Below are 57,671 nucleotides of genomic sequence, written 5' to 3'. Positions count from 1 at the left end.
TTTTGTAGGCATCGATTTCTCCTTCAAGCTTATCAAGCCCCAGCATGCTTGATGCCATCATTAACACGCTACGGGTATTGCGATCGCCTTCATCGGCAATCATTTCAATACCTGTTTTGGCAAGCTTAGATTTATCAATTTTTCCTTCAAGGGTGAGCACTGGCTGGGTTACACCGGGAATAAGTAACACTAAGGCAATTAAAATAGCCAGTATAGGAAAAACAACACGCATTAGTTACAAACCTTTTTAATACTCAGAGTCTGCATCATAACGAACTCTGCGCTCCTAGTCTGTAACCGATGATAAGCTTGCGAATACTTCATCTGCGTATGCGCGGGCATCATACATAGCTTGAAAAACCACATCCATTTTTGAGGCTGGGCGGATCATCTTGAGTAGTTCAAGGGCTGTGTGCCACTGCTCTTCTTCCATTGCTTTAGCAAGTTGTAAGCTCGCCCCTTGCATGCCATTAAAGTTTAACAGTGCACTCGAAAGCTCACTACCCAATGAAAACTCTTTGGCAATGATATTAAGCTCCATATCTAAAATAGCATCTAAAACAGAGAGTAAGCCGACTAAATAGCCTTGTTCAGCTAGGTCTTTACCGCCGGGTTCAAGCATCAAAGCAATAAATTTAGCTCTTGTTAAACCAAGTTTGGTCAGCTCTTGCGGTTTGTCATTGCCTAATTCGCTTAGCGCTAATACCCGCACAAATTGTCTAATCGCATCTTCACCAAGGTAAATAACCGCTTGTGAAATCGAACGAATTGTTTGCCGGCTATTACTTATACGCGCATTAACTAATTTTAAAATGCGTGCAGTAAGGCCAATATCTTTAGCAACACGTTGTTGAATTGCATCAAAATTTAAATCTGTTTGCGCAGTACAGTTAAGTAATTCAAGCACAGCAATTTTTGATGGTTCAACATTACCAAAACTCAAAAGCTCCGGCTTGGCAAAAAAGTAGCCCTGAAACAGGTCGCAACCTGCTGCTTTTAGTTGTTGAAAGTCTTCATAATTTTCAATGCGTTCCACTATGATAGTGGTTTCTGGGAAGCTGCGTTTAAGCTTTTTGATCATCATGTTGGTTTTGATAATCGGCTGCGTAACTTCAAGCTTAATAAAATCCATCAAAGGCAAAATATCTTGCCATTTCTCTGTGCCATCATAATCATCAAGCGCGAACAAATAGCCTTCTTGTTTTAATTGTTTAACGCGGTTCACTACTTTTGGAATGCTAGTAGCCCGCTCCACTATTTCGATAACCGCACTGCGTGGCTGCAACAGCTTAGGAAAGTCATCCAAAATAGCGTCAGTCGATAGATTGATAAACGCAGGTTGAAAACCTGTTAGCTTCTCGAGTCCCATCAACATTAACGCGTTAAAAAACAGCCGCCCCGTTGCTTGGCCATCACTCGTTCCTACCGGAAAGACATTATCGCTCGATTCTCTATACAATAATTCGTAAGCATATAAACTTCTATCAGCATTAAATATTGGCTGCCGGGCTATATACTGAGTCATGCTCTGACTTTTATTACCTTCCATACTTAATTCTGACATTCAACTTCTCACTAAAATGTGGCTAACTCCACATTACTATTGTTATAAGTATAGTGAAAGATGTTTGCCTTGCTAAAAAACAAAAACCCAACCAAACTAGGTACATGAAAACGAATTCAATCAGACCATTGCGCTTCTCTAACTCGATTTTCTTACTGTTACTTTTTCTTACTCAAGCAGTTTTGGCTGAGCAGCAGCCTGTACTGAAATATAATGTAACCGGCTCTGGGAACTACTATCCTTATTATATTGATGACAAAAGCAATCCAGGGATCCTCCCCGAACTGATCAAGCAAGTTATGCAGCTTGCTGATGTTCAAGTAAAGCATGTCGAGCTTCCTGCAAAACGAACCGTCAAATACCTTCACCAAGGGAATATTGATTTTGATGTCATAAGCCCCGAGTGGCTGAGCCAGACAGAAAAACAAAACCGACAATTTAGTTACTCAGACACCCTGTTTGCAGTTGAGGAGTATCTCGTGAGTTTAAAAAGCTCGGTGGCTCAATGGCAGCAACTCAACAGTATTCGTAATCAACCCGTAGGGACTGTTTTAGGCTATTACTATTATGACGATAACCGCTTTAAACGGGTTGATTTTCACTCTGAACAACAACTCATTCAGGCACTAAAAATACACCGAATTGAGGTCGTCATAATAGATAAACTGCCAGCATTATATTGGGCTGAGCAATTTGATGCTGATATCAGTTTTGGCGCATTACACTCGCTAGGCAACCTAAAAATTCGCCTGCGCAGTGAACATCAATCATTGTTACCAAAAATAAATGCAGCAATCAAAGAACTTAAAAATTCTGGCAGCTTAGATGCCATAATCAATAAATACACAAAAACTATACCCCTATAATAACTAGGGATATTCCGCTTCAGTCCCTCTTTTGCTATAATGCGCGCTGTTTTTCTTACCTTGTAAACTTAAAAGAGCCTCCTATGAGCATTGAACAAGCCCTAATCGAACGCAGTAATAACCAATGTGAACTTTGTGCCGCTACAGATAACCTATCTGTATACGAAGTGCCGCCTGTTACAGAGGCTCATTCTGATAAATGCATTTATGTCTGCCAAACTTGTAAAGATCAAATCGAAAACAATGCTGATTTAACTGCAAACCATTGGCACTGTTTGAATGACAGTATGTGGAGTCAAATTCCAGCGGTACAAGTTGTCGCTTACCGCATGCTGAAACGCTTAGCTACTGATAACGGCTGGGCACAAGATGCACTCGATATGATTTATCTTGAAGAAGACACATTAAAATGGGCGCAAACAGCGCTAGCTGAAGATGACGACATTAAACACATCGACAGTAATGGTGTTGTGCTGCAGGCGGGTGATACAGTGACACTTATTAAAGATCTTGATGTGAAAGGCAGCAGCCTTGTTGCTAAGCGTGGCACAGCAGTAAGAAACATTGGCTTAACGAGCAATCCAGAACACATTGAAGGCCGTGTTGATGGTCAACGTATTGTTATTCTTACCAAATACGTGAAAAAATAACGTTTATTCTTATGCGCTTTATGTTCTTAAAGCGATTCGTTATTACGAAAATGGGCTTAGTGCCCATTTTTTGTTAATTAAGCTATGATTAAGACAGCGAACTTTATGCTAGGCAATTAAATATGATGCATAACCCTAAACGCAAGGAAAATAATCATGGCTTCGGATACCTTTTCATCTTTCAAACGCGCTTCTCTATGCAGTTTAATGATCTTAGGAAGCAGCTTGGTTTTAACAGGCTGTGGTGAAGACTCTAGTGCACCACAAGCTGAGCAATCATCAATGAAAACCCTGAATACTCAAATCACCTATTTAGATCGTAGTATGCTACCTCCGGGTTCAGTATTAAAAGTACAGCTCGCTGATGTTTCTAAAATGGATGTCAAGGCTGAAGTAATTAGCGAACAAGAAATTCAATTAGATGGTGCACCACCATATGATGTAGCACTTGAATATGACGAAAGCAAAATTGCTGACCGTCACCGCTACAGTGTAAGTGCACGCATTGAGAATCAAGGTAAATTACTTTACATCAGCACCACTCACAATAATCCATTTGCCGAAGATGCCGCTGGCGATCTGTACAAGGTAACGGTGACTAAAGTATCAGCGAAAAAGCCAGACGTGACTTTGACCAATACCTATTGGAAAGCAGTTACCATCAGCGGTGAGGCTATCACCGTTGAAAATAAAGAACCTTTCGTACAGTTTAAAGACGATGGTTCAACCAATGGTCACTTAGGTTGTAATAACTTCTCAGGCAGTTACGAGGTTAATGAGCAGGCGCTCACATTCAAGCCATTAGCAAGCACCAAAAAAATGTGTGTATCACAAATGGATATTGAAGCGGCCATGTCGGCAGCACTTGCAGCCACGGCTAAGTACTCAATCAATGGTGAGCAGTTAACCTTGTTAGATGATAGTGATGAGCCACTTGCGACCTTCGCAGCGACTTATATGAATTAACAACAGTTAAATTAACAACGCCCAGCAATTGCTGGGCGTTTTTGTATTGAAGAAATTACTCTTCAACTAATTGTTCACTGCGATAAAAACCACTGCTATCGCTTAGTATGGAAACAAGTTCTGGTAATACAGCATCCATCGTTTGCTTTAATTTCCATGGCGGGTTGATCACTATCATTCCCGATGCAGTCATACCATGAACGTCGGTATCGGACTCTGTTGCAAGCTCGAAAAGCTGAATGTTACGCATACCCGATGCGATTAAACCCGCCTCCATTCTGTCAATTCGTTCACGGTCTACAACCGGATACCAAATCATGTACGTCCCCGTAGCAAAGCGTTTATGCGCCTTAACAAGAGTATTAACGACCGTATCGTAATCGTTTTTTATTTCGTAAGGAGGGTCAATAAGCACGCAAGCTCGACGTGATGCTGGTGGTAATAAACCAATTAAGCCTTGAAAGCCGTTTTCACCACGTACGCGAATAGAACGCTTACCTTTCATGTTGTCTTGCAGTAACTGTAAGTCACGTGGATGCAACTCAAAGAACCAACCGTTATCTTGGCGACGTAAAAAGTGCTCTGCAATTTTTGGCGAACCTGGGTAAAAATCTAAATTACCATTTGAATTAAATGATTTAATCAGCTCAATATACTCATTAAGTGCATCATGCTCACTGTTGTGCTGCCAAAGCTTAGCAATCCCATCTAAATACTCTTGTGTTTTTTGTGCATCACTGCCTGCAAGTTCAAAAAAGCCAGCACCTGAGTGGGTGTCCACATAATCAAGTGGTTTGTCTTTAATTGTTTGGTACTTAAGAACTTCAGCTAGAACAAGGTGTTTTAGCACATCAGCAGGGTTACCTGCATGAAAGGAGTGTCGATAACTAAGCATATTTATAAATCGCCAAATGCAAAACTGCATTAAAAATGAATAGCCATATTGTACATGATAAACAGAAAATGATCCTAGCATCTGGCGCTTTGGTGAATCATAAATGAATAAAAAAGCCGCTACGCTGAATTACACCTTAATAATAAATAAAAATCCCCTAAAACGGCCGTAAATGCTGGCATATCTAGACACTTTCCTTTACATTTGCATGACAATAATCACAGTTTTATGAGCGCATTTATGAATAACGAAACTCTTTCCCAACTCGAACAACTGATCGACAAATTAATCCTTCGCAACAGCGAACTTGAAAGTGAAGTTAAAAGCTTACAAGAACAAACCGCTAAGCTTTTAGATGAGAACGAAACTCTGCAACTAGAAGTACTCGAAAACGAAGAGAAACAAAAAGATACAAGCAGCACATTGACTGGCCTGCTTGAGAAATTACAAAGCGTTCAACAGGCTAGCTAATGAGCAGCCCACAAAGTCAGCGGGTCACCGTAGAGCTACTAGGTAAAGAACATGAGTTTTCTTGCCCTCCTGGGCAAGAGCATGCCCTAGTTGCTGCTGCACAAAATTTGAATGACTTAGTGGAGCAAATGAAACAACGCTCATCGGTTCGCAATGACCAAAAAGCATTGCTGATGGCAGCATTACATTTAAGTCATGAATTGCTTGAAGTTAAATCTCAACAAGCAGAACAAGAGCAACAACATGACAGCTTAATAGATAAGCTCAGCCAGCACCTTAGTATTTAGAAAAAAGCGCATCCTGCGCTTTTTTTGTTTACAATCAATTCTACTAACCACTATCAGAGCCAAACACTATGCGATTTTGTGCTTTTTTGATCTGTCTTTTCGTAAGCTATAGCGCCCAAGCAAGCGTTAGCTGGCATAGCATCACTCCCGAAATCCAATTTCTACAACAACAAAATAAACTGCGTTTTTACGATTCGAATCAAGTGCTGATTGAAGGTAAAGAATGCGCATTAATGTTTGATGCCAGTGGTAACTTTGCCGAAGTAGAAAAGCTCGCAGTGCAGTTAAAAAAACGCTTAAAAACACCATTATGTTATTTAGTGGCGAGCCATTATCATGATGATCACCTGCTAGGCTTGGCCGTTTTACAGGCTGAGTTCCCTGAAACTAAACTTATTGTGCATCAGCAAGTAGCAACTGAGTTTGTAGCAATGCAGCAAGCATTGACAGATAAATTAGATGGTTATGAAAAAAGTATTGAATTGAGCTATCAACGCCTTGCCAATCAACCTGAAGATCAACAAGCTATTTGGCGCGACAAACTAGAACTTGCTAAAAAACGCTTATTTCGCTGGCGAGAGCTCACCTTAAAGCCACCGGCGATTAGCATTCCTGAACCAACACAGCTAGACCTTGGTAACTACCCTATCGTTATTACACCGTATCAAGCGCACACTAAAGGCGATCTTACTTTAAGTGCAGATCAAGGTCGCGTGCTGTTAGGTGGCGATATAGTCGACAGCTTACCCTATCCTGGGCATGGTACATTCACTCGCTGGATAACCACGCTGCAAGGTATCCAAAAAAATACCACACTGACAACTATTTTACCGGGTCACGGTAAGCCACTGACACCTGCTGAACTTGCACTCCCTTTGAGGTTTTTAAAAACCATTCAAGAGATGACAAATTCCTCGCCAGATAAACCAGTGAGTGAATTAATTCCGCTTTTTCCTGCAGAGGTTAAACAGCAATACCAGCTTGATGAAGTGGGCGAAAGAGCGTTTTCTATGTTTCTAGAAGCTGGACTTAAACAAAGCAAATTGTCAAAATAGGGCTAAAATAGTAAAAGGATTTTATTATATGGCTCAAGTAAGTTTGAAATATTTACTTTTGCTGAGCTTGTTTATTGGCTTACAAGGATGCCAAGTAACTCAGCAAGAAACAGAACAACAACGGGCAAGGCCGGAGATTTTTAGCCATTACGAGCCCGATTTAACAACCCAACAAGCACCTAGTGAGTTTGTCGATTCAACAGCTGTTGAACCACGTCCTGTTGCTGCGCCCATAGCAGTCAATAATACCCCGCTAGCAAAGCCTCGTTCGAAAGATTTATGGCAGCATATCGCCAACAATTTAACGCTGGTATTTCAAACCAATAAACATACATCTGCACGAGTAAAATGGTATTTAAAACAACCCAATTACCTGATTAAAGTAAATAAACGTGCGGCACCTTATTTGTATCATATCGTCACACGTATCGAGCAACAGAAGCTACCGATGGAGCTGGCCCTACTACCCTTTGTTGAAAGTGATTTTAGACCAACAATACGATCATCAGAGCAAGCCGTTGGTGTTTGGCAGTTAGTCGGCGCAACGGCTTATCATTTTGGTGTGCAAAGCGACCAATGGTATGACGGTCGCCAAGACATACTCGCTTCAACCGATGCCGCTTTAGCTTATTTAAGTTACTTACATAAACGCTTTGATGGTGACTGGCTGCATGCCCTTGCTGCCTATAACAGTGGTGAAGGACGCGTTAAAAAAGCCATCGAAAAAAATAAAAAGCTTGGCAAGAAAACTGACTATTGGTCATTATCATTACCAAAAGAAACCGCTGAATATATACCTAAACTTTTGGCACTTAGCTATTTACTAAAGCATCCTGAACAAGGCTTAAAGCGCCCTAAATTAGCGAATAAAGCACTCACCACAGAGTTTGATGTAGGCCAACAATTTGATTTTTCAGTGATCGCTAATTTATCTGGCATCGGCCATAATCAGCTCCATAAATTAAATCCAGGGTATTTAAAAAACCAAAGTTCCCCGAATGGCCCACATACTTTACTTCTGCCAATAGAGCGCCGTACGCTGTTACAAAGCAAACTGTTTCGCAACAATTTTGCTGGAGAATACACAGTACAAAAAGACGATACCCTTTACAGTATTTCAAGGCGTTTTAAAATGTCTGTAAAAGATCTAAAAACTCTCAACGATAAAACAACAAACTTGATTAAGATAGGTGAACAATTGCGCTTATCACAACCACAAACCATGCCGGAATCATTATTGGTTGATTACAATATCAGTCCCTACCTTGAGCAACATGAAGAAGTCATTTCTACAATCGCTATCGACTATCAGGTTAAACCTGGAGACTCAATTTGGAGTATTAGTCAACTTTATGATGTACCGCATAAAGATATTGCAACGTGGAATAAGCTCAGCGCTACCAGCATTTTAAAACCCGGTACTATTTTAACATTGCACTTACCACAAGCTAAGCCAACTGAGCCACAAGTGCCAGCAAGTGAAACCATGCTATCAGGGATTGAAAGCTCATTGAAAAAGCCTTGATTGCTCAGCACTTGTGGTTAGCGTAAAATCAGTGCCTATATTTAAATTCTAAAGAGAAATAACATGCAGATCAGTAAAGACGCAGCGGTTGAGTTTCACTACACACTTAGTGAAGCAGGCGAGCAAATCGAATCAAGTAAAGATGGCGAGCCACTTTCATATATCCATGGTACTGAAGGCATGCTTCCTGGTCTTGAGAAAGCCCTTGAAGGTAAAGCGGCTGGCGATAATTTTAGCGTAACACTTGAGCCTAGCGAATCTTACGGCGAACGCGTTGATAACCTAATTCAACGTATTCCACTTAAGCACTTACAAGGCAACACAAAAGTGTGGAAGCCAGGTATGACTGCTATCGTTCATTCAAATCAAGGTCGTCACCAAGTAACTATCGTTAAAGTAGGTCGTTTCAATGCAGATTGTGACTTAAACCATCCATTTGCAGGTAAAACGCTGACATTTGACGTTGAAGTAATTAATGTTCGCCAAGCGACAGCTGAAGAATTATCTCACGGCCACGTGCACGGTGAAGGCGGTTGTGGCCACAGCCACTAAGGGTAAATAATGACAAACGTTGCAATTGTCACCGGTGGCAGTAAAGGTATTGGCAAAGCGATAGTCGAGCGTTTAGAACGTGAAGCCTACACAGTTTATAACTTAGATATTACCCCATCAGAAGGCAATTATCGCCACTGTGATGCCAGTGATACTCAGCAAGTGAAGTCAGCTATCGCCGATATTGTTGCAGAAGAGGGTCGTGTCGATGCTTTAATTTCTAATGCGGGTCGTCATTTAAGTGCCAACATTGAAAATACCGACGAAGCAACGTTTGATGCCCTATTTGCGCTCAATGTGAAAGGTGCCTATGCAGCAATTCAAGCTGTATTACCTAGCATGAAAAGTCAGCAAGGCGGCAGTATTGTAGTGGTTGCCTCTGATCAGGCAATTATCGGCAAACCAAACTCGTTTGCTTATAACCTGACCAAGCATGCACTGGCTTCAATGGCAAAAACGACTGCACTGGATTATGCCGCGTTTAACATTCGTGCTAACGCTGTGTGCCCAGGTACAATAGAAACACCACTGTTTCATAATGCGATTGATGCCTACTGTCAGCGCAGTGGTGCAGATAAAGCAGAGATTGTTGCTGAAGAAGCCGCGCTGCAGCCGTTAGGCCGTTTAGGGCAACCCGAAGAAATTGCTGCTTTGGTTAATTTTTTAATAAGCCCAGAAGCGAGCTTTATTACTGGCAGCTTACAAAGTATTGATGGTGGATACACCACGCAATGAGCGACAAAATTATTGACCCTCATGTGCACTTTTTTAACCTCACTGAGGGTCAATACACTTGGCTACAAGGTAGTAATCCCCCCGCTTGGCCAAATCTAGATAAAATTAAAAAGCAAATTGTCGCTTCTGAACTTAAAGCTGCTTGTCCATTTCAACTAGAAGCCTTGGTGCATATTGAAGCTGGCTTTGATAATCAAGCACCAATTAATGAGCTCAATTGGCTTGCAACGCATTTAGACGACATTCCGTATCGCGCAATCAGCTACAGCCCGATTGACGCATCTCCCAAGCAATTTGAAGCGTCACTCAATAAGTTAGAACATCCATCTTTAGTTGGTATTCGCGATATAACAGAAGGTGATGAAGCTAGGCGTTTATTAACTCCCCACAGCCTAGATAATCTAGCTTTTATCGCAGCCGAAAACTTACACTTTGAAGCACAGTTTGAAATTGAAAACATACAGATAACTGAGCAGCTTATTAAGTATTGCACAGCACTACCATCACTACGTGTGGTGATTAATCATTTAGGCTTTATTAGTGATGAGCAAAGATGGCTTGAAGCAATCATTAAACTCAGCCGCTGCGATAATATCACGATAAAGTTCTCAGGGTTGGAGTTCACACAAATTGCCACAAACAAACACCTATGGCTGGTTGATAATTTAGTTAAGTACTTTGGTGAGCATCGCGTTATGTTTGCCAGTAACTTTCCTGTATGCCAAATAAATACCAGTTACGAAAACTGCTGGCAACACTATCACTCACTGTGCTCGCTGCCGAGTTTATGGCATCAACTTAGCTATAAAAACGCCTACGAAATCTATCTAATTGCTTAAAAACTAGCTATATTCAAATAAGTTAATTTATCTGGAACTCTGTTTTATGTTTAATGCTTTAAAAAAACCTATGGCAAGTAGTGCCTTTATTTGCTCACTGATTTTAGTTGGTTGCGGTGGTTCCGGCAGTTCAGATTCAGACGTAATTGCTAGTGAAGACATCACTTGGACTCAAGGTGTATTTGAGCCATCAAGCAAATTTGATCAACAATGCCAAGCACTCAATGAGAAGCATTGGTTACGAGCTTGGAGTCATGAAACTTATCTGTGGTATGACGAAATAGTTGATCGAGACCCCGCACTAACTGAAGGAGTATTAAATTATTTCGCTTTATTAAAAACTGAAAACACTACAGATTCAGGTGCTAAAAAAGATAATTTCCACAGTAGTTTACCCACAGCTGAATGGCAAGCTCAAAGCCAATCAGGGCAATCTTTTGGTTATGGTTTCAAACTTAGATTGATAAGTGCGGGCGCCCCCCGCCAAGGCATTATTTCCTATACTGAGCCAAACTCTCCTGCATCAAACTTGAATCTTGGCCGAGGATTAGAAGTAATCGAAGTGGATGGTGTCGACTTTGTAAATGCAACGACCCAAGCAGAGGTTGATATATTGAATGCAGGCCTATTTCCATCTGAGTCCGGCAAAGTTACTTCATTTGTATTTCGAGATATAAATACCAGTGAAATTCGTGAAGTTAGCATGACTGCACAAACTATTACTGGCCAAGCAGTTAGTAACGTTAAAACATTTGCGGATGGTGAAGTGGGTTATTTCCAGTTTAATCGCCATAATGCAGTTGCAGAAAAACCTCTGTACGACGCATTTAACAGCTTAGCAGCAAGTAATGTTAAAGATTTAATTATTGATATGCGTTACAACCCAGGCGGATTCCTTCAAATGGCAAGTCAGGTTGCTTATATGGTGGCAGGCGAGAGTAATACCAGTGGCAAAATATTTGAACAGACTATTTTTAATGATCAACACCCAACTTTTAACCCTATTACTGGGGAGCGCTTAGAGCCTGTTCAGTTTACTAATGAGTTTTTAGGTTTTGCAGACAATCCTGCGATTACGCCTGGTACTTCGTTACCATCTCTAAATTTAGAGCGAGTTTTCGTGCTTACAACAGACAGCACCTGCTCAGCAAGTGAAGCTGTGATCAATGGCCTTAGGGGCGCTAATATAGAAGTAATTCAAATAGGCGAAACAACTTGCGGTAAACCCTATGGTTTTTATCCAACTGATAATTGCGATACCACATACTTCAGTATTCAATTTACTGGCGTCAATAATAAAGGGTTTGGTGAGTATGCTGATGGTTTCTCACCACAAAACAGCAACGATAGTGAATTTCAACCTGTAAAAATCCCAGGCTGTGCAATTGCTGATGATTTCACTCACCAACTAGGCGATGAAAATGAAGCAATGCTCAGTGCTGCACTTAGCTATCGAGAGAATGGACGCTGTCCAGTAGCTACTTCAACAGTCAGTGAGCAAGGCTTTGCACCTGCTACTTATAACGATACGCCGCAAGTACGTGATATACGAACTTCAACCTTGCTTCAACAAAGTAAAATATTGAAGCAATAGGAGCGAATCATGAGAGTTCAATTAGCTAGCTTATTAATGCTTTTGACCTTACAAGGCTGTAGTGCTCAAAGCCAAGAGCCTACACCTAAATTGCAACATGCACGGCTTACTGAGCCGCAAAGTGAACTAATAGCGCAAGGCATCGCAAGGTTGATGCACAGCAAGCCAATTGCTGTTGCTGATGATGCTTTTATGAATACCAGTGTGCTTGTCACTGACAGTATGAATGTAATGGATGGGCAAGGTAACCTTATAATGGGCAAGCAACTGTCAATGCCAGAACGCTTTGAGCTACTTATTAAAAACCAAATATGCTTTGTGCGCCATTTAGATAGTAAAGCGACCGAGCCTCTTCCTTTGGTAAAATGCAAACCAGTTGATTAATTCAAAGCTAAAAAGTAGATATAAAAAAAGCCCTTGCGGGCTTTTTTTATAATATGTTGGTGAATATTACTTAATCTCAACACGTTGAGATCGCATAACGACTTCATCATTTAATTCAATACCGATACCTGGCTCTTCTGATACTTGGAAGAAACCATTTTTAGGTTGTGGATCTTGAATGCACAATTCACGGTTCCATTTCTTAATCGCGTAGGTGTGATGCTCGTGAATTAAGAAGTTAGGAATCGCAGTTTCTAAGTGTAACGAAGCTGCAGTTGCTACTGGGCCGCCACACACGTGAGCTTGAATACGCACATCAAAGATATCAGCATAATCACACACTTTCTTAGTTTCAGTGAAACCACCACACAAGCCTAAGTCTGGCTGTAGCACATCAATACTTTGATCTTCTAAGTATGGACGCACCCCCCAGCGGTTATACAAACGTTCACCACCTGCAATTGGCACCGCTACTTTGTCAGCAACTTTTGCGTGTAATGAATGATTTAAGTAATTCACAGGCTCTTCGTAATACATACAATCGAACTCTTCAGCAATTTCACCAATTTGAATTGCTGATGTTGCGCCTGGTAAACTGTGACACTCAAAAATAATGTCAACTTCGTCACCGACTGCTTCACGAATAGCCTGCATACGCGCACGATATAATTTCATTTCTGCACGAGAAATAATGTTAGTGCGATCGTAATAAGTATTGCCGTTTTTATCGTACTGGATTGGGTCAACTTTTACCGCATCATACCCTTCAGCCATCGCCTTAAGCGCTGCTTCTGCGTATTCTTCTGGGTGAACAAGCGCTTTAAATTCGCTGTCCCAGTCAAACTGTAATTGTGATGCATAAGTACGTAGCTTATCGTTAACTTTACCACCTAATAGTTGGTAAACAGGCAAGCCTAATGCTTTACCTTTAATATCCCAAAGTGCAGTATCAATGGCGCTCATTGCTGCATACACAACAGGACCACCACCTAAACCCCAAAAGCTTTCGCGTAGCATTCGTGACCACAGTTTTTCTGTTTGAAATGGGTCATGACCAATTAAAAAGGCATCAGCCATTTCTTTGATCATTGCCGCAGCTGCACTATGACCTAAATCATAAGCCAGACCCGCTTCACCCACACCGCTAATACCTTCATCGGTGTGAATACGCACAAAAACAGGTGTCCAAGCAGGTCTGTCTGGACAATGAATATCGAACACTTCGACGCGATTAACTTTCATGGTTACTCCTTACTGAGCAAAACTAGGATCAAGACGATAAGCTTTACGCAACATGGCTGGCCAAGCCAACTGGCCACCTGTGCTGCCGCTATGCACGACATTCGCTTGATTATAAATATTATCGATAATAGGTTGTGGTACCGGGATTGCCGTTTGACCACTGGCTTGAATAGCCAATTGAATTTCACAGGCGCGCTGCAAATCATAAAAGCGCATAAAGGCATCCCCCACTGTTGGGCCAACGGTTAAGCCACCGTGGTTAACCAATAGCATGTGATTTGTGGTGCCTAAATCATCTTGTAGACGCTTTTTCTCATCACTGTTTACCGCTAACCCTTCGTAGCCATGATAAGACAATGATGGCAATGAGAACATTGAGTATTGGCTTAGTGGTAATAGGCCTTTTTCTTGCGTTGCAACGGCGATAGTTTCTTTTGTGTGTAAATGAATAACACAATGCGCGTCATCACGAACTTCATGAATCGCGCTGTGAATAGTGAAACCAGCCGGATTAATTTTAAATGGCGTGTCATCAAGAATATTGCCAGCTAAATCCACCTTCACAAGGTTTGATGCCGTCACTTCATCAAAACTAAGACCAAATGCATTAACTAAATAGTGATCTGTGCCCGGTAAACGTGCCGATAGGTGGGTATAAATTAAATCCCCCCACCGAAAGTGCTCAACTAAACGGTAACATGCTGCTAAATCAACACGAAGCTGCCATTCTTGTTCAGATACTTTATTTTTTAAATCGAGTTTTGGTAAGTCAAACATGGAAAACCTTGTATATGTGACACTGCACAAATAGATGTATAGAAGTCTAAATTACTATTAATAGATGATCAATAGGTGATACAAAAAGGCCACATCAATTGATGTGGCCTTTTCACGCTAAAATGGTATTTATTTTACTTGCGATAAGTAATCAGCGATTGCAGCCATTTCTTCTTCAGATACGTTTGCAACCATTGCTTTCATTGCAGCAGACATGCCATTACTACGTGCACCTGACTTAATGTCTTTCATTTGTGCTAGTAAGTACTCTTTATTTTGACCATTTAATTTAGGGTACTGAGGCATGATAGGCGCTTTACCTTCTGCACCGTGGCAAGTTTGGCAAAGCTTAGCTGTGTATAGTGTTGCACCATCCGCAGCCATAGTGTTGAAAGATAGGCTTGCAGCCATTGCAATGCCAGCCCCACATAAAATTTTCGTGATCTTGCTCATTTGTATCTTCTCTTTTTTGACGGGTTATTAAACATTTTCTTTAGTGTAGACCATGATTTAACAATATTGCACCCGAAAATTGTAACGGCAATAGAAACAGTCACTACCAAATTAAATCATCAGGTACTTCAAAATCAGCATACGGATCATCTTCATCCTTTTGCTTATCTTCAGGCTCAACATGGAACACTATGTAGTCTTCGCTGACTTCAGCGACTTTTCGTGCTGGTTCGTCTTCCAGTACAAAAAATTGGCCTTCTAAAACACAAATTGCTAAACGGCCACCAGCTAGGGCCTTTTGTGTTTTTTCGTTTACTTCGAGCTCTTTCACTTTATTTTGATAAGTGAAGTTAAATGTACGATCACCACGGATCTCATCTTGATTGTGATGCTCTAAAATCTGTTTAACGCGAGCCACTTGCTCACGTTGCTTTTGCTCTTCTAAACGCGCTTTATTAAGCTCGTCGGCTTTTTTCTGTTGCTCAAGCTTAGTCTGCTCAATATGCTTTTGCAGATCGCTAGGATTACTCGTCGCACCTTTCTTTTTCTTCTTTTGCTGTTTGCGCTTTTCAGATTTGGCTACTTTAGCTTTATGTGCCGTAGTAAGACCAGCTTTAAGTAATTGATCTTGTAATGAACCCATGACGAAATTCCAATTTATTAATGCGTATTAGGGTTATTTTAATCAGCTCTGCCAACAAATAACAGTACTGAGCTCACTTGATTCACAGCAATCGAGTATATTGATGTGAGATTAACACGCGATGAAATCATGACATATTGATTTAACGCAAGATTTATCATTTTAGTCGCCTTTGAACTTGTAAAAAAGCCTGTACCCGATAAGCTAAGGCTTTTCCTCTTGGGAGCTAAAAATGCAGCTGCGCCATTTGTTACTTTGCTCTGTGTTTATTTTCTTTGTTTTATACGCCCCACAACCCTTACTTGGATTATTTGCCAGTCATTTTTCTGTATCGCCAGCCACTGCTGGTAGCTTAATGACCGCAACTATGTTGCCACTAGCCATTGCTCCTTTAGTGTATGGCTTGTTTTTAGCTAAGCGAAACCCACTCACAATTCTAAAGATTGCCATGTTTGTGTTAGCAATCAGCTGTATCGCTTTTACTTTAGCACCAAGCTTTGAGTTGCTATTACTGGTTCGTTTTATACAAGGGATCACCCTACCCGCAGCGCTCACTGCCATGACCAGTTATATTGGTGTGACTTTTCAGGCCGACCAATTACAACGTAATATGACACTTTACATTGGCAGCACCATTGTTGGTGGCTACTTCGGACGTATGCTCGCCGCCTTGTTTACTGACTTTTTAAGCTGGCAAAGTTTTTATTATGTGATTGCGCTTGGGTTAGTACTATTTGCACTCGCCATTCCTAAATCAAACAAAGGTGCGAGTATTCATGCTGCAAAGTCACCGCTGTTGTATCTAAAGCAATTAAAAGATCCACTGGTATTAAAGCTCTATGGAGCGGTATTTTGTATGTTCTTTTGTTTTGCGGCACTGTTAAATTATTTACCTTTCATTCTTCAAGACAGTTTTGCTATCACTAACACCCGAGACATCGGACTGGTTTACAGCGGCTACTTGCTGGGCGCGCTGGCTTCCATAGCCACACCTTGGCTGTTACGAAAGTCATCAACACCTTGGCGTTTACTAACCTGGGTTTTTGTATTCTATAGCCTGACGATGGTGCTATTGATGAGCCAACAGTTATTACTTTTTGTTATTGCTTTTACTGGCTTTTGTGGCGCAATGTTTGTGATCCACTCAAGTGCCGCTCCACTGGTAAATAAAATCAGCAGTGCACCTGCAAGTGTCACCAATGGCGGTTATGTATCGTTTTATTATAGCGGTGGGGCATTAGGTTCATTATTGCCAGGGCTGGTATATCAGCAACACGGCCAAGTTGCCTTTATGACCGTGCTACTTTTAGTCTGCTTAGTAGGTTTAAGCTTAGTTTATTTGGCAGGTAGAAATACGATACGCTGTTGATGCCCGGTACTTTCAAAAAACAGCTCTAAGTCACCTTTTTTCATCAGCCAAGTGGCGGTATTTTCAAAAGGGTGACAATGAAAAAGCTCGTTAAACCAAATTTCTTGGTCTAGCCAAAGAGTGACATTATTTTGCTTATCGTTTAACAGTGCCAACATAGAAACACAGCCCGGTGGCACTTTAAGATAACGCGCTAATCGCTCATCGGATGCAAACCCTAAACGCGATAACCCCTGCTGCTGAGCAATGGCTTTTAAGTCGAGTTGTTTGTCGTGAGCGGTGATCACTAAAAAGTGGCGCTTACCTTCGTTATCTCGTAAAAACAGGTTTTTTAAACGTGTGCCCGGTCTATCGAGCATAAACTTATCGGCATCTAAGCTGCCGTGTAATGGTGGATGCTCAATCACATCATAATTAATATCTAATTGAGCTAGCGTAGCAGCTAACTTGCTTTTATCTGCATACATTTACAAACAACGTCCTCGTAATTGCACACTTAAATCACGCCATAATACTTCGTCAATAACGTGTTTATCGTCGCAGTATTGTCGTTCTTTAAGCTCTTCATTTAATAATTCAACCGCTTGGTCTTCGAGCATAAGTTTTAAGTTGCTCGACTCTTCAAATACTTCTTGCTCGGCAAAATCTTTAAACTGCCTGCGTGTCATTGGCTTATCAAGATTAATCGGGCGTCTGCCCTGTGCTTTAACTGACACCACATAGGCAAAGATTTTATTGCCTTGCTCATCATTTTTTTCGTAAAACTGCTTATTATTGATTTCAAAAGGAGGCGCTTCTTGTTGGCTTGCGCAACCGGCAAGTAAAACAACCAAAAGCCATGCTATTTTTTTCATTATTGGATAAGCCTTAAACAGTGAATGCGCTTTAGTCTACCAAAAATAAAACAACAGAGTAAAAATTCGAACATTTTAAAAAAAATACTTGACCACAAATGCAAAAATATTTAAAGTTCACCCCGCTTGAGACGCAAGACTTAAGCATCCTGTATTTAGGAATGTGGGGCTATAGCTCAGCTGGGAGAGCGCCTGCCTTGCACGCAGGAGGTCAGCAGTTCGATCCTGCTTAGCTCCACCACTTTCCTACCTCTCTTTAGGCAATCTGCCAAATTAAATATCTAAACAAACTCATATTCATATTTCGATTCATTTTATTTATTTGTTTTAGACACAAAAAAACCGAGCAAAGCCCGGCTTTTTAAAGCAATTACTTTTTAGTGATTACTCACGAATTTGACCTTCGCCATTCACTAAGTATTTTTCAGTTGTAAGTGACTCAAGACCCATTGGACCGTAAGCATGTAGCTTAGTTGTCGCAATGCCAATCTCGGCACCTAAACCTAACTGTGAACCATCAGAAAAACGCGATGATGCATTAACCATTACCACAGATGCATCCACACTGCGTTGGAATAACTGCGCCGCAGCTTGGTCTTTAGTACAAATCACTTCAGTGTGGTTTGAACCAAACTTAGCAATATGATCAATGGCACCGGCAAAGTCAGGTACAACTTTAATTGCGATTTCTAAATCTAAGTACTCTTCACCAAACTCGTCGTCAGCAAGTACTGTTGCATTATCAAAGTACTCGGCAGCTTTCGCATCTGCATTTACTTTAACGCCTTCTTGACGAAGAACAACTGCACATAGGTTTAAAAACTCATCAGCGATATCTTGATGAACCACTAAACCTTCTAGGGCATTACACACACCTGTACGCTGGGTTTTACCATTTAATAGTAAATTGATTGCTACGTTCAGATCAGCGTCTTTATCTACATAAAGGTGACATACACCTTTAAAGTGTTGGATCACTGGAATAGTACTGTTTTCTGTTACAAAATTAATTAAACCTTCACCACCACGCGGAATGATTAAATCAATAGTGTCACGCTGTTGCATCAGCTCCATGAGCAGACCACGGTCTGGATCTGGGATCACTGAAATCAACGCAGCCGGCAAACCATGCTTTTCAAGTACTTTGTGCATTACACTTGCGATTGCTTGCGAGCTGCGAAGTGCTTCTTTACCACCACGTAAAATAACACCATTACCCGATTTAAAGCATAACGCACCGGCATCAGCCGTCACATTTGGACGTGCTTCATAAATCATACACACAACACCCAGTGGTACGCGCATCTTGCTGATCTTAATACCGTTTGGACGCTCTGAAATTTCACGTAATTGACCAACAGGATCATCAAGGCTAACAATTACTTCGATGCCTTCAGCCATTGCTTCAATGCGTTCATCGTTAAGCGTTAAACGGTCAATCATAGACGCAGCAAGGTTATTATCACGTGCTGCCGCTAAATCGCTTTCGTTCTCTTTGATGATAAACGCTTTGCTTTCGCGTAACGCCTCTGCCATCTCAGTTAACACTTGATTCTTAGTAGCAGTATCAAGTAAAGCTAACTGGGTTGCAGCTTTTGCAGCTTGACTCGAAATATCCGTAATTAAACTCATGACTTCTCCAATAATGCGATATCTTTCTCTGAAACAACTGGGCCGATTGAATCTTGCATTTTTTCGCTAAATTCACTTTGCTCGTTGTCAGCAATAAAATTCAATAAACAGCTACTGTAGTTCGCTGTTGCTTTTGCTAGACGCGTACCATCATCACTACGAACTAAAATGGTATCGCCTACGCCAAATTCTCCGTGTACTGCAACGATTTCATCGCTACGAATACAACCGTCTTCATCTTTTAATGATTCATCGAATGAACCTTCAACGACAACCTCACCCTGCTCGTTAGCTGTGTGAGTCATCCAATGCACTGCTTCTTGCATCGGTTTTTCATATGGTTTGAAGATAGTACCTGGGTTGTCACCCGCAAGCAGTCGGTTAAATGTCTCTTCTTTAAAACCATTTAAAATAAAGGTTGTAATACCATGTGAAGTGGCTTTTTCAGCCGCTTCGATTTTCGTTTTCATACCACCTGTACCAACGGCACTGGTTGCACAACCGGCCATGGCGTAAATTGATTCATCGATGCTATCAATTTCTGGTAATAGCACTGCATCTTCATGTAAATTCGGGTTTTTGTCATATAGACCATCAACATCCGAAAAAATCATCAATGCATCTGCATCCGCCGCTGCGGCTACCATTGCCGACAAGTTATCATTGTCGCCAACTTTTAAATCATCAGTTGTTACCGTGTCATTCTCATTAATGATAGGTAATACACCATGCTCAAGTAAGGTGAAAACGGTTTCACGGATACTTGTATAACGCTCACGGTCACGTAAGTCACCATGAGTTAATAAAATCTGTGCTGATGGGAAATCAAAGAAACGATCCCACATCGCCATCATTTCTGTCTGACCGGCAGCAGCCATTGCTTTTTTCATCGTCACTGAACGCTTTTCTTGTTCAGGGAATAAATGCGAACCAGCAGCTACCGAACCCGATGATACTAAAATAACTTCGATACCTTGCGCTCGACAGCGAACGATGAACTGTGCAATGGTCAGTAAATAACGTGAGCGACACCCGTCTTGTTCGGGTGCGATTAATGCGCTACCTACTTTTAGTACTATACGTCGCCAATTTAACTTTTGCATAACTGTTCAACTTTCCATTTTACTATCTGTTCAGTGCCAATTTGCCACTGATTAAAAGACTCGCGTTTAGCTTTACTAAACGCACTGACTATTATCACTTTGCCAAACAACTTATCTATGCACACGACTACGCCACGCAAGTACTGCGATTAGATATAGCACAACTTTTATTCAGTCAGTAGACCAAACGGTTATAAACCATAAGTTGATAAAAAGAGATAAGTGTTGTTTATGTATCGCTGTAAAAAGCTGTGTGAGGCTTTTATTAATAACAACATACATAGAGCCTATACAATCTGGTACACCAACAGATAGGGTGTAGATTGTATGACCGAGATTTAGCTGCCACGATGGGAACTAAACATTGACCAGATAATGAACTTATATTCTATTCAACACGTAATAAATACACACTGAACACGGGAAAGCTCATTTCTATTTAATTAGAAAACAAAGTGTATAAAACACTAAAATTGTTACAAACAATTGATTATTTAGAGGTAAAGCTCTATAAAACTGTAGCAACACCGATAAACATTTAGATATCAAATTGTTTGAACACGAAATATAATACGGGAAATCAGGGGTAAAGATCAAGGGCGAAAAGTAATCACAGCTTTTATACTTGCCATAAATAGGAAAAATAAATACTTTTTAACAATAAGTTAGATCACCATATGTTAGCCCTAATGATTTTTTCTCTGCAAACCTGACTTTTGTTTTAGATATAACCCCAAAAAGTAGTAATAACGACTAAAATCGTATTTGAAGCATCAAGTTTGCTTGTGTCTATAGTGATGAGTAAGCTTTAATAAGCAGGCAATTTTATTTCAAAGGTCTAATTGAGGATTGCATTACATCATAAATAATGTGATTCGACCTTTTTTGAACAGTAGTAACAAAAGGATAATTTATTCTATGTCAGCAATTTATATAGCAGGGATCGCATTGTGCTCAGTATTAGCACAGTGGGTCGCATGGGCGTTTCGCGTACCCGCTATTTTATTTTTACTACTAACAGGTTTAGTTTTAGGGCCATTTAGTGGCGTACTAGAACCTGACGCTCTACTGGGCGATTTACTCTTCCCTGTAGTTTCTTTGAGTGTGGCGGTGATCTTATTTGAGGGTTCACTAACCTTACACTTCAGAGAGTTAAAAGGGATTGGTAAGGTAGTTCGTAACCTCTGCTCTATAGGAATGCTCACGACTTGTTTAGTAATCAGCTTCAGCGCTTATTGGATTTTAGAGCTGAACTGGCGAGTTGCTGCAGTACTTGGGGCGGTGCTTGTTGTAACTGGACCTACAGTTATTGCGCCGCTGTTAAACTCTATGAGACCTACTCAAGATATTGACCGCATCTTGCGTTGGGAAGGTATTGTTATAGACCCTATAGGTGCATTATTCGCAGTACTAGTATTTGAAGCTGTCATGCTTGTAGGTCAAGGCGAAGTACTGAGTCATACCATTATCGCGCTCTTTAAAACCCTGGGAGTTGGTTTAACCATTGGTGTCGTTGCCGGTTGGCTTACCACATTGCTGATACGCCGAGAATGGCTACCATTTGAGTTACACAAGTTTGGCATTTTAGCCTTAGTACTGATTAGCTTTACGGTTTCGAACCACCTAAGCCATGAATCTGGCCTCCTCGCTGTTACCGTGTTTGGTATTTGGCTTGCTAACCAAGATGATCTCGAAATTGACTCTGTGCTTGAATTTAAAGAAGACCTTTCGATGATCTTAATTTCATCACTGTTCATTTTACTTGCAGCCCGACTACAGCTATCAGATTTAATGATGTTACATAGCGATGTGTTTATTTTCTTAGCCATCGTGCTTTTTGTGGCTCGCCCAGCCTGTATTGCAATATCGACCTTTAAAACTGATTTACCACTTAAGTCTCGTTTAGTTCTGTCGTGGATTGCACCACGGGGTATCGTTGCCGCTGCGGTGGGCTCTGTATTTGCTCTAAGTATGGTCGAAGCTGGCATTGCCGATGCTGAAAAAATAGTGCCACTTATATTTACTGTAATTATTATTACTGTAGTACTGCAAAGCCTTACAGCAACACCGTTGGCAAAGTTATTAAAAGTACGCCAGCCTGCGCCAAATACTATTTTAATTATTGGCGCAAACCATGTAGCCCGTGCTATTGCTTGCGGCTTAAAAGATCAAAATATTCCGGTGCACTTATCTGATCCTGCATGGGAAAACTGTAAAATGGCACGCATGGATGGCTTACCTTGTTACTATGGTAATCCGCAGTCAGAGCATGCGGAGCGGTATTTACCATTAACAACAATTCGTAGCGTACTCGCGCTTTCACCTAACCGCCATCACAATGCATTAGGCGTACAATACTTCTCGCATTTGTTCGACGAAAAGAATGTATTTTCTTTGCGCTCTTCGACTAACCATGCAAAAGCGAATAAAGACAGTGCGACCTTCTTGTCACGACAAATTCTGTTTGGCGACAATGGCGCTTATGCCCGTTTAAGCAGCTTAATTGCCAAAGGCGGCAAAGTTAGTGCGACGCGTATTTCTGAAGAGTTTAGTTGGGATCAATATAAAGAAGTTAATAGCGAAGCAATCCCATTATTTATTTTAAATGGTGAAAAAAGCGATGATGACGATACGCCTATTAAAATTCGCCCGTTCACTACAAATATGGAAAAACCTCCACAAGTAGGTGAACGTATTGTGGCACTTCAACCGCCTAAACTATCGGTGCTAAAAGACCCGAACAACGGCAAACCGAAAGAAAATAAAGAAGAGAAATAACAGTAAGGCCAGCATTAGCTGGCCTTTTTTATATGTATTTGTATTTGCCTACATAGGTAAACGGGCGCGTGCAACGACGCTGTCTGGCATTTTTTCGGCAAGCTTAGCGAGTAAATTTTCGACTTTCTTGTGAGTTGCTTTATCGGCAACCATTGAATGAAATAACCAACGGTAGGCGTCTTCATAATCTCGTGGGCTGCCATAACCTTGATTAAATAGATTAACCAAACGCATTTGTGCCTTTAGGTTACCTTGAGCTGATGCTTCTCGTAAATAGGTCACCGCCATTGCTTTATCTTGCTGCACTAACTGGCCTACATCATAGTAGCGACCTAGTTGCTCTAATGCCGCACCAAGCCCTTGCTGGGCAGCTTGACGCATGTAATAGACCCCTAACTCTACATTACGGTCTACACACACCGCATAAGCTAGCATATCGCCATACAGGAACTGATATGATGGCAGTGCCATTTTATTGGCTCGCGCTTCGATATCTTGCACTAACTGGCAATCATCTGCCTTGACACGTGCAAGGTGTGTATTTTTATTGATCAAGCCTATTAACTCGCTCTCTGTGTAAAGAGGCACAGCTGTGATAGGCTCTTCAGCCATACTCAGGCTTGAGAAGAGTAATGTTAAAGGCAATAAAACACGCATCAAAATCACTTAAATAAAGTCAGTCTTAGCAAATAATATACAATTATCATTCCAGAGTGAATTTGGGGCACAAAAAAAGCTGCCGAGGCAGCTTTTTCAGTCACTATGACGATTATGCAAACGGGCTGCGTAATACCATAGTTTCTACACGGTCTGGGCCAGTAGAGATGATATCAACTGGAACACCAGTGATTTCTTCAATACGTTTGATGTAATCAAGTGCCGCTTGCGGTAATTGATCAACTGACGTAGCACCTACTGTGTTTTCTGACCAGCCTGGCATCTCTTCGTATACTGGTGTTACTTTCTCGTAACCTTCAGCTGCTAATGGTGTAACGTTCGTTACTGTACCATCTTCTAACTGGTAACCAGTACAGATTTTTAATGTTTCTAAACCGTCTAAAACGTCTAGTTTAGTTAAACAGAAACCTGAGATGCTGTTGATTTGCACTGCGCGGCGCATTGCCACTGCGTCTAACCAACCTGTACGGCGTAAACGACCTGTCGTCGCACCGAACTCATGACCTTTATCACCTAAGTGCTTACCAACTGGATCTTGCTTATCAAGACCGTCGTAAAGCTCTGTAGGGAATGGACCAGAACCTACACGTGTTGTGTAAGCTTTGATAATACCTAGCACGTAATCAAGGTGTAATGGACCAAAACCAGCACCAGTCGCTACACCACCAGCTGTTGTGTTTGATGATGTTACGTACGGGTAAGTACCGTGGTCGATATCAAGTAATGTACCTTGCGCACCTTCAAATAAGATGTTGTCGCCCGCTAAACGCGTTTGGTCAAGAAGCTCAGTAACATCAACAACCATTGCTTTTAAGATATCTGCGATAGCCATTGCATCGTCAAATGTCTTTTGGAAGTCAACTGGTTCAGCTTTGTAGTAATGCTCTAAAGTGAAGTTATGGTATTCCAATACTTCTTTAAGCTTGCTAGCAAACTGTTCAGGGTTGAATAAGTCACCTACACGTAAACCACGACGTGCTACTTTATCTTCATAAGCTGGACCGATACCACGACCTGTAGTACCAATTGGCTTATCGCCACGTGCTTTTTCACGGGCTAAATCTAATGCAATGTGGAAAGGTAAAATTAATGGACATGCTTCGCTGATTAATAAGCGCTCACGTACTGGTACGCCACGCTCTTCTAGCATGCCGATTTCTTTCATTAATGCTTCTGGTGATAAAACAACACCATTACCGATCACACACTTAACATTGTCACGTAATACACCCGATGGAATAAGGTGTAAAACCGTCTTTTCACCGTTGATTACCAGAGTATGGCCTGCGTTATGACCACCTTGATAACGAACTACTAAAGATGCTTTGTCTGTAAGGAGGTCAACTACCTTACCCTTACCTTCGTCACCCCATTGGGTGCCTAGTACAACAACGTTTTTACCCATTGCAAATTCACTTAGAAAAAATTAGGACGAGATTTTATCAGAAAACGAGGTGAAAGATCACCCCGTTTAGCTTATTTTTTCTGCGCCTGAATTTTTATCATCTCAATTAATCAAACAATTACATGCAGAACAGAGGTTTATAAAATAGTTAAAGATAAAAATTAATCACGCTCAGAAACAAAAAAGCCCCACAAACTGCAGGGCTTTTACCACACAAATATTAATTACTGTGCTTTTGTACCTTTCATATAATTAAAGAAGTCGCTATCAGGTGAAATGACCATCACGTCTTGCTTATTTTTAAAGGTATTTTTGTAAGCTTCTAGGCTACGCACAAAACCAAAAAATTCAGCATCTTTGTTATAAGCGTTTGCATAGATAGCGGCAGCATCGGCATCACCTTGACCACGTACTGTACGAGCATTACGTTCAGCATCTGCAAGCATTACTGTTACGCGGCGGTCGACTTCGGCACGAATTGTTTCAGCTTTTTCTTGACCTTCAGAGCGGTGCTCTTTTGCTACCGCAGTACGCTCAGCACGCATACGTTGGAAGATTGAGCTACTCACCTCTTGCGGTAAGTTAATTTGCTTAACACGTACATCAAGTACTTCAATACCTAGCTCTTGTGCACTTTCAGACGCTTGAACTAATGCTTCTTCCATCAGTTCACTACGCTCACCAGAAACAATCTCTCTGATAGTACGAGAACCGAAGTTAGTACGTAGACCATTATTTACCTTTTGCTTAAGTAGTGTTTCAGCGTATTGCTTATCACCACGGGCACGAAGGTAAAATGCACTAAAGTCATTAATTCGCCACTTAACGTAAGAATCAACGATTAAGTCTTTTTTCTCACTTGTTACGAAACGGTCAGGTGCACCATCCAGCGTTTGAATACGTGCATCTAAACGACGTACTTGGCTAAAGAAAGGCACTTTTAGATGCAAACCAGGACCATACACTACAGCTTTATCATCACTGTCTTTTTCAACTTTGCTGAATAACAGTACGATTGCTTTCTCGCCTTCTTGCACAACAAAAATCGCTGAGAAAGACAGCACAACTGCAAGGGCAAGTATTACTAAACTAAAATTTTTCATCTTGCTTATCTCCCCTCATTAAAACGGTCAGTTGCGAAACGGTCATTACTTGAATTTACCGTGCTGTTACGCGACGTGTTTATTTTATTGCGAAGGTCTTTGATATCACTTGAGCTTGGTAGTGCAACACGTGTTGCTGTGCCTTGCTTTTCCATGATTTTATCAAGCGGTAAATACATCATGTTATTACCACCTTCAACATCAACTAACACTTTAGAGCTGTTACCTAGCACTTCTTCCATCGCATCGATATATAAGCGCTTACGGGTTACCTCTTTAGCAGCTTGGTACTCAGGTAATAGCTTTTCAAAACGCGCTACCTCACCTTGTGCTTCTAATGTAATACGTTCACGGTACGCTTCTGCTTCTTGCGTCATACGAGTAACTTGACCACGGGCACGAGGTTCAATTTCACGAGCATAGGCTTCTGCTTCACGGATGAAACGCTCTTCATCTTCTTGTGCAGCAATAGCGTCATCAAACGCGTCTTTTACTTCACCCGGCGGACGTGAATCTTTAAAGTTCACATCGCTTACAATAATACCTAGATTGTATGGCTCGATGATTTTGTTAAGCTCATCCCACGTTTGTTGACGCACTAACTCACGGCCTGTTGTTAACACTTGGTCCATTTTTACGTGGCCAATTACATAACGTAATGCACTATCAAGTGCTTGTTGTAAGCTGTGGTCAGCATCAGTAACACTGAACTTGTAAAGATGTGGGTCGATAACACGGTACTGTACTTCAAACTCGACATTTACCACGTTTTCGTCTTCAGTAAGCATAAAACCTTTAGCAGATAACGAGCGTACCGCTTCGATATCAACAGGGATCACGCGTTCAATGAAGGTCATTTTCCAACGTAAGCCAGGTTCTGCAATGCGATCGTATTGCCCAAATTGTAAAACAATACCGCGCTCAGCTTCTTTTACCGTGTAAATACCACTTAATGCCCATACAATGATGGCAATAATAAGGATGAAAGAAATGCCTGCGCCACCAAGTCCACCGCCGTTTTTACCTGGCTTATTACCACCAAATAAACCGCCAAACTTGTTGCCGAACTTACGCATTACCTCGTCTAAATCAGGTGGGCCTTGATCTTTTCCGCCTTTATTATTCCACGGATCTTTATCATTGCCATTATTACCCGGTTCATTCCAGGCCATAGCTATACTCCATTGTTATCTAAATGAATTAGGTTAAATCTATCAAATCTACAGCATTTCTCATACTAAAAAAGACAAATGCTGGTGATTTTTAATCAGTCACTACGAAAGAGTCTAGGTCTTGTCCCATCTCTTTTTTCAAGCGATTCCATTCTGCCATTGGCAAGCGTACCGATAATAACCAGTTTCCTTGCTCATCAAAACGTTCTTGATGGACTGCATTTAAGTTGAATAATGCTGCGCGAATACGACCATGTTGTGGAGGTAATTTTAGCTCATCAGCAAACATCTTTTTGGCAAGTAACTCATTAATTGCCTCACTTAGCAGTTCACAGCCAACGCCAGTGCGCGCCGATAACCAGACTCGTACCGGTTGACCTTCGTCGTTTCTATCTATACGTGGCGCAACGTCATCTAGCGCATCAATTTTGTTATAAACCAAGAATTGCGGTACTTCATCTGCTTCGATTTCTTTTAAAACAGACTGTACTTGCTCAATATTTTCTTTTCGACGAGGGTCAGCCACATCAATAACATGCAGCTGTAAATCAGCTTCACGGGTTTCTGTTAAGGTCGCTTTAAATGCTGCAACAAGGTCATGAGGTAAGTGACGAATGAAACCTACCGTATCCGCTAAAATAATTGGACCTATATCGCCTATATCTAACTTGCGTAAGGTTGGATCTAGGGTAGCGAATAGCTGATCAGCAGCATACACATCTGAGTCTGTAATACGGTTAAATAACGTTGATTTACCCGCATTGGTATAACCTACTAGTGACACAGTTGGGATTTCATTTCGCGTACGCGCACGTCGCCCCTGCTCACGTTGAACAGCCACTTTATCTAAACGGGCACGAATGTTTTTAATTCTTGCTCGCAGTAATCGTCTATCGGTTTCGAGCTGGGTTTCACCTGGGCCACGTAAACCTATCCCGCCTTTTTGTCTTTCAAGGTGGGTCCAACCACGGATCAAGCGAGTAGAAATGTGGCGTAACTGAGCTAACTCAACCTGAAGCTTACCTTCGTGAGTACGCGCTCGCTGCGCAAAAATATCTAAGATCAAACTCGTACGATCAAGAACGCGGCACTGGCAAACGCGCTCTAAATTGCGTTCCTGTGACGGGCTAAGTTGATGGTTGAAAATAATGACATCTGCATTGTGGATTTTGACAGTTTCAGCGATTTCTTCTGCTTTTCCGGTCCCGACGAAAAGTTTCGGATGCGGTGCTTGACGACTGCCTTGCACAATCGCCAAACTACTAACACCAGCAGAAGATACCAACAACTCTAATTCGTGAAGATCTTCGCGATCCCCCTCTTTAGGTAAGTCGATATGAACTAAAACTGCCTGTTCGCCGGCTTCATAACGGTCAAACAAGCATTACGCTCCTAAGTTTAAAAATTTCCAGATTCTTGCTCTTCTGAATCATCACTTCCTTGAACGCCTTGGAAGTTAACAGAACGCGCTGGAACAACAGTTGAAATAGCGTGTTTATACACCATTTGATTTACGGTGTTTTCAAGTAAAATAACAAATTGGTCAAATGACTGGATTTTACCCTGCAATTTAATGCCATTAACCAAAAAGATTGATACTGGAATGCGCTCACGACGTAACGCATTTAAAAATGGGTCTTGTAACGACTGGCCTTTTGCCATGTTATTTTCCTTCGTTCTAGGTGTTATTATAATTAAGTAGCTGAACTAATTTAACAAAGCTAAAAAACTTCCAGCTACTACTAGCTTAGCGAACTTACTACACGTTGCAAGTTTTCTTCATCACCCGTAGTCAACCAAATTACTTCAGGCCAACCTCTTAACCAAGTCAGTTGTCGCTTGGCTAACTGCCGTGTGGCTGCAATACCACGAAAGACCATTTCATCATAGTCAATTTCGCCAGCAATGTAATCCCACATTTGTCTATAACCCACACAACGAATCGAAGGTAGGTCTGGGTGTAAATCCTTACGTTTATATAGGGATGAAACTTCATTTTCAAACCCCTGATCGAGCATTATTTTAAACCTTTTCTCAATTCGCTGATGTAATTCACTGCGATCATCAGGTGCAATGGCAAATTGATAGAAAGTATAAGGAAGCTCAGGCTGCTTTTGTTTTTGCAGCTCAGTCATTGTTTTACCTGTTATACGATACACTTCTAATGCACGATTAATTCTTTGCGAATCATTTTCGCTCATTTTTTTCGCTGCATCAGGATCAATTTTCACAAGTTCTTTATGCAAATGTGGCCAACCAAACTGCGCTGCTTCTTTTTCGAGTTCAGCACGTACTTCAGGTGATGCCTCTGGTAGCGGTGATAAGCCATCAATAAGCGACTTAAAATACATCATTGTACCGCCAACCAATACAGGTACTTTACCTTGCTGATGAAATAGATCAATCTTTTCAATTGCATCACGGCGAAAATCTGCCACTGAATAACTATCTGCTGGGTCAATAATATCAATCAAGTGATGCGGGGCACGAGCAAGCTCTTCGGCATTTGGCTTTGCCGTGCCGATGTCCATATCTTTATAGACTAATGCTGAATCAACACTGATTATTTCTGTGTTTAAATGCTCACACAAAGAAATTGCTAAATCTGTTTTCCCTGCAGCGGTTGGTCCCATTAAAAAAATGACGGGTAAGTTATTCAAGCCTAAATACCTTGCTTAATTTAAAAACTGAGATAGTTCTATTTTAACTGCTTTTTGACGTAAACGTTGCATAGTTTGTGGATTATTTTCTAACCGAGCCACTTGCTCCAAAAAGGCTTGGCTTGCGTAATAGCGTGCTGGGATTTGCTGAGCTAACCAAGCTAACCATTCATCGAGTGAACTTGGTGAGGCTTTACAGCCAGTAATAAGCCGCTCAATAGCATCACTTACATCAAGTAAATACACGCAAGGCGGAAGCTTTTTAACCATCACAAACTGTTTTTCTATTACTAAATCAAAACCAAGTAAGGTAAACCACGACTGCTGAGCATTTAACGCACTAATATCATCAGCACTTGCATTTACTCGCACAGGTAACAACAAGGCTTTGCCATCAAGGCTACCTGCTTGTTCTACTTGCGCTTGCCAGTCGAGTGCTAAAGCATGCTTAAAGTGCGCAGCAAAGAGTTGGTTGTCTTCACTAAATACGCATTCGCCCTCGCGTACGTGGATGAGTTTGGCAAGCTTAGCTTGCTCAACAACCGGTGCTGTAACGCTTGGCTCTGGGCGTACTTGGTCAAAATGCGCAGCATGTTGCTCACTGATCCCTTGATAAAAAGCATTGACATCTTGATGCGATGTTTTACAGCGGCCTTGGCTGTCGCTACTAAAGCCACCGCCAGAGCGCCCTGCTCCTGTTGCCCCTGAATAACTCGCTGAACGTGTTGGCTGTAATTCAGATTTAGGGTAATCATATTGCTCTGTTGGCGCTGATTGAGTAAAACTTGGCTGCATGCTGCTTGAGTGCGCCTCATCAAACGAAGCATGCTGAAAAGCAGTGTCATTATGCTCTGTAAAACCAGCTTCATGCTGAAGCGGTACCACCACTTGCTTTATTGCCTGTAGAATAAAGTCATGCACTAAACGGCCTTGATGAAAACGCACTTCATGTTTCGCTGGGTGCACATTTACATCGACCTGACGTGGGTCAATATCAATATAAATGACAAAACCTGGCAGCTCTTCAGAGCCTGCGACTTCTTCAAAGGCTTGGCGGATTGCATGCAAAATGAGTTTATCGCGCATCATGCGATTATTCACATAGGTATATTGCGTGCTATTCGTTGAGCCCACGGGCAATACCCAACCTCGCAACATCAAACCTGCTTCACCTGACTGAATATGTAGCCCCTGTTCACTAAATGCTTTTCCCGCCACTTGTGCAACACGGCTTATCGCTTGCTCAGGGTTTGGTTTAGCACGGTATTGACGCACGACCTTGCCATTATGAGTCAGGGTGATAGAGACATCAAAACGACTCAGCGCAATACGCTTAATAAGCTCATCAATATGTGAAAACTCAGTTTTCTCGGTGCGAAGAAATTTACGGCGCGCAGGGGTATTAAAGAATAAGTCTTTCACCTCAAAGGTGGTGCCATCAGGGTGTGCCGTTGGCTTAATCTGCACCGCCATATCGCGACCTTCAGCAAACGCTTGCCATGCAGCCTCTTGCTGCTTTGGCTTTGAGCTTAAGGTTAAGCGAGAAACAGAACTAATTGATGCTAACGCTTCACCACGAAAACCCAGTGAGCAAATGTTCTCAAGATCATCGAGTGACTTAAGCTTACTCGTAGCATGGCGCGACAAGGCTAATGTTAGCTCATCTTTATTAATGCCAGAGCCATTATCGCGGATACGAATTAGCTTATGCCCACCACGCTCAATATCTATTTGAATGCGCGTTGCGCCAGCATCTAAACTGTTTTCTACCAGCTCTTTAACAACGGATGCTGGGCGTTCAACCACTTCACCCGCAGCAATTTGGTTAGCCAATCGCGCGGGTAGTATTTCTATACTCATAGTGTTCCTAACACGAAAATTGACTAGCTTTGAGGAATATCAAGCTCTTGACCAATAAATAAGGTATTCGATTTTAAGTTGTTGGCCGTTTTTAGCTTACTTACAGAGGTGTTGTATCTGCTTGCTAAAATACTTAACGATTCACCAGGGCGAACTTTGTGTTTAGTCGGAAACTGCGACTTTAACTTAGCAAATAGTGAATCATCTGGTGGATTCTTCATGTAGTAATTTTTAATCGAGGTGAAAATTGCTTTAGCTAAGCGCTCCTGATGCTGCGCCGTTTTTAGCATTCGCTCTTCACGCGGATTCGAAATAAACCCTGTTTCGACCAAAATAGACGGAATATCGGGTGATTTCAATACCGCAAGGCTCGCCGCTTGCGGGCGTTTTTTATGCATTTTAGCCACTTTTCGTAATTCGCTAACCACCTCTTCTGCGACACTAAAACCTGTTTTCATCGAGTGATCCATCGACATATCTAGCAGTGCTTGTGCTAAATATTTTTCGCTTGCAGTATCTTTTAATACCCCCAGCTGCACCACCTAAAAGCTCTGAGTGTTTTTCTTTATCCTCAATCCATTTACCAATTTCTGAATTTGCACGGCGCAGTGATAGCACCCACACTGAGGCACCGTTTGGCTGCGGGCTAGTAAAGGCATCCGCATGAATCGACACAAAGAAATCAGCTTTTTTCTTACGGGCGATGCTAGTACGGGTGTTTAAATTTACAAAGTAGTCACTGCGGCGCACCATACGCGAAATCATGCCTTTTTCAGCATCTATCATTCGCTCTAAGCGCTTCGCTATTTGTAGCGTAATGTCTTTTTCATAAGTGCCTGACGGGCCAATTGAACCTGGGTCTTCACCACCATGACCTGCGTCAATGGCAATAACAATATCGCGCTCTTGATTGAGTTCGCGTTTTTTCACACTGGTATTGGTCGAAGCAACAGGTTCTGCCTTCGGTGTTTTATCAACAAGGTCAACCACTAAACGATGCTTGTAGGGATCGGTAGGTAGTAAAGCAAATACCACTGGTTTGCTGGCACGGGCTAGCTCAAAAACAAAGCGCACACTTTTGCTATCTTTAGGTTTTGAGTAACGCAGTTTTGAAACAATCTGATGCTTTTGAGGAATAGCAGGCAAGCTATCTAGTTTGTCGGTATTTTTTAAGTCAATCACTAAACGAGCTGGGTTTTTCAGCATGAAATAGCTGAAATCAGGCTTATCGTTTAAATCAAAGACCACTCGAGTGCTGTCAGGTGAGGGCCACACTCGTACGCTATTAATGATATTTTGTGCAAGCGCAATCTGGCTAACAACCAATAACATCAAAGTAGTTAATAGTTTAAACGTACAACGACCCATTTTTACTAATACACCTTTATTTTTATATGTTTATTCTTGCGCGCTCGTAAGTTGCTGAACAATAGCCTTACCACGCTCGGTTAAGCTATTAATTGTAATAGCACGCGCCTCGCCTTCATAGCGTAGGGTGATATCAAGATCTGGTGTTGGAATAAATTCGCCGCCTTTTTCAGGCCATTCCACAACACAAATAGCCTGTGGTGAAAAATAGTCACGAATTCCCATATATTCAAGTTCTTCAGGGTCACCTAAGCGATATAAATCAAAGTGATATACATCAGCTTTAGCTAATTGGTAAGGCTCAACCAGTGTATAAGTTGGACTCTTAACCTTACCTTGATGACCGAAACCTTGCACGATACCACGGGTTAATGTCGTTTTACCGGCACCTAAATCACCATGTAAGTAGATGACTGCTCCTTGCTCCATTAAGGTTGCAAGTTGCTTACCCATATTAACCGTTGCTGCTTCATCAGCGAGTGGAAAACCAACACTGTCGGTCATTATTACCTCATGAAAAACTAAAAACACATTACTTTGTTAATCATACCAGAATATTTTGTAAGGCGAGAATCACTCTTATGACTAATTTGACAAAAAAAAGCCGGCAAAGTTGCCGGCTTTTTAGCTTAAACAGAATTTTGTTTACAGACCTAGTTTCTTCTCAAGGTAGTGGATGTTTGTACCACCGTTTTGGAAGTTCTCATCTGCCAAGATTTTCTTGTGCAGTGGTGTGTTGGTCTTGATACCATCGATCACTAATTCGTTTAACGCATTGCGTGAACGAGCAATAGCTACATCACGGTTTTCACCGTAACAGATCAGCTTACCAATCATTGAATCGTAATGAGGTGGTACTGTGTAATCTGCGTAGATGTGGCTGTCCCAACGAATACCTAAACCGCCAGCAGGGTGGAATCGCGTGATTTTACCTGGTGATGGAATAAAGGTGTCTGGGTCTTCCGCATTAATACGGCACTCAATTGCATGACCACGAATAACCACATCTTCTTGTGTGAATGATAATGGTTGACCCGCTGCAATTTTTAGCTGCTCTTTGATTAAGTCAACGCCAGTGACCATTTCTGTTACTGGGTGCTCAACCTGAATACGGGTATTCATTTCGATGAAATAGAACTCGCCGTTTTCGTATAAGAATTCGAACGTACCTGCACCGCGGTAACCAATTTCGATACATGCACGAGTACAACGGTCACCGATAAACTTACGCATTTCAGCTGTGATACCTGGCGCTGGCGCTTCTTCAACAACTTTTTGGTGACGACGTTGCATTGAACAATCACGCTCACCTAAGTGAACTGCATTGCCTTGACCGTCTGCAAGTACTTGAACTTCGATGTGACGTGGGTTTTCAAGGAATTTTTCCATGTAAACCATGCCATTACCAAAGAACTGCTTAGCTTCTTGCTGAGTAAGAGCGATTGAATCAATCAGTTCTTTTTCGCTGCGAACAACACGCATACCACGACCACCGCCGCCGCCTGCTGCTTTAATGATTACAGGGTAACCAATACGCTTAGCGATTTGAATATTGCGCTCACTGTCTGCCGTTAATGGGCCATCAGAACCTGGTACACAAGGTACACCGGCTTTACGCATCGCTTCGATTGCAGAAACTTTGTCACCCATTAAACGAATTGTGTCGCCTTTAGGACCGATAAATACAAAGCCGCTTTGCTCAACTTGATCAGCAAAGTCTGCATTTTCAGAAAGGAAACCATAACCTGGGTGGATAGCAACTGCGTCTGTTACTTCTGCCGCTGCAATAATGCGCGGAATATCTAAGTAACTTTCAGTGGCTGCTGGTTTACCAATACAAATTGTTTCGTCTGCCAGTAACACGTGCTTAAGATCACGGTCTGCCGTTGAATGCACAGCAACAGTTTTGATCCCAAGCTCTTTGCAGGCGCGCAGTACGCGAAGTGCAATTTCACCTCGGTTTGCAATGACTACTTTATCTAACATAGAGTTGGCCTTTTGTTGCGCTATTATTCAATGATGAATAAAGGTTGATCGAATTCTACTGGCTCGCCATTTTCAACTAAGATAGCTTTTACTGTGCCTGCTTTATCAGATTCGATTTGGTTCATCATCTTCATTGCTTCAACGATACATAACGTATCGCCAACATTTACTTTAGAACCTACTTCTACGTATGGTGCTGCTTCTGGAGAAGCCGCTGAGTAGAATGAACCAACCATAGGAGATTTAACTTGATGGCCAGTCGGTGCAGCTGGAGCAGCCGCTTCTGCTGCTGGTGCCTCTGCTACTGGAGCTGGAGCCGCTGCTGGTGCAGGTGCTGCAAACTGCTGTGGTGCATACTGCATTGCAGGTGCTGCAGACATGTTGTTACGATTGATGCGTACTGACTCTTCACCTTCAGTGATTTCTAATTCAGCAATACCAGATTCTTCTACTAGTTCGATAAGTTTTTTGATCTTGCGAATATCCATTGAACGACCCGCCTGTTAGTTATTTAAAAAATTAATGTGTGTTTTGCAACCGGCTAACAGCAGCTTCAAGTGCCACCTTATAACCCATTGCTCCTAATCCAATAATGACGCCTTGTGCCACATCCGAAAAATACGAATGATGACGGAATGCTTCTCGAGCATGCACATTACTTAAATGCACCTCGTAAAAGGGAATGTTTACACTGAGTAATGCATCCCGTAAGGCTACGCTTGTATGCGTAAATGCAGCAGGATTGATAATTATTGCATCAACCATTTGCCATGCATCGTGAATGCGTTCTATTAATGCAGCTTCACTGTTACTTTGGAAATGCGTTAAATCAACATTGAGACCGGCAGCAACCAGGCTAAGTTCAGCTATAATCTCATCAAGAGATTGAGTACCGTACTTTTCTGGTTCACGCTTGCCAAGCATGTTTAAATTTGGCCCATTTAGAACTAAAAGTTTGAATTTTGCAGCCATAATACGCGATATATCCTATAAGTAAGCAGTTTAACCATATTCATCATAAACCCACGCTTAACCTAAGCGTGCTGATGTAAAATAGCAACTATTTCTCACGTTAACCACCTATTATAGATATTTCGACGTAAATAGCAGCAAAATACTGGTCTAATCACTGCCTATTCGTGGCAAAGTCAAGCATAGCAAGGCACACAACAGGGTCATTCTAAGCGTTTTCCTGCTGATTAATTGAGCTTCAATCAGTGAATTTGCCATTTTTCACTTAAAATAAGTATTTTTTACGATGTAGATACAAAAACGCCACTCAGTTGAGTGGCGTTTTGCTATTTTCTTGCACGTTTGCGTTTATTTAGCGGTATTTCGTACTTTTGCTAAATGTTCTGCAAAGTCTTTGGCATTTAAAAAGCCTGTTACACGTTGCTCTAAAAGCTCATTACCTTGGCTATCAAAGAACAAAATGCTCGGCAACCCAAATACCGTGTATTCTTCCATTAGCTCAATTGTTTTTGCATCGCTTTCTGTTAAATCGATTTGAATTAATTCAAAGTGAGCAAACTGCTCTTGCACTTTAGCATCAGGAAACGTGTAGTGCTCAAACTCTTTACAGGCAACACACCAGTCGGCATATAAGTCGACCATCACTAAGCGCCCTTCGCTACTTGCCTGTGCAATTTCTTCTTTTAATTCACTTAGATTAGCAACTTGTCTAAAACCATGTGTTTGCACAGCAGCTTCTCCAACCACCGCTTTACTTGGCCAGAAATAACTTTTCGTTAAACTCGCCCCAGTTACAACCAATAAGGTAGCAGTAAACCACAATGCTGTTTTTAGCTTGCCCTGTGATTGACCACTTTGCCAATGGTGTAAATAAAGCGCTGTAGCAAGTGCTAATAAACCCGCCATTAACCAGATGATTTCAATATCAACAATACGCTCTAACAGAATAAGCGGCACGACCAGCATGATGAAACCAAATAGGGTTTTCACTTGCTCCATCCAACCACCTGCTTTTGGTAGTAATTTACCGCCAGAAGTCCCCAATAATAATAACGGTAAGCCCATGCCTAAACTGAGCACATAAAGTGTTAAACCACCAACTAGATAGTCACCACTTTGCGCCACATAAAGTAAAGCAGCAGACAAAGGTGCTGTTGTACACGGTGAGGCAATCAAACCAGACAGTACACCCATCATAAATACGCCAACATAGTTGCCGCCTTTTTGCTGGTTACTAACCTGAGTGAGTTTATTCATCATGCCGCTAGGTAATTTGATTTCGTACCAGCCAAACATCGACATTGCCAGCAATACAAATAAGATACTAAAGCTAATCAGTACCGTTGGATGCTGTAAATACCCTTGTACTTGCCCACCTAATGATGCAACCACTAAGCCCAGTGCTGCGTAAGTAACGGCCATACCTTGTACATACACAAAAGACAGCGAGAACGCTTTTTTAGTCGACAAATTCTGCTGACCCGCTATAAGGCTCGACAAAATCGGAAACATTGGGAATACGCATGGCGTAAAGGCAAGACCAATACCCACTAAAAAGAAGATTACTAGGTTCGTTAGTAAACCTTGCGATGCCAGCTTATCAGTATACGACTGCTCACCTGCTGGTTCTGATGCTTCTTGAGAGGGCGCTGATGATGCTTCATTTGTATCAGCTGCTTGTGTTAATGCCGCTAATGCGTTCCCCGCATCTGCAGTCTGTGATACTTGCTCACCTGCAATCACAGATAAAGGAATGGTTCTAACTTCTGGCGGATAACATAACCCTGCTTCGGCGCAGCCTTGAAAACGCACTTTAACAACTGCACCTTCTGTGACGTTACTGAGCTTAGAAACCACACTTAACGAATCAAAGAATACCTCGGTCTTACCAAAAAATTCATCTTCAATAATCACGCCCTTGCCAAGATCAGGAACTTCAATATCAGCGCCTTTGGCAATAATTTCGACTTTCTTTTTGTAAAGGTAATAATCAGGCGCAATATCCCAGCCAATAAATAAGGTTTTGCCTTGCTGGTCAAAATCGAAAACAAACGCCTGATCAACCGGGAGAAATGTTTGCTCCGCAGGTTGTAGTAGATTTCCAAGTAAATTGTTATTACTTGCACTTGCTGGCATAAGCCACAATGCACAAAGTAATAAAAGGAACGATCGCATTAATTAAGTACCTCATCCATCCAATTAAAATAGGCTAAATTGCCCGTAGCCACATCAACGACCTGAATTTCAGGCACCTCATAACTATGCAATTTCTTGATAGTTTGGATCACCTCATTCATTTTTTCTGACTTAGTTTTGATCAGTAACTTACTCTCAATAGCTTGAGTTACCTCGCCTTCCCACATGTAAATAGATTCAATAGTAGGCAAAATGTTCACACAAGCAGCTAGCTTTTCTTTAACTAGATGTTGTGCCAACTGACGGGCTTCAGCCTCATTTGCACAAGTCGTAAAAATAAGTCGAAAATGCGTAGTCATAAGGAACCTTTATTTGATTACGTGAGTCGCACCATAGTAGCCGATAGTAACTATAATGTGTAGCGAGCAAGGTGATCCTAGGTTCCGTCTTGAAAAATGACCTGCTCACCCCAATTTATATTTCACTGACTCGAAAGAGAATGACATTTTTTAGAGAGCGTTATGTTTAGATTTTTGTTTTTGTTATTTATTTTAGTGCCGATTGTGGAGATCGCGTTACTCATCCAAGTGAGTGAAGTGATCGGCGGCTTTGCCACCATAGCGCTTGTCATTGTGACCGCGATTGTCGGTGCGAAATTAGTGAAGCAGCAAGGTATGGGCGCGATTCAAAACGTGCAATTACAAATGGCACAAGGGCAAATGCCTGCAAAAGAATTATTTACTGGATTATGTGTGATTATCGCCGGTGTTTTATTAATGACACCAGGCATCATGACTGACTTTTTTGGCTTTTTACTACTTACGCCAGCAATCCGTAACAAACTGGCTGCAGGCCTTGCTAGTCAAGCGACTGTGCGCATGAGTTCGCAGGCAAATCAAGGCTCTGCACACTTCCAATACCATAGTAAAACAACCACTCATGAAGAGCCAAACCATCAACCTACAACTATTGATGGTGAATTTGAGCGAAAAGATTAAAATTTTTTAATTTTTTTACTTGGATTTTTTTAAGCCACCCCCATTAATGAATGCAATGAAACGCAACGGGTGGCTTAGCACTCCCCTGCAATAACACAAGATTTTTTCTGTACTGTTCAGAAACTGTTAGGAGAACTAAATAAATGAACATTCGTCCTTTACATGATCGCGTCATCGTTAAGCGTCTAGAAGAAGAAACTAAGTCTGCTGGCGGTATTGTATTAACTGGCTCTGCAGCTGAAAAATCAACTCGCGGAGAAGTTATCGCTGTTGGTAATGGCCGTGTTTTAGACAACGGTGAAGTAAGAGCATTAGAAGTTAAAGCCGGTGACACTGTGCTGTTCGGCTCTTATGTTGAAAAAGCTGAAAAGATCGAAGGTCAAGAGTACCTGATCATGCGTGAAGATAACATTCTAGGCATTGTAGGCTAATCCTACTTTTCGTTTAGCAACCCGTTTACAGAATTTAAGAGGAATTTAATCATGGCAGCAAAAGAAGTACTTTTTGCAGGTGACGCACGTGGCAAAATGCTAACTGGCGTAAACATTTTAGCAAACGCAGTAAAAGTAACTTTAGGTCCTAAAGGCCGTAACGTTGTATTAGACAAATCATTCGGCGCTCCAGTGATCACTAAAGATGGTGTATCTGTTGCAAAAGAAATCGAGCTTGAAGACAAGTTCGAAAACATGGGCGCACAAATGGTTAAAGAAGTAGCGTCTAAAGCGAATGACGCTGCAGGTGACGGTACAACAACTGCAACAGTATTAGCGCAAGCTATCGTAAACGAAGGCTTAAAAGCAGTTGCAGCGGGTATGAACCCAATGGACCTTAAGCGCGGTATCGACAAAGCAGTTACTGCGGCAGTTGAAGAGCTTAAAGCACTTTCTGTTCCATGTGCAGACACTAAAGCAATTGCACAAGTAGGTACTATTTCTGCTAACTCTGATAAAGAAATCGGTGACATCATTGCAGAAGCAATGGAAAAAGTAGGCCGTGATTCAGGCGTTATCACTGTTGAAGAAGGTCAGTCACTAGAAAACGAACTAGACGTAGTTGAAGGTATGCAGTTTGACCGCGGTTACCTTTCTCCATACTTCATCAACAACGCTGAAAAAGGCGCTGTAGAGCTAGACAACCCATTCATTCTACTTGTAGACAAAAAAGTATCTAACATCCGTGAGCTACTACCTACATTAGAAGCAGTAGCTAAAGCTAGCAAGCCACTACTTATCATTGCTGAAGACCTTGAAGGTGAAGCACTTGCAACACTTGTTGTAAACAACATGCGCGGTATCGTTAAAGTATCTGCGGTTAAAGCACCTGGTTTTGGCGACCGTCGTAAAGCAATGCTACAAGACATCGCAGTGTTAACAGGTGGTACTGTTATTTCTGAAGAAATCGGTTTAGAGCTAGAGAAAGCGACAATCGAAGACCTAGGTACAGCGAAGCGCGTTGTGATCACTAAAGATGATACAACAATCATCGACGGTGCAGGCGAAGAAGACGGCATCAATGGTCGTGTTGCACAAATCAAAGCACAAATCGAAGAAGCGACGTCTGACTACGATAAAGAGAAACTACAAGAGCGTATGGCTAAACTAGCTGGCGGTGTTGCAGTAATCAAAGTTGGCGCAGCAACTGAAATCGAAATGAAAGAGAAAAAAGACCGCGTTGAAGATGCACTACACGCAACTCGCGCAGCGGTTGAAGAAGGTGTTGTACCAGGTGGTGGTGTTGCACTAGTTCGCGTAGCAAGCAAACTTGTTGAACTTGCTGGCGACAACGAAGACCAAAGCCACGGTATCAAAGTTGCACTACGTGCGATGGAAGCACCACTTCGTCAAATCGTAACTAACGCAGGTGACGAAGCATCTGTTGTTGTTAACTCAGTAAAAGGCGGTGAAGGTAACTACGGTTACAACGCAGCATCAGGCGAGTACAACGACATGATCGAAATGGGTATCTTAGACCCAACTAAAGTAACGCGTTCTGCACTACAATACGCAGCTTCAATCGCGGGTCTTATGATCACAACTGAAGCAATGGTTGCTGAAATCCCGAAAGATGAGCCAGCTGCTCCAGATATGGGCGGCATGGGCGGCATGGGTGGTATGGGCGGCATGATGTGATAAACATCACCTCCTAAGCACCTCGCTTTAAAAACCCAGCCCCGGCTGGGTTTTCTTTTAGCTATCAGTTTTAAGCTGTCAGCTATCAGAAACTGACGGCTGACGGCTGACGGCTGACGGCTGACGGCTGACGGCTCAGTTAACCAACTCCCTCACTATCACAAACAAGTCACTCGCTAACATGCCTCTTTCGCCTTCACGTTCTGCGGCAATATCACCGGCTTTTGCATGTAAGGTTACGCCTAAGCAAGCTGCTTGCTGAGGAGTAAGCCCCTGTGCGATTAGTGCCGCTATGATACCTGTTAATACATCGCCACTGCCACCAACCGCAAGTGCAGGGTTACCGTCGGTACACACCCATGTTTGGTTATTATCAGCAATTAAACTGCCAGCACCTTTGAGTACACAAGTAGTGGTATAGCTACGTGCGAGCTGCTTTACTGCATGAAAGCGATTTTCTTCAATATCACTAGCGCGACAATTAAGTAACCTTGCAGCCTCACCGGGGTGTGGTGTAATAACGGTATTAGCCAATGGAAATGACGAAGCATGCTGAGCCATTAAATTAAGTGCATCTGCATCAATAACCAGAGGCTTGTTATTAGTAAAGCAATACTGCATGACGGTTTCAAAGGTTGTTTCCGACCAAGTGTCTTGACCAAGCCCTGGGCCAATAGCCACACAGGTTGCCCACTCTAGGGCGCTAATCAGGTTTGTATCTGTCACCATTAATTCCGGCCGGCCAATACTCACTGGCAAAATAGAACTGCTATGGGTATACACTTTGACCATGCCCGCACCGGTGCGAAGCGCTGCCTCTGCAGTTAAACGAATAGCGCCTGCAGTCCCTGAATTACCACCAATACACAGCAATTTACCATGGCTGGTTTTATGGCTGTTGTTATCGCGATCAGAAAGCCTCGGCTGTGTCTGATAATTGATAAGCTCTGCCGTGGGTGATGTCAGTTTTAAAAAGGCATCTTCAATACCTAAATCATTAAACTCAAATGTCCCTGCATGCGCTCTACCTTGCCCTGTCACTAAACCTTGTTTAATCCCCACAAAAGTCACAGTGAGCGCGGCTTTTATTGCCACTCCTTGTACGACACCTGTGTCGGCATGTATGCCTGAAGGTAGATCAATAGCAACTATCGGCACTTGGCTTTCGTTGGCAGCTTTAATCAGCTGTGAAAAAGGCTCGCGCACCGCGCTTTGAATTCCCGTGCCAAGCAGGCCATCAATAATGATATCTGCACGCTCAATAGCACTGGCATCAGCAGTTATTTCCCCTCCTTCGTCGAGCCAAGCTTGCTGAGCACTGAGCGCATCACCTTTGAGCGGTTTATCAGGTATTGCTGCAATAACCGTAACCTGTTTGCCCGCTTGTTTAGCTAAACGAGCAACAACATAACCATCACCGGCATTATTACCAACGCCCGCTAACACAACGAATGTTCTTGCTTTAGGAAAATAGCTGTTAGCTTGCTGATAAGTCGCCAGCCCTGCTCGCTCCATAAGCTCATACAAGGTGATATCAGAACGCTTAGCTGCGGGTCCTTCATGGTCACGCACTTGCTCTGCTAAAAATACTGACTGCGAGAGAACAACTGACATATCTATCCTTAAATTGGCCTTTTAATCAGCATATAAGGACAGATAAGTGCAGTCAATGAGGCATAAAAAAACGGCGCGTAACTTACATTACGCGCCGTTTCTTTAAAGCTATAGTGACTTACTCAGTGTCTGGTAAGTTGCGACCATAGAAGATTTCTTGCATCTCGCGGGTCAGCTTAGAGTAGATAACTTCTTCTTCTTCTTCAGAAAGATCTGCTGTAGAAACACCGAATAGGTAAGTATTCAAGTCAGTTTCTTTTAACATCATCTTAGTGTGGAACAAGTTCTCTTGATACACGTTCACGTCCATCATTTGGTACGCTTCTTTGGTATCTTCAGTCATGTAGTTCTGAATTGAGTTAATTGCGTGATCGATATAGTGTTTAACACCATCTACGTCACGAGTAAAACCACGTACGCGGTAGTCAATTGTTACAACATCAGACTCAAGGCTGTGAATTAAGAAGTTTAACGCTTTTAATGGCGAAATAATGCCACACGTTGATACTTCGATATCAGCACGGAACGTACAAATACCATCATCAGGGTGTGCTTCTGGGTATGTGTGAACACAGATGTGGCTCTTGTCTAAGTGCGCTACTACTGTTTCAGGAAGAGGGCCCGGCGCCTCATCAACGTCATACGTTGTTTGTTGCTCAATTGGCTCTTCAGAGATCAAGATTGTCACGCTGGCACCTTGCGGATCATAATCTTGGCGAGAAACATTTAGAATGTTTGCGCCAATAATATCCACAACTTCACCTAAAATATCGGTAAGGCGATCAGCACTGTACTGTTCGTCGATATATTCAATATATTCTTTACGCTGTTGTTCCGTCTTTGCGTAACAAATATCGTAAATACTAAAGCTTAAGCTCTTAGTTAAGTTATTAAAGCCATGAAGCTTAATTTTATCGAAGGGTTTATTCATGCTAAACCAACCTTAAAACGAGTGAAACCTGCACCAGCAGAAATAAAAGTTCGCGGATTTTATACGAATTTTCTGCTCGGAAAAAGCGTTATTTTACCTGTTCTTGCACAACTTCATGACTATGCGTAATTTCTACTGTTTTATCAAGCATTAAGGCTACAGAACAATACTTTTCAGCAGACAGTTGTACCGCTCTTGCAAGGTGCTTTTCAGAGACATTATCACCGGTAACCACAAAGTGTAGGTTAATCTTAGTAAACACGCGAGGCGCTGATTCAGCACGCTCAGCTGTTAGCTTAACTTGCACATCAGAAAATGACTGCTTGGCTTTTTTTAAAATACTAACAACATCAACAGATGAACAACAACCTGCTGACATTAAAACCATTTCCATTGGGCTTGGCGCAGCACTATCGCTACCTGCATCAAAAACTACATTATGACCTGAATTTGAAAGGCCAATAAACGTATCGCCTTCTACCCATTTTACATTCGCTTGCATGTGCTTTATCTCTTAAAGTTATTTTGCTTGATTGTAAGCAAGTCACACACAGATGCAAGGGATAAGAGGTGAGCTTTAAAGGAAAGCGAGTTGCCTAACGTTGAGCTGCTCGCTTAAAGACTAGAAATTGTGTTGTGCTTTATACATTAGGCACTTTCGACAACAGCACTATCAAATAAGTTTTTCACTAATCCAGCAAACTCATCTATAAACGCGTGCTGTTCAACGGTTACTGTATGATTGGTGACGCTGCTCAGCACTTCTTGTAAGTCATATACGATACCGTCGACTTCGCGAACAATTTGGCTGCGTTGTTCAGTACTAAGCTCAGTGTGTTGCTCGCAAAGTAACATGACATTTTCTGCTATCACATCTTCAATCAGCTCTAACACTGTTGGAGCTCCTGGTTTAATCTGACCCGGCTTCTCAAAAAGCGCTAAATTTTGAGTGAGATACATGACAAGATCATCGTACCCTTGCCTATCTAAAACCATACGACTACACACCTAATAAAAAACTATCTCTTTAGATTTAAGCAGAAAGCGCTTTTAATTGCTACCTTTGCCAAGCATCTCATACAAAAAAAGCAGCCGAAGCTGCTTTTTGTAATGATTTACGATTATTAATCAATTTTTAAGCCTGGGCTTAATGTCGCTGGCATTGCTACTTTTTCAAGTTCTACCGAAGCAACCGGATATGCACAATAGTCAGCAGCATAATATGCGCTTGCTCTGTGGTTACCTGATGCACCAATACCACCAAATGGTGCAGCACTTGATGCACCCGTGATAGGACGGTTCCAGTTTACGATACCCGCACGAATACGACGTAGGAAATGGTCGTAATCTGCTGCGCTGTCGCTTAATAAGCCAGCTGATAAACCAAAGCTTGTGTCATTCGCTTTATCAATAGCAGCATCAAAATCAGTGAAACGGAATACTTTAAGCAGTGGTCCAAAGTGCTCTTCGTCTGGGAAGTTAGCTACATTTGTACACTCTAAAATACCCGGAGTTACAAAACCGGTATTTTCTTTGTGTGTAAGCTCAACAAGTACCTCTGCGCCAAGCTCAACAAGCTGCTGTTGCGCTTTGACCATACCAGCTGCTGCCGCTGAAGAAATCATTGACCCGATGAAAGGTTGATCTTCTGCGTCGTAGTCACCTACTTTAATTGCTTTAGTTGCTTTAATAAGACCCGCTAGGATGGCGTCACCCTGCTCGCCTGCTGGTAAGAATAACTTACGCGCACATGTACAACGCTGACCTGTAGAGATAAACGCAGATTGAATAATATCGTGGATAGCCGCTTTAGTATCAGCAACATCAGTAACGATAAGCGGGTTATTACCACCCATTTCTAAGGCTAAGATTTTACCCGGTTGACCAGCAAACTGTTCATGTAAAATATGACCAGTGCGCGAAGAGCCCGTAAAAAATAAACCGTCAATCCCTTTATGAGATGCCAGCGCTTTACCCGTTTCTACTTCACCTTGCACAAGGTTGATAACACCTGCAGGCAGGCCAGCCTTTTGCCATAACTTTAACGTTAACTCAGCAACTGCTGGCGTTAGCTCAGACGGCTTAAATACCACGGTATTTCCAGCTAGAAGTGCAGGCACAATGTGACCATTTGGTAAGTGACCAGGGAAATTATAAGGACCAAACACAGCTACTACACCATGAGGCTTGTGGCGGATCATCGCACGCCCTTGTGGCATTGGGTTTTCAACATCACCTGTGCGCTCTAAAAATGCTTTTTCAGAGATAGCAATTTTACCCACCATCGCACCTGCTTCAGTGCGTGTTTCCCAAAGTGGTTTACCTGTTTCTTGTGCGATAGCAATCGCTAATTCTTCGCTGTGCTCTTTAAGCGTTTCTGCGAATGTTTTTACAATCGTTAAACGCTCTGCAAATGTTTTATCAGCCCAGCTGTAAAATGCTTCACGTGCAGCAGCGACTGCGCCGTCTACTTGTTCAGCAGTGGCAGTGTTTGCTTGCCAAATTACATCATTATTTGCTGGGTTTACAGATTGAAAAGTATGACCAAGGCCTGCTTGCCATTGACCATTAATAAATTGCGCTGCATGAGTCATTAATATGTCTCCTGAATTCTATAGTTTTGCAAGTGATACGGAATCACCCGCTTCTAAGTGAAGTGCTTTTGCTAATTCACTTGAGATTGTAATGCTATCGGCATCACATGATAGGCTAACTTGAGTCACGGTTGCTCTAAAATCAGCAATTTTATCATTTGCTAACAATACCGTAGTGTCGCCTTGGCTTTCACCAATTTCTACTTTAACCGTTTGGGCATTTCTCACTGTAGCAATGTTATCAACTTTTGCTTCAACAGTTGGGCCTGCATCAAAAATGTCTACATAACCATTGAAGGTAAAACCTTCGCTCTTTAAAAGTTCAATCGCAGGGCGTGTATTATCATGCACTTGACCAATCACAGCTTGCGCATCTTTGCTCAGTAAGTTGACGTAAATTGGATATTTAGGCATTAACTCGGCAATAAATACTTTTTGGCCAATACCCGTTAAGTAATCTGCCGTTGGAAAGTCCATCGAGAAAAAGTGCTCTTCTAGCCATTGCCAGAATGGGCTTTCGCCATTGTCATCAGAAACACCACGCATCTCAGCAATTACGGTGTCAGCAAAACGCTCTTTATGTTGATTAATAAACATAAAACGCGCTTTTGAAAGCAATTTACCGTTATTATTTTTACGGTAGCCATCTTTTAAGAATAATGTGCACAGCTCAGTTGCGCCGGTGTAATCGTTACACAGGGTTAATATATCAACGGCTTTATACACGTCTAACGTACGAGAAGAATGAATCACTTTGCTTAGGTGATAATGATAAAAAGCATCATCTAAACCAACTGCAGCTTCAATCCCCGAAGTCCCTACAACTTCACCCGTTTCGCTATCTTCAAGAACAAACAAGTAACCTTCATCACCTGGCTGTTGCGCTGCTTTTGCAAATGAGCTGACAGAATGATCAATTTTCTTTTGTAATAACTCTTCATTATTAGGCAAAGACGTAAAGCCATGGCCTGACTCATCAGCAATCTTTACTAACGCTTGGTAATCGCTTTGCTGGATTGGGCGAAGGATCATCATAAGTCCGCTTGCTCCCTTATAAATAACGGTAAATTAAGAAATGAGGGCAAGCTTAACTTGCCCTGAAATGACAGTTTCGTTTAGCCGTTAACGACTTTTGCAACTGCTTTTTCGAAACGAGCCATACCTTCGCGGATATCAGCTTCTGGAATTACAAGTGACGGCGTGAAACGAACAACATCAGCGCCAGCTACTAAAGACATAACACCTTCTGCAGTACCAGCCACTAAAAACTCTTTTGCACGACCTTTGAATTGCTCTGTTACTACAGCACCAATTAATAGACCTTCGCCACGGATTTCAGTGAATACATTGTACTTTTCGTTAATCGCAGTTAGTAACTCACGGAATAACGCAGACTTTTCTTTAACGCCGTTAAGTACTTCTGGTGTATTTACTGTGTCGAATGCAGCTTCAGCTACTGCACACGCAAGTGGGTTACCACCGTAAGTAGAACCATGAGTACCCACTTTTAAGTGCTTAGCAATATCAGTTGTGGTGATCATCGCACCGATAGGGAAACCACCACCTAATGCTTTTGCAGTCGTTAAGATATCTGGAGTTACATTTAGACCTTGATAAGCATAAAGCTCACCCGTACGGCCAACACCGGTTTGTACTTCATCAAAGATAAGTAGTGCATTGTGTTTAGTACACAGTTCACGAACACCTTCAACAAATTCAGCAGTTGGCGAAATAATGCCACCTTCACCTTGTAGAGGTTCCATCATTACCGCACAAGTATTGTCTGAGATAAGCGCTTCAAATGCCGCTAAATCGTTGTAGTCACAATGAACGATATCACCCGGCTTAGGACCAAAACCATCAGAGTATGCAGCTTGACCACCTACTGTTACAGTAAAAAATGTACGGCCGTGGAAACCTTTGTTGAATGAGATAATTTGTGACTTTTGCTCACCAAAGTTATCAAGTGCAAAACGGCGTGCAAGTTTAAGTGCCGCTTCATTTGCCTCTGCACCTGAATTAGCAAAATATACTTTTTCAGCGAACGTTGCGTCAGTTAGCTTTTTAGCTAAGCGAAGCGCTGGCTCATTAGTCATTACATTTGATAAGTGCCAAATCTTTTCGCCTTGCTCTTTTAATGCACTTACAAGAGCTGGGTGACAATGGCCAAGACAGTTAACAGCAATACCACCCGCAAAATCGATAAATTCACGACCTTCTTGGTCCCATACGCGAGAACCTTCGCCTCGAACAGGAATAACACTTGATGGTGCATAGTTTGGAACCATTACTTGATCAAATAATTCGCGATTGACTGTCATTTTATATCCTCATAATTGTAAGCACACACAGAGTTTGGTGGCGCTTTAAAGCAAAACTAAGCCATTTTACTTAGCTGATTGAGCTTAGCGCAAAATCACCAAAATTACTCTTTGGTTCAATTTTCATTCATCCATTATTTCAGAAAATTTTCGTTATGTCTCTTAGAAAACTTTCATGCAGGCCTTGAAAACAAAGGGCTTGAGATATTTTTTCATGGATAGTGAATAACTATTTGAAGGCTTTTTTTTGCTCGAAATACTACAAAAAGGCGTAAGGCTAGTGAGCCAAGCACTGGCTAATGACAAAAACTTTGTCGCTGTGGATTGATAAACAATGAATGAATAGTCGCAAAAAAATTAACAATTTTTTTAATTAATTTGGATATGAAAGTGATCAAAATTGCATTTAGCTAACTGTTCAAGCTCTTCCTTAGTGAAATCGAAGTGTGCAAACCAACGCTCAGTTTCGTCACTTTCGACCAATTGATGCTCATTTAAACTTAAAAACTGAGCGTAACAACGTGCTTTTAAAATCACCTTGGTAAGCGGCAAATATTCATCGTTTTTAGCTAATGGAGTCGTTAACTGCTGCATCACCGCATTAAATGGTAAATACCTAAAGGCCATTTGTTCAATTACTGTTGCGGTTACTTTTAATGACAACTTGCTAAGCAAACTACTTAAAAACAAAGGATCAGGCTTGAGCTCTAATAAGGCTGTATGTAAGTCTTTCTTTTGTTCATCACGCGCCATAGTTACTTTACGCTGCCAAACTCGCTCAAAAGTGCGTAAATACAAACGTACTAAGGCAATCTTCCCAACATCAAGCAGCATTCCAAGCGTAAATGCATGTTCTTCATTTACGCCATTTAGCTTTGCTATTTCTTGCGCTGCAATGGCACACGCCATTGAATTATCTCTTAGTCGACGCTTTAAAAGCGGGAATGGCTCAGTACTATGAGGCATCCAGTGGCGTACAGCAAATGTCGGCACAACAAACTTCAAGTTATCTAAACCAATGTAACGAAGTGCTAAAAGCGGGTTATCAACTTTAACGGAAGTATGCTTATTACGTTGTTGACGGTAAAAAGGCAAGTTCACAAACGCGACTAGCTCGCGCCCCAGCCAGCTTAAATCTTTAACCAAAGGCTCAAGTCGACCCACTGAAGCTGAACGTACAGCTAAAATATCTAAAATAGCAGGTACACTGTCTTGAATCCCAATCGTTTCGTGAATTACAGTATCAATATCTTCAAGCTGCTTATTCATCGCTGTTTCAATAACTTGATGTAACTGCTTACTCGCTTGAGCACGATATTTATGATGCGCCGTACTTACCTTCTGACGTTTTTTTTCAGCAGCAACTTCTACTTCTAATAAAGTACGTTGCTCCATTGACTCGCCATAATCGATTTCTAAGGTATGAATAAAGCCAATTTGGCGCTGCGCAAAACTATGACCAAGCAAAAGATCGTGCGCGCGCTCATTAAGCACCATCGCAGTCCTTTGTTGTCGGGTTTCTTCAGTCATTTGCACAGGCGTATTGTCGGTCATATTTGTTAATTCACTAGCCTAAGATTAGAAGCGAGTTAAAAAGTTAGCAAGTAATTCAAGCCCTTGTTGGGTCAAAATTGCTTCGGGGTGAAATTGCACGCCTTCAAGTGCTAAATCATTATGCATGATCCCCATAATTTCATCAAAATCAGAATTTTGTTCTGTCCATGCAGTAATAGTGAAGTCACTAGGTAAGCTTTGTTTATCAACCACAAGTGAGTGATAACGACACACCGTCAGCGGGTTAGCTAAACCATTAAACACACCTTGGTTGCTATGCTTAACTAATGATGTTTTGCCATGCATCACTTGCTTAGCGCGAATAACATCAGCACCCAGAGCCTGAGCAATGGTTTGGTGCCCTAAGCAAATACCGAGAATTGGCAACTGCCCTTTTAGTTGTTCCACCACTTGTAAAGAAATACCCGCTTCGTTTGGCGAACAGGGCCCAGGTGAAAGTACGATGTGCTCTGGGTTAAGCTGTTTAATCTCAGCGATACTGATCTCATCGTTTCGTTTAACTAATACATCTTGATCCAAGCGCTGAAAATATTGCACTAGGTTGTATGTAAACGAATCATAATTGTCGATCATTAACAGCATTGCGTGTAACCCAAAATTACTCAGTCAAAATAATGAAGGCGCATTTTACCCCAAGCACACATAAATGTCGGCAAAAAATGGCTTATTCATCAGCGATTAGATGCGCTGTAAGGTCTGCCCTTTCTTGCTCATCAAGTTTTTGCGAGCATTTATTTGCAAAGTCGTAACGTACTAGTACGGTTTTACCAACGGCACAGCAGTTATCCTGCTGCCAAGCCTCTTGGCGCAGTACGAATGAACTTGAGCCGACATGCTCAACACTGGTTTTCACTGTGACATCGTGACCATAAAACAACTCACCCACAAAGCTTACTTCAACCTTAGCAATGATCAGTTTCCACTCATAAGGGTTTAAATCAGGCGTAAAAAACCTGAAAATAGGCGCTCGGGCGGCTTCAAACCATACAGGGAGTACTGTATTGTTGATGTGCCCTAGCACATCTGTTTCGCTAAAGCGTGGTGTGATAGTTTCAGTAAACATAGTAACCCTATAAAAAATATAAACTAAAGGTAGCTCATGACGGACTTTATTCGCGTATACGAAAACGCCCTCAGCAAAGAATTTTGCGACAACTTTATCACGGTATTTGAACAAAGCCCGCATTTAAAACAAGGCACTACCTCAGGCGGAGTAGATTTAGCGAAAAAAGACAGCCGCGATTTATACCTTAATAATCACTCTGAATACGCTGAGCAACTTAAGCATATTCAACAAACGACTGCGGGTTACGTCTTCAAATACCTTGAAGAGCATATTTTTATGATGATTGGCGCCTTTGGTTTAAAGGTTTACCATCCGCAAACAGGCAAACCTGTTGACCTAACACAAGATAACTTTGAAGAAGTCGGCAAACCACAATTGCCATTACTCGTGCAGCAGATTTTTCGTATGGGCCCTATTCAAGCACAAAAATACGATATCAATAAAGGTGGTTACCCTTATTGGCATAGTGAGGTATACCCGCAAGCAGGCCATAACGAGGCCCTTCATCGCGTGTTATTATTTATGTTTTATTTAAATGATGTAGAAGAAGGTGGTGAAACAGAGTTTTACTATCAACAACGAAAAATATCGCCAAAACAAGGTACTATGGTCGTAGCGCCGGGCTATTTTACCCACACGCACCGTGGTAATAAGCCTATTTCAAATGACAAGTATATTTTAACCTCGTGGGTCTTATTCAACCGTGCAGAACAAATTTATGGACAACCACAATCTTAGCGGCAAGCTGTTAGTAGAAAGAATGCAACGTTTGATATCACGCTTTTTATGCTAACAAAAAGCAGCCCACTCGGGCTGCTTAAAACTAATAGCTTAAAACCAACAACTCAGCTTTAATCTGCCAGTAATTGATCAAATAAATCGAAAACCTTATCAAGCTCATCAATAGTGTTGTAATGCATACAACCAATGCGTACTACACCGCCAGTTTCTAATACACCTAGCTGCTTACATAGACCTTGTGCATAAAAGTTACCGTCCCACACGCAAATATGTTGCTTACCTAAAAATTCAGACACAACGCGTGGTTCGATGCCTTCAAACGTTAAAGCAAAAGTCGGTGTGCGTGAAGCTACGCGCTCTAGATCATCAATACCGAACAACTTGATGCGCGGGTAATCAGCTAAACGCGTTAAGAAATGCTTACTTAATGTCATTTCGTGCTGTTTAGTCATAGCAAATGCAGCAGCTAATTTATCTCGGCGTGAATGAGTATCATCAAGCTCACTAATTGCAGCAATGTAATCAACAGCAGCAATTAATCCAGCTAACGCTTCAAAGCTTTGTGTTCCCGTTTCCCAGCGACCTGGCGCAACATCTTTTGCAGGTTCAACTTTATATGGTGTGAAACCTTCAAGGTGCTCACGTTTGCCATAGACAATACCAAGGTGAGGACCAAAGAACTTATATGCAGAGCAGGCTAAGAAGTCACAATCAAGTGCTTGTACGTCTACTAGTTCATGAGGTGCATAATGTACGGCATCAACATAAACTAGCGCACCAACAGCATGTGCAAGCTCAACGACGCGTTTAATATCATTAATTGAACCAGTGGTGTTTGATGCATATGTCACAGCAACAAGCTTTGTTTTGCTAGATAAAAGGCTTTCAAAATGTGCCATATCTAGGCTGCAATCAGCTTCGTTGATAAGGGTAGTTTTTACTGTCGCGCCTTTATCTTCAGCAGCTTGCTGCCAAGATGATACGTTTGAGAAGTGATCAGCATTGGTGACAATAATTTCATCATCAGCAGTCCAATCACGTGAGATGGCACGACTAAAGCTAAACGTTAAGCTTGTCATGTTTGCACCAAACACGATTTGCTCTTTAGATGGCGCATTTAATAAATCGGCTGCAGCTTGGCGAGCATTTGCCATTAACTCTACCGTTTTATCACTTGAGAAAAATGCACCGCCTAAGTTTGAGTTGAAGTAACCCAAATATGCACTCATAGCGCTTAGCACTGACTGTGGTACTTGCGAGCCACCTGGGCCATCAAGGAAAATAGGTGACTGACCTGCAACTTGTTGCATAAGTGCAGGGAACTGGCGACGTAATTGCGTTAAGTTCATAGTTTACCCTTACGCAGTTAGTACGAAGCAATCAAGGTAACCTTCTTTGCTTGCGTCTAATTTATTCATTGGTGTAGCGTTGTGCCATACTTCACGGTCATTAATCAGTGCGAACATGCCGTCTTTAATTTCCATTTTGAAACATGGTTCAGCTTGTTGGTGTTCATAAACAAGTAGCTCACCACCCTCTAGGTTTTCGTGTGATACACCACATACGCACACGTGATCAAAACCATCTTGGTGAACACCTTCAGGTGCAGCTGGAGTGTCGCTGTCGATCGCAAGCATTCTGAACTGGTGAATTTCAATAACGCGATCATCACTGATACCCGTCATATCGCGGAATTGATTAACGATTTGCTTCATGCCATCAGTCGCTAATAAGCTATCTTCTAGATTTTCATAAGTACGCTCAACATTACCTTGGAAGGTATTGATTGAGTCATCTTGCACAAATGCTTTTGTTGGTTGTAGTTTTAATTCACCATCAACAACTTTGATTACTGAATAACGACGCTTACGAAATTCACCATCTGCGTATGGGTTTGCAGGTAGGTTAGCAAAAGAAGGCTTAACTGCGTCAATATGTGCTTGGCTTACAAAACGAAGCTGTAAAAGGTTCTGGTTGTTTAATGTAGTCATTTCGATCTCGCCTTAATACGTTGAGAATATTGGCGAGGATTTTAATGCAATTGGTAGGAAATTTTTGCGTTATTATGTAAACGCTGATGATGATTTATGTAGCTTTAAGATCGTATTTATAAATATTTTAGAAATTTTATCTAAAATAAAAAGCCCGCTAAAAGCGGGCTTTCTTGTCATTTAATTTAGCTAAAATTAAACAGCTTGCTGAACGATTACTTTGTCTGCCTTTTTAGTGTATTGAGGCATACGGTGGAAGTTCAGGTAACGATAAGTATCAGCTGCAGTTGCATTGATCTTATCTGCATACTCTTGGTACTCAGCAGGTGTAGGTAGTTTACCTAAGATTGCCGCTACTGCTGCAAGCTCAGCTGATGCTAAGAATACGTTAGCGCCAGTACCAAGACGGTTAGGGAAGTTACGCGTAGAGGTAGAAACAACTGTTGCTTTATCAGCAACACGTGCTTGGTTACCCATACATAGTGAACACCCTGGCGTTTCGATACGTGCACCTACGCGACCAAAGATACCGTAGTAACCTTCGTCAGTAAGCTGGTCTTTATCCATCTTCGTTGGTGGTGCAACCCAAAGTTGAGTTGGGATACGGCCACTGAAACCATCTAGTAGTTTACCTGCAGCACGGAAGTGACCGATGTTAGTCATACAAGAACCGATGAATACTTCGTCGATTTTCTCGCCTGTTACGTCTGAAAGAAGACGCGCATCATCTGGGTCATTTGGAGCACAAAGGATTGGCTCTTTGATGTCTGCAAGATCGATTTCAAGTACGTGCTTGTACTCTGCATCTGCATCAGCTTCCATAAGTTCTGGGTTAGCTAACCACTCTTGCATTGCTGTGATACGACGCTCAATAGTACGAACATCGCCGTAACCTTCAGAGATCATCCACTTAAGCATTACGATGTTTGACTCAAGGTATTCAGCGATAGACTCTTTAGAAAGTTTAACAGTACAACCTGCCGCTGAACGCTCAGCTGATGCATCAGAAAGTTCGAAAGCTTGCTCAACTGTTAGGTGCTCAACACCTTCGATTTCTAGTACGCGACCAGAGAATTCGTTGATCTTACCTTTCTTCTCAACTGTAAGAAGACCTTCTTTGATACCGTAGTAAGGGATAGCATGAACTAGGTCACGTAGTGTGATACCTGGCTGCATTTCACCTTTGAAACGTACTAAGATTGACTCAGGCATATCAAGAGGCATTACACCTGTTGCTGCTGCGAATGCTACCGCACCTGAACCCGCTGGGAATGAAATACCTAGAGGGAAACGAGTATGTGAGTCACCACCAGTACCTACTGTATCTGGTAATAACATACGGTTTAACCATGAGTGGATTACACCGTCACCAGGACGTAGTGATACACCGCCACGGTTCATGATGAAATCAGGAAGTGTGTGGTGAGTGTTTACGTCGATTGGCTTAGGATAAGCTGATGTATGACAGAAAGACTGCATTGTTAGGTCTGCAGAGAAACCTAAACACGCAAGGTCTTTAAGTTCGTCACGCGTCATAGGACCTGTTGTATCTTGCGAACCAACAGTTGTCATTTTCGGCTCACAGTATTGACCAGGACGTACGCCAGGCATGTTACATGCTTTACCAACCATCTTCTGAGCTAATGTGAAGCCTTTACCAGAGTCAGTTACAAGCGCTGGCTTACGGAAGATATCTTCTGCTTCCATACCTAGTGATGCACGCGCTTTATCAGTTAAACCACGACCAATGATCAGTGGAATACGACCACCAGCACGCACTTCATCAAGAATTACGTCTGATTTAAGAGAGAAAGTCGAGATTACTTCATCAGTACCGTGACGCTTAACAACACCTTCGTATGGGAAGATATCGATTTGGTCACCCATGTTTAGCTCATCAACAGGTAGTTCGATTGGTAATGCACCAGAGTCTTCCATTGTGTTGAAGAAGATAGGCGCGATTTTACCGCCTAAACATACACCACCAACGCGTTTGTTCGGTACGTGAGGAATATCATCACCCATGAACCAAAGTACAGAGTTAGTTGCAGATTTACGAGATGAACCCGTACCAACTACATCACCAACGTATGCAAGAGGTAAACCTTTCGTTTTAAGCTCTTCTAGTTGTGAGATTGGACCAACTTCACCTGGCTTTTCAGGATTGATACCATCACGTTCGTTCTTCAGCATTGCTAAAGCGTGTAGTGGAATATCAGGGCGAGACCATGCATCTGGAGCAGGTGAAAGATCATCAGTATTTGTTTCGCCAGTTACTTTGAATACGGTAACTGAGATTTTTTCAGCAACTGCAGGCTTGTTCACAAACCACTCAGCATTTGCCCAAGATTCGATTACTTGCTTAGCAAATTCGTTACCCGCTTTCGCTTTTTCTTCTACATCATAAAAAGCATCAAACATTAATAATGTGTTTGATAAACCTTTAACAACGATTGGCGCTAACGCTTCGTCATCTAAAAGGTCAATCATAGGCGCGATGTTGTAACCACCTAGCATAGTACCAAGTAGCTCAGCTGCTTTTTCTTTTGATACAAGTGGAGAGCTCGCTTCACCTTTTGCAACTGCAGCCAAGAAACCTGCTTTGATATAAGCAGCATCATCAACACCTGGTGGTACACGGTTAACTAGAAGATCAACGATAAACTCTTCTTCACCTGCCGGTGGATTTTTGATTAATTCAATAAGATCAGCCGTTTGCTGAGCATCTAATGGCGCTGGTACGATACCTAACGCGGCACGTTCTTCTACGTGTTTACGATATTCTTGTAGCACAATATTGCCCTCTTGGTGACGTGAAAGTACTCGGTAGTATTAAGCTAAATACCAATTAAGACCCAGTACTTATAGTATTCTGACAGTTAATTATAAAGCTTTTAAGTATAGATGAAAATCCATGCGGTAAGTAAGGAGTTTAATAGTCACTATAAATATCATGAATAGTACTAGAAAAAAACGCTATTCAAATGAATATTTATTAAGAATCATTCCTATCTAACCAATTCCTAGTACTTAGAAAAGAAAAAACCCAGCACTAGGCTGCAATGCCGATCAGTTAAGCAATTGACATTTGGCATAATAGGATCAAAATCCGATGATCACAGGTCATCGGATTTTTT

General features: G+C 41.9%; 56 protein-coding genes, 1 tRNA gene and 1 pseudogene (1 of these 58 running past the window's edge). 19 read left to right on the top strand and 39 right to left on the bottom strand.

Features of this window, described 5'->3' with window-relative positions; genetic code table 11:
* Together ISP07_RS11330 and ISP07_RS11325 are read right to left on the bottom strand one after the other, a co-directional pair.
* Positions 1-232, bottom strand: the 5' end (the start) of a protein-coding gene (locus ISP07_RS11330) for a paraquat-inducible protein A (protein WP_138600179.1). 383 nt of this gene lie to the left of the window's left edge; the window shows 232 of its 615 coding nt (coding positions 1-232); it begins with the start codon at positions 230-232; its stop codon lies off the left edge, out of view.
* Positions 233-286: 54 nt separating this feature from the next.
* Positions 287-1,564, bottom strand: coding sequence for an EAL and HDOD domain-containing protein (locus tag ISP07_RS11325; protein ID WP_228290600.1), 1,278 nt, complete (start codon positions 1,562-1,564; stop codon positions 287-289).
* Positions 1,565-1,668: 104 nt separating this feature from the next.
* Between ISP07_RS11325 and ISP07_RS11320 the strand changes: the two genes are divergently transcribed.
* The 3 genes from ISP07_RS11320 to ISP07_RS11310 all read left to right on the top strand — a co-directional run bounded on the left by ISP07_RS11320 (position 1,669) and on the right by ISP07_RS11310 (position 4,046).
* Positions 1,669-2,430: a substrate-binding periplasmic protein gene (locus ISP07_RS11320; RefSeq protein WP_054552462.1), complete on the top strand. Its 762-nt coding sequence runs from the start codon at positions 1,669-1,671 to the stop codon at positions 2,428-2,430.
* A gap of 83 nt (positions 2,431-2,513) precedes the next feature.
* Positions 2,514-3,080, top strand: coding sequence for a PhnA domain-containing protein (locus ISP07_RS11315; protein ID WP_194442174.1), 567 nt, complete (start codon positions 2,514-2,516; stop codon positions 3,078-3,080).
* Positions 3,081-3,236: 156 nt separating this feature from the next.
* A complete protein-coding gene (locus tag ISP07_RS11310) occupies positions 3,237-4,046 on the top strand; it encodes an META domain-containing protein (RefSeq protein ID WP_138600177.1) in 810 nt (269 codons plus the stop codon).
* Between the two features lie 55 nt (positions 4,047-4,101).
* Here ISP07_RS11310 and ISP07_RS11305 read toward each other — a convergent pair whose 3' ends face one another.
* Positions 4,102-4,941 carry a 23S rRNA (adenine(2030)-N(6))-methyltransferase RlmJ gene (locus ISP07_RS11305; RefSeq protein ID WP_209327716.1) on the bottom strand — a complete coding sequence of 280 codons (840 nt, stop codon included), beginning with the start codon at positions 4,939-4,941 and terminating at the stop codon, positions 4,102-4,104.
* Positions 4,942-5,181: 240 nt separating this feature from the next.
* Here ISP07_RS11305 and ISP07_RS11300 point away from each other — a divergent pair, with 240 nt between their 5' ends.
* From ISP07_RS11300 to ISP07_RS11260, 9 genes are all read left to right on the top strand, one after another.
* The gene (locus ISP07_RS11300; protein WP_054552458.1) at positions 5,182-5,412 is read left to right on the top strand and encodes a hypothetical protein; all 231 of its coding nucleotides are present in this window, start codon (positions 5,182-5,184) and stop codon (positions 5,410-5,412) included.
* Positions 5,412-5,699: a cell division protein ZapA gene (locus tag ISP07_RS11295; protein WP_054552457.1), complete on the top strand. Its 288-nt coding sequence runs from the start codon at positions 5,412-5,414 to the stop codon at positions 5,697-5,699. The genes ISP07_RS11300 and ISP07_RS11295 overlap by 1 nt, the downstream gene beginning before the upstream one ends.
* Positions 5,700-5,767: 68 nt before the next feature.
* Positions 5,768-6,754, top strand: a complete 987-nt coding sequence (locus tag ISP07_RS11290; RefSeq protein ID WP_209327666.1) for an MBL fold metallo-hydrolase — start codon at positions 5,768-5,770, stop codon at positions 6,752-6,754.
* 28 nt (positions 6,755-6,782) lie between these two features.
* A complete protein-coding gene (locus tag ISP07_RS11285; protein ID WP_209327665.1) occupies positions 6,783-8,279 on the top strand; it encodes a LysM peptidoglycan-binding domain-containing protein in 1,497 nt (498 codons plus the stop codon).
* Between the two features lie 63 nt (positions 8,280-8,342).
* Positions 8,343-8,831: an FKBP-type peptidyl-prolyl cis-trans isomerase gene (locus ISP07_RS11280; RefSeq protein WP_054552455.1), complete on the top strand. Its 489-nt coding sequence runs from the start codon at positions 8,343-8,345 to the stop codon at positions 8,829-8,831.
* A 9-nt stretch (positions 8,832-8,840) separates the two neighbouring features.
* Positions 8,841-9,566 carry an SDR family NAD(P)-dependent oxidoreductase gene (locus ISP07_RS11275; RefSeq protein ID WP_209327664.1) on the top strand — a complete coding sequence of 242 codons (726 nt, stop codon included), beginning with the start codon at positions 8,841-8,843 and terminating at the stop codon, positions 9,564-9,566.
* The gene (locus tag ISP07_RS11270) at positions 9,563-10,405 is read left to right on the top strand and encodes an amidohydrolase family protein (RefSeq protein ID WP_209327663.1); all 843 of its coding nucleotides are present in this window, start codon (positions 9,563-9,565) and stop codon (positions 10,403-10,405) included. Before ISP07_RS11275 ends, ISP07_RS11270 begins: the two co-directional genes overlap by 4 nt.
* Positions 10,406-10,451: 46 nt before the next feature.
* A complete protein-coding gene (locus ISP07_RS11265; protein WP_199529782.1) occupies positions 10,452-11,999 on the top strand; it encodes a S41 family peptidase in 1,548 nt (515 codons plus the stop codon).
* Between the two features lie 9 nt (positions 12,000-12,008).
* A complete protein-coding gene (locus ISP07_RS11260) occupies positions 12,009-12,383 on the top strand; it encodes a hypothetical protein (protein WP_209327662.1) in 375 nt (124 codons plus the stop codon).
* Between the two features lie 66 nt (positions 12,384-12,449).
* On the opposite strand, the gene ISP07_RS11255 is transcribed toward ISP07_RS11260, so the two are convergent.
* From ISP07_RS11255 to ISP07_RS11240, 4 genes are all read right to left on the bottom strand, one after another.
* Positions 12,450-13,625, bottom strand: coding sequence for a mandelate racemase/muconate lactonizing enzyme family protein (locus tag ISP07_RS11255; RefSeq protein ID WP_054552450.1), 1,176 nt, complete (start codon positions 13,623-13,625; stop codon positions 12,450-12,452).
* A gap of 9 nt (positions 13,626-13,634) precedes the next feature.
* The gene (locus tag ISP07_RS11250) at positions 13,635-14,402 is read right to left on the bottom strand and encodes a class II aldolase/adducin family protein (protein ID WP_054552449.1); all 768 of its coding nucleotides are present in this window, start codon (positions 14,400-14,402) and stop codon (positions 13,635-13,637) included.
* A 129-nt stretch (positions 14,403-14,531) separates the two neighbouring features.
* Positions 14,532-14,855, bottom strand: a complete 324-nt coding sequence (locus ISP07_RS11245; protein WP_209327661.1) for a c-type cytochrome — start codon at positions 14,853-14,855, stop codon at positions 14,532-14,534.
* 103 nt (positions 14,856-14,958) lie between these two features.
* On the bottom strand, positions 14,959-15,498 hold the full coding sequence (locus ISP07_RS11240; protein ID WP_054563501.1) for a DUF2058 domain-containing protein: 540 nt from the start codon (positions 15,496-15,498) through the stop codon (positions 14,959-14,961).
* Between the two features lie 232 nt (positions 15,499-15,730).
* On the opposite strand from ISP07_RS11240, the gene ISP07_RS11235 reads away from it, so the two are divergent.
* Positions 15,731-16,867: an MFS transporter gene (locus ISP07_RS11235; RefSeq protein WP_209327660.1), complete on the top strand. Its 1,137-nt coding sequence runs from the start codon at positions 15,731-15,733 to the stop codon at positions 16,865-16,867.
* On the opposite strand, the gene ISP07_RS11230 is transcribed toward ISP07_RS11235, so the two are convergent.
* Together ISP07_RS11230 and ISP07_RS11225 are read right to left on the bottom strand one after the other, a co-directional pair.
* Positions 16,834-17,334: a prolyl-tRNA synthetase associated domain-containing protein gene (locus ISP07_RS11230; protein WP_209327659.1), complete on the bottom strand. Its 501-nt coding sequence runs from the start codon at positions 17,332-17,334 to the stop codon at positions 16,834-16,836. The two genes, ISP07_RS11235 and ISP07_RS11230, sit on opposite strands and share 34 nt — an antisense overlap.
* Positions 17,335-17,721 carry a hypothetical protein gene (locus ISP07_RS11225; RefSeq protein ID WP_054563498.1) on the bottom strand — a complete coding sequence of 129 codons (387 nt, stop codon included), beginning with the start codon at positions 17,719-17,721 and terminating at the stop codon, positions 17,335-17,337.
* A gap of 165 nt (positions 17,722-17,886) precedes the next feature.
* Between ISP07_RS11225 and ISP07_RS11220 the strand changes: the two genes are divergently transcribed.
* A tRNA-Ala gene (locus ISP07_RS11220) sits at positions 17,887-17,962 on the top strand.
* 143 nt (positions 17,963-18,105) lie between these two features.
* On the opposite strand, the gene ISP07_RS11215 is transcribed toward ISP07_RS11220, so the two are convergent.
* Both ISP07_RS11215 and proB read right to left on the bottom strand, forming a co-directional pair.
* Positions 18,106-19,353 (bottom strand): glutamate-5-semialdehyde dehydrogenase, encoded by a 1,248-nt coding sequence (locus ISP07_RS11215; protein ID WP_138617986.1) that lies wholly within the window; start codon positions 19,351-19,353, stop codon positions 18,106-18,108.
* Positions 19,350-20,456: a glutamate 5-kinase gene (proB, locus tag ISP07_RS11210; protein WP_138600167.1), complete on the bottom strand. Its 1,107-nt coding sequence runs from the start codon at positions 20,454-20,456 to the stop codon at positions 19,350-19,352. The genes ISP07_RS11215 and proB overlap by 4 nt, the downstream gene beginning before the upstream one ends.
* A 918-nt stretch (positions 20,457-21,374) precedes the next feature.
* On the opposite strand from proB, the gene ISP07_RS11205 reads away from it, so the two are divergent.
* Complete coding sequence (locus ISP07_RS11205) at positions 21,375-23,234, top strand: cation:proton antiporter (RefSeq protein WP_138600166.1); 1,860 nt, start codon at positions 21,375-21,377, stop codon at positions 23,232-23,234.
* 48 nt (positions 23,235-23,282) lie between these two features.
* Here the strand turns inward: ISP07_RS11205 and ISP07_RS11200 are convergent, their stop codons facing one another.
* From ISP07_RS11200 to cutA, 15 genes and pseudogenes are all read right to left on the bottom strand, one after another.
* Positions 23,283-23,891, bottom strand: coding sequence for a tetratricopeptide repeat protein (locus ISP07_RS11200; protein ID WP_138600165.1), 609 nt, complete (start codon positions 23,889-23,891; stop codon positions 23,283-23,285).
* A gap of 112 nt (positions 23,892-24,003) precedes the next feature.
* Positions 24,004-25,317, bottom strand: a complete 1,314-nt coding sequence (locus ISP07_RS11195) for an adenylosuccinate synthase (protein WP_054552439.1) — start codon at positions 25,315-25,317, stop codon at positions 24,004-24,006.
* A 224-nt stretch (positions 25,318-25,541) separates the two neighbouring features.
* The gene (hflC, locus tag ISP07_RS11190; RefSeq protein WP_062566639.1) at positions 25,542-26,420 is read right to left on the bottom strand and encodes a protease modulator HflC; all 879 of its coding nucleotides are present in this window, start codon (positions 26,418-26,420) and stop codon (positions 25,542-25,544) included.
* 5 nt (positions 26,421-26,425) lie between these two features.
* Positions 26,426-27,592 carry an FtsH protease activity modulator HflK gene (gene hflK / locus ISP07_RS11185; protein ID WP_054563492.1) on the bottom strand — a complete coding sequence of 389 codons (1,167 nt, stop codon included), beginning with the start codon at positions 27,590-27,592 and terminating at the stop codon, positions 26,426-26,428.
* A 91-nt stretch (positions 27,593-27,683) separates the two neighbouring features.
* On the bottom strand, positions 27,684-28,973 hold the full coding sequence (gene hflX, locus ISP07_RS11180) for a ribosome rescue GTPase HflX (protein ID WP_209327658.1): 1,290 nt from the start codon (positions 28,971-28,973) through the stop codon (positions 27,684-27,686).
* A 17-nt stretch (positions 28,974-28,990) separates the two neighbouring features.
* Positions 28,991-29,254 (bottom strand): RNA chaperone Hfq, encoded by a 264-nt coding sequence (gene hfq, locus ISP07_RS11175; RefSeq protein ID WP_054552435.1) that lies wholly within the window; start codon positions 29,252-29,254, stop codon positions 28,991-28,993.
* An 80-nt stretch (positions 29,255-29,334) separates the two neighbouring features.
* Entirely contained in the window at positions 29,335-30,252 is a 918-nt protein-coding gene (miaA, locus tag ISP07_RS11170) for a tRNA (adenosine(37)-N6)-dimethylallyltransferase MiaA (protein ID WP_082389227.1), read from the bottom strand.
* Between the two features lie 15 nt (positions 30,253-30,267).
* Entirely contained in the window at positions 30,268-32,112 is a 1,845-nt protein-coding gene (mutL, locus tag ISP07_RS11165; protein WP_209327657.1) for a DNA mismatch repair endonuclease MutL, read from the bottom strand.
* Positions 32,113-32,135: 23 nt separating this feature from the next.
* Positions 32,136-33,444: pseudogene (locus ISP07_RS11160) on the bottom strand (N-acetylmuramoyl-L-alanine amidase).
* Between the two features lie 66 nt (positions 33,445-33,510).
* Positions 33,511-33,984, bottom strand: a complete 474-nt coding sequence (gene tsaE / locus ISP07_RS11155) for a tRNA (adenosine(37)-N6)-threonylcarbamoyltransferase complex ATPase subunit type 1 TsaE (protein ID WP_054552431.1) — start codon at positions 33,982-33,984, stop codon at positions 33,511-33,513.
* A 141-nt stretch (positions 33,985-34,125) separates the two neighbouring features.
* Entirely contained in the window at positions 34,126-35,466 is a 1,341-nt protein-coding gene (gene accC / locus ISP07_RS11150) for an acetyl-CoA carboxylase biotin carboxylase subunit (protein WP_054552430.1), read from the bottom strand.
* 23 nt (positions 35,467-35,489) lie between these two features.
* The gene (accB, locus tag ISP07_RS11145; RefSeq protein ID WP_054552429.1) at positions 35,490-35,954 is read right to left on the bottom strand and encodes an acetyl-CoA carboxylase biotin carboxyl carrier protein; all 465 of its coding nucleotides are present in this window, start codon (positions 35,952-35,954) and stop codon (positions 35,490-35,492) included.
* A gap of 31 nt (positions 35,955-35,985) precedes the next feature.
* Positions 35,986-36,438 (bottom strand): type II 3-dehydroquinate dehydratase, encoded by a 453-nt coding sequence (gene aroQ, locus ISP07_RS11140; protein WP_138600159.1) that lies wholly within the window; start codon positions 36,436-36,438, stop codon positions 35,986-35,988.
* Positions 36,439-36,786: 348 nt separating this feature from the next.
* Positions 36,787-38,613: a protein-disulfide reductase DsbD gene (locus ISP07_RS11135; protein ID WP_209327656.1), complete on the bottom strand. Its 1,827-nt coding sequence runs from the start codon at positions 38,611-38,613 to the stop codon at positions 36,787-36,789.
* Complete coding sequence (cutA, locus tag ISP07_RS11130) at positions 38,613-38,933, bottom strand: divalent-cation tolerance protein CutA (protein ID WP_054552426.1); 321 nt, start codon at positions 38,931-38,933, stop codon at positions 38,613-38,615. Before cutA ends, ISP07_RS11135 begins: the two co-directional genes overlap by 1 nt.
* A gap of 162 nt (positions 38,934-39,095) precedes the next feature.
* Between cutA and ISP07_RS11125 the strand changes: the two genes are divergently transcribed.
* The 3 genes from ISP07_RS11125 to groL all read left to right on the top strand — a co-directional run bounded on the left by ISP07_RS11125 (position 39,096) and on the right by groL (position 41,701).
* Complete coding sequence (locus tag ISP07_RS11125) at positions 39,096-39,572, top strand: FxsA family protein (RefSeq protein WP_054552425.1); 477 nt, start codon at positions 39,096-39,098, stop codon at positions 39,570-39,572.
* Positions 39,573-39,715: 143 nt separating this feature from the next.
* A complete protein-coding gene (locus ISP07_RS11120; protein ID WP_036973362.1) occupies positions 39,716-40,003 on the top strand; it encodes a co-chaperone GroES in 288 nt (95 codons plus the stop codon).
* A gap of 51 nt (positions 40,004-40,054) precedes the next feature.
* Positions 40,055-41,701, top strand: a complete 1,647-nt coding sequence (gene groL, locus ISP07_RS11115; RefSeq protein ID WP_054552424.1) for a chaperonin GroEL — start codon at positions 40,055-40,057, stop codon at positions 41,699-41,701.
* Between the two features lie 135 nt (positions 41,702-41,836).
* Here the strand turns inward: groL and ISP07_RS11110 are convergent, their stop codons facing one another.
* The 10 genes from ISP07_RS11110 to ISP07_RS11065 form a co-directional block, all read right to left on the bottom strand.
* On the bottom strand, positions 41,837-43,315 hold the full coding sequence (locus ISP07_RS11110; protein WP_209327655.1) for an NAD(P)H-hydrate dehydratase: 1,479 nt from the start codon (positions 43,313-43,315) through the stop codon (positions 41,837-41,839).
* 118 nt (positions 43,316-43,433) lie between these two features.
* The gene (gene speD, locus ISP07_RS11105; protein WP_054552422.1) at positions 43,434-44,246 is read right to left on the bottom strand and encodes an adenosylmethionine decarboxylase; all 813 of its coding nucleotides are present in this window, start codon (positions 44,244-44,246) and stop codon (positions 43,434-43,436) included.
* A gap of 88 nt (positions 44,247-44,334) precedes the next feature.
* A complete protein-coding gene (locus tag ISP07_RS11100) occupies positions 44,335-44,748 on the bottom strand; it encodes an OsmC family protein (RefSeq protein WP_054552421.1) in 414 nt (137 codons plus the stop codon).
* 146 nt (positions 44,749-44,894) lie between these two features.
* On the bottom strand, positions 44,895-45,242 hold the full coding sequence (locus ISP07_RS11095) for a DUF3802 family protein (protein ID WP_054552420.1): 348 nt from the start codon (positions 45,240-45,242) through the stop codon (positions 44,895-44,897).
* Between the two features lie 128 nt (positions 45,243-45,370).
* Entirely contained in the window at positions 45,371-46,840 is a 1,470-nt protein-coding gene (astD, locus tag ISP07_RS11090; RefSeq protein ID WP_209327654.1) for a succinylglutamate-semialdehyde dehydrogenase, read from the bottom strand.
* 18 nt (positions 46,841-46,858) lie between these two features.
* Complete coding sequence (gene astA / locus ISP07_RS11085; protein WP_054552418.1) at positions 46,859-47,875, bottom strand: arginine N-succinyltransferase; 1,017 nt, start codon at positions 47,873-47,875, stop codon at positions 46,859-46,861.
* A gap of 80 nt (positions 47,876-47,955) precedes the next feature.
* Complete coding sequence (locus ISP07_RS11080; protein ID WP_054552417.1) at positions 47,956-49,161, bottom strand: aspartate aminotransferase family protein; 1,206 nt, start codon at positions 49,159-49,161, stop codon at positions 47,956-47,958.
* 369 nt (positions 49,162-49,530) lie between these two features.
* Positions 49,531-50,691, bottom strand: a complete 1,161-nt coding sequence (locus ISP07_RS11075; protein WP_138618066.1) for an HDOD domain-containing protein — start codon at positions 50,689-50,691, stop codon at positions 49,531-49,533.
* A gap of 48 nt (positions 50,692-50,739) precedes the next feature.
* The gene (locus tag ISP07_RS11070; protein WP_135923252.1) at positions 50,740-51,318 is read right to left on the bottom strand and encodes an anthranilate synthase component II; all 579 of its coding nucleotides are present in this window, start codon (positions 51,316-51,318) and stop codon (positions 50,740-50,742) included.
* A gap of 82 nt (positions 51,319-51,400) precedes the next feature.
* Complete coding sequence (locus tag ISP07_RS11065) at positions 51,401-51,799, bottom strand: acyl-CoA thioesterase (RefSeq protein ID WP_138602459.1); 399 nt, start codon at positions 51,797-51,799, stop codon at positions 51,401-51,403.
* 36 nt (positions 51,800-51,835) lie between these two features.
* Here ISP07_RS11065 and ISP07_RS11060 point away from each other — a divergent pair, with 36 nt between their 5' ends.
* Positions 51,836-52,540 carry a 2OG-Fe(II) oxygenase gene (locus ISP07_RS11060; protein ID WP_166340655.1) on the top strand — a complete coding sequence of 235 codons (705 nt, stop codon included), beginning with the start codon at positions 51,836-51,838 and terminating at the stop codon, positions 52,538-52,540.
* Positions 52,541-52,653: 113 nt separating this feature from the next.
* Here ISP07_RS11060 and ISP07_RS11055 read toward each other — a convergent pair whose 3' ends face one another.
* The 3 genes from ISP07_RS11055 to acnB form a co-directional block, all read right to left on the bottom strand.
* On the bottom strand, positions 52,654-53,892 hold the full coding sequence (locus ISP07_RS11055; protein ID WP_209327653.1) for a cysteine desulfurase-like protein: 1,239 nt from the start codon (positions 53,890-53,892) through the stop codon (positions 52,654-52,656).
* Positions 53,893-53,901: 9 nt separating this feature from the next.
* The gene (locus ISP07_RS11050) at positions 53,902-54,534 is read right to left on the bottom strand and encodes a 2OG-Fe dioxygenase family protein (protein ID WP_054552412.1); all 633 of its coding nucleotides are present in this window, start codon (positions 54,532-54,534) and stop codon (positions 53,902-53,904) included.
* A 195-nt stretch (positions 54,535-54,729) separates the two neighbouring features.
* Complete coding sequence (gene acnB, locus ISP07_RS11045; protein WP_054552411.1) at positions 54,730-57,327, bottom strand: bifunctional aconitate hydratase 2/2-methylisocitrate dehydratase; 2,598 nt, start codon at positions 57,325-57,327, stop codon at positions 54,730-54,732.
* Positions 57,328-57,671 lie beyond the last annotated feature (344 nt).

It is taken from the genome of Pseudoalteromonas sp. PA2MD11, from assembly GCF_017808125.1.
GTDB lineage: Bacteria > Pseudomonadota > Gammaproteobacteria > Enterobacterales > Alteromonadaceae > Pseudoalteromonas > Pseudoalteromonas simplex.
The sequence above is the reverse complement of the archived record's forward strand: the minus strand, read 5'-3'. Positions and strand labels throughout refer to the sequence as shown.

Excerpts from the sequence above, each read along its gene's own strand:
- ISP07_RS11325 (WP_228290600.1), bottom strand. The coding sequence starts at position 1,564 with ATGTCAGAATTAAGTATGGAAGGTAATAAAAGTCAGAGCATGACTCAG.
- ISP07_RS11320 (WP_054552462.1), top strand. The coding sequence starts at position 1,669 with ATGAAAACGAATTCAATCAGACCATTGCGCTTCTCTAACTCGATTTTC.
- ISP07_RS11315 (WP_194442174.1), top strand. The coding sequence starts at position 2,514 with ATGAGCATTGAACAAGCCCTAATCGAACGCAGTAATAACCAATGTGAA.
- ISP07_RS11310 (WP_138600177.1), top strand. The coding sequence starts at position 3,237 with ATGGCTTCGGATACCTTTTCATCTTTCAAACGCGCTTCTCTATGCAGT.
- ISP07_RS11305 (WP_209327716.1), bottom strand. The coding sequence starts at position 4,941 with ATGCTTAGTTATCGACACTCCTTTCATGCAGGTAACCCTGCTGATGTG.
- ISP07_RS11300 (WP_054552458.1), top strand. The coding sequence starts at position 5,182 with ATGAATAACGAAACTCTTTCCCAACTCGAACAACTGATCGACAAATTA.
- ISP07_RS11295 (WP_054552457.1), top strand. The coding sequence starts at position 5,412 with ATGAGCAGCCCACAAAGTCAGCGGGTCACCGTAGAGCTACTAGGTAAA.
- ISP07_RS11290 (WP_209327666.1), top strand. The coding sequence starts at position 5,768 with ATGCGATTTTGTGCTTTTTTGATCTGTCTTTTCGTAAGCTATAGCGCC.
- ISP07_RS11285 (WP_209327665.1), top strand. The coding sequence starts at position 6,783 with ATGGCTCAAGTAAGTTTGAAATATTTACTTTTGCTGAGCTTGTTTATT.
- ISP07_RS11280 (WP_054552455.1), top strand. The coding sequence starts at position 8,343 with ATGCAGATCAGTAAAGACGCAGCGGTTGAGTTTCACTACACACTTAGT.
- ISP07_RS11275 (WP_209327664.1), top strand. The coding sequence starts at position 8,841 with ATGACAAACGTTGCAATTGTCACCGGTGGCAGTAAAGGTATTGGCAAA.
- ISP07_RS11270 (WP_209327663.1), top strand. The coding sequence starts at position 9,563 with ATGAGCGACAAAATTATTGACCCTCATGTGCACTTTTTTAACCTCACT.
- ISP07_RS11265 (WP_199529782.1), top strand. The coding sequence starts at position 10,452 with ATGTTTAATGCTTTAAAAAAACCTATGGCAAGTAGTGCCTTTATTTGC.
- ISP07_RS11260 (WP_209327662.1), top strand. The coding sequence starts at position 12,009 with ATGAGAGTTCAATTAGCTAGCTTATTAATGCTTTTGACCTTACAAGGC.
- ISP07_RS11255 (WP_054552450.1), bottom strand. The coding sequence starts at position 13,625 with ATGAAAGTTAATCGCGTCGAAGTGTTCGATATTCATTGTCCAGACAGA.
- ISP07_RS11250 (WP_054552449.1), bottom strand. The coding sequence starts at position 14,402 with ATGTTTGACTTACCAAAACTCGATTTAAAAAATAAAGTATCTGAACAA.
- ISP07_RS11245 (WP_209327661.1), bottom strand. The coding sequence starts at position 14,855 with ATGAGCAAGATCACGAAAATTTTATGTGGGGCTGGCATTGCAATGGCT.
- ISP07_RS11240 (WP_054563501.1), bottom strand. The coding sequence starts at position 15,498 with ATGGGTTCATTACAAGATCAATTACTTAAAGCTGGTCTTACTACGGCA.
- ISP07_RS11235 (WP_209327660.1), top strand. The coding sequence starts at position 15,731 with ATGCAGCTGCGCCATTTGTTACTTTGCTCTGTGTTTATTTTCTTTGTT.
- ISP07_RS11230 (WP_209327659.1), bottom strand. The coding sequence starts at position 17,334 with ATGTATGCAGATAAAAGCAAGTTAGCTGCTACGCTAGCTCAATTAGAT.
- ISP07_RS11225 (WP_054563498.1), bottom strand. The coding sequence starts at position 17,721 with ATGAAAAAAATAGCATGGCTTTTGGTTGTTTTACTTGCCGGTTGCGCA.
- ISP07_RS11215 (WP_138617986.1), bottom strand. The coding sequence starts at position 19,353 with ATGAGTTTAATTACGGATATTTCGAGTCAAGCTGCAAAAGCTGCAACC.
- proB (WP_138600167.1), bottom strand. The coding sequence starts at position 20,456 with ATGCAAAAGTTAAATTGGCGACGTATAGTACTAAAAGTAGGTAGCGCA.
- ISP07_RS11205 (WP_138600166.1), top strand. The coding sequence starts at position 21,375 with ATGTCAGCAATTTATATAGCAGGGATCGCATTGTGCTCAGTATTAGCA.
- ISP07_RS11200 (WP_138600165.1), bottom strand. The coding sequence starts at position 23,891 with ATGCGTGTTTTATTGCCTTTAACATTACTCTTCTCAAGCCTGAGTATG.
- ISP07_RS11195 (WP_054552439.1), bottom strand. The coding sequence starts at position 25,317 with ATGGGTAAAAACGTTGTTGTACTAGGCACCCAATGGGGTGACGAAGGT.
- hflC (WP_062566639.1), bottom strand. The coding sequence starts at position 26,420 with ATGAAAAATTTTAGTTTAGTAATACTTGCCCTTGCAGTTGTGCTGTCT.
- hflK (WP_054563492.1), bottom strand. The coding sequence starts at position 27,592 with ATGGCCTGGAATGAACCGGGTAATAATGGCAATGATAAAGATCCGTGG.
- hfq (WP_054552435.1), bottom strand. The coding sequence starts at position 29,254 with ATGGCAAAAGGCCAGTCGTTACAAGACCCATTTTTAAATGCGTTACGT.
- mutL (WP_209327657.1), bottom strand. The coding sequence starts at position 32,112 with ATGAGTATAGAAATACTACCCGCGCGATTGGCTAACCAAATTGCTGCG.
- tsaE (WP_054552431.1), bottom strand. The coding sequence starts at position 33,984 with ATGACCGACAGTGTTGGTTTTCCACTCGCTGATGAAGCAGCAACGGTT.
- accC (WP_054552430.1), bottom strand. The coding sequence starts at position 35,466 with ATGTTAGATAAAGTAGTCATTGCAAACCGAGGTGAAATTGCACTTCGC.
- accB (WP_054552429.1), bottom strand. The coding sequence starts at position 35,954 with ATGGATATTCGCAAGATCAAAAAACTTATCGAACTAGTAGAAGAATCT.
- aroQ (WP_138600159.1), bottom strand. The coding sequence starts at position 36,438 with ATGGCTGCAAAATTCAAACTTTTAGTTCTAAATGGGCCAAATTTAAAC.
- ISP07_RS11135 (WP_209327656.1), bottom strand. The coding sequence starts at position 38,613 with ATGCGATCGTTCCTTTTATTACTTTGTGCATTGTGGCTTATGCCAGCA.
- cutA (WP_054552426.1), bottom strand. The coding sequence starts at position 38,933 with ATGACTACGCATTTTCGACTTATTTTTACGACTTGTGCAAATGAGGCT.
- ISP07_RS11125 (WP_054552425.1), top strand. The coding sequence starts at position 39,096 with ATGTTTAGATTTTTGTTTTTGTTATTTATTTTAGTGCCGATTGTGGAG.
- ISP07_RS11120 (WP_036973362.1), top strand. The coding sequence starts at position 39,716 with ATGAACATTCGTCCTTTACATGATCGCGTCATCGTTAAGCGTCTAGAA.
- groL (WP_054552424.1), top strand. The coding sequence starts at position 40,055 with ATGGCAGCAAAAGAAGTACTTTTTGCAGGTGACGCACGTGGCAAAATG.
- ISP07_RS11110 (WP_209327655.1), bottom strand. The coding sequence starts at position 43,315 with ATGTCAGTTGTTCTCTCGCAGTCAGTATTTTTAGCAGAGCAAGTGCGT.
- speD (WP_054552422.1), bottom strand. The coding sequence starts at position 44,246 with ATGAATAAACCCTTCGATAAAATTAAGCTTCATGGCTTTAATAACTTA.
- ISP07_RS11100 (WP_054552421.1), bottom strand. The coding sequence starts at position 44,748 with ATGCAAGCGAATGTAAAATGGGTAGAAGGCGATACGTTTATTGGCCTT.
- ISP07_RS11095 (WP_054552420.1), bottom strand. The coding sequence starts at position 45,242 with ATGGTTTTAGATAGGCAAGGGTACGATGATCTTGTCATGTATCTCACT.
- astD (WP_209327654.1), bottom strand. The coding sequence starts at position 46,840 with ATGACTCATGCAGCGCAATTTATTAATGGTCAATGGCAAGCAGGCCTT.
- astA (WP_054552418.1), bottom strand. The coding sequence starts at position 47,875 with ATGATGATCCTTCGCCCAATCCAGCAAAGCGATTACCAAGCGTTAGTA.
- ISP07_RS11080 (WP_054552417.1), bottom strand. The coding sequence starts at position 49,161 with ATGACAGTCAATCGCGAATTATTTGATCAAGTAATGGTTCCAAACTAT.
- ISP07_RS11075 (WP_138618066.1), bottom strand. The coding sequence starts at position 50,691 with ATGACTGAAGAAACCCGACAACAAAGGACTGCGATGGTGCTTAATGAG.
- ISP07_RS11070 (WP_135923252.1), bottom strand. The coding sequence starts at position 51,318 with ATGCTGTTAATGATCGACAATTATGATTCGTTTACATACAACCTAGTG.
- ISP07_RS11065 (WP_138602459.1), bottom strand. The coding sequence starts at position 51,799 with ATGTTTACTGAAACTATCACACCACGCTTTAGCGAAACAGATGTGCTA.
- ISP07_RS11060 (WP_166340655.1), top strand. The coding sequence starts at position 51,836 with ATGACGGACTTTATTCGCGTATACGAAAACGCCCTCAGCAAAGAATTT.
- ISP07_RS11055 (WP_209327653.1), bottom strand. The coding sequence starts at position 53,892 with ATGAACTTAACGCAATTACGTCGCCAGTTCCCTGCACTTATGCAACAA.
- ISP07_RS11050 (WP_054552412.1), bottom strand. The coding sequence starts at position 54,534 with ATGACTACATTAAACAACCAGAACCTTTTACAGCTTCGTTTTGTAAGC.